At 37.3% G+C, this 57671-nt stretch carries 57 protein-coding genes, 1 tRNA gene and 1 other annotated feature (1 of these 59 only partly in view); of the genes, 17 read left to right on the forward strand and 41 right to left on the reverse strand.

Annotation, left to right across the window (positions count from 1 at the left end; all coding sequences use genetic code 11):
* From ileS to murJ, 3 genes are all read right to left on the reverse strand, one after another.
* Positions 1-2511, reverse strand: the 5' portion of a protein-coding gene (gene ileS / locus C0975_RS00295; RefSeq protein ID WP_101774419.1) for an isoleucine--tRNA ligase. Its footprint begins 300 nt before the window's first position; only the first 2511 of its 2811 coding nucleotides appear in the window; it begins with the start codon at positions 2509-2511; its stop codon lies beyond the left edge, outside the window.
* A gap of 26 nt (positions 2512-2537) precedes the next feature.
* Entirely contained in the window at positions 2538-3479 is a 942-nt protein-coding gene (gene ribF / locus C0975_RS00300) for a bifunctional riboflavin kinase/FAD synthetase (protein ID WP_101774420.1), read from the reverse strand.
* A gap of 89 nt (positions 3480-3568) precedes the next feature.
* Positions 3569-5143: a murein biosynthesis integral membrane protein MurJ gene (gene murJ / locus C0975_RS00305; RefSeq protein WP_101774421.1), complete on the reverse strand. Its 1575-nt coding sequence runs from the start codon at positions 5141-5143 to the stop codon at positions 3569-3571.
* Positions 5144-5442: 299 nt separating this feature from the next.
* Between murJ and rpsT the strand changes: the two genes are divergently transcribed.
* Positions 5443-5706 carry a 30S ribosomal protein S20 gene (gene rpsT, locus C0975_RS00310; RefSeq protein WP_101774422.1) on the forward strand — a complete coding sequence of 88 codons (264 nt, stop codon included), beginning with the start codon at positions 5443-5445 and terminating at the stop codon, positions 5704-5706.
* An 88-nt stretch (positions 5707-5794) separates the two neighbouring features.
* Here the strand turns inward: rpsT and C0975_RS00315 are convergent, their stop codons facing one another.
* On the reverse strand, positions 5795-6478 hold the full coding sequence (locus C0975_RS00315; RefSeq protein ID WP_101774423.1) for a YtjB family periplasmic protein: 684 nt from the start codon (positions 6476-6478) through the stop codon (positions 5795-5797).
* 77 nt (positions 6479-6555) lie between these two features.
* Here C0975_RS00315 and serB point away from each other — a divergent pair, with 77 nt between their 5' ends.
* Positions 6556-7509 carry a phosphoserine phosphatase gene (gene serB / locus C0975_RS00320; protein ID WP_101774424.1) on the forward strand — a complete coding sequence of 318 codons (954 nt, stop codon included), beginning with the start codon at positions 6556-6558 and terminating at the stop codon, positions 7507-7509.
* Between the two features lie 6 nt (positions 7510-7515).
* A complete protein-coding gene (locus C0975_RS00325) occupies positions 7516-8007 on the forward strand; it encodes a YajQ family cyclic di-GMP-binding protein (protein ID WP_101774425.1) in 492 nt (163 codons plus the stop codon).
* Positions 8008-8346: 339 nt separating this feature from the next.
* Here C0975_RS00325 and C0975_RS00330 read toward each other — a convergent pair whose 3' ends face one another.
* The 5 genes from C0975_RS00330 to rpsU form a co-directional block, all read right to left on the reverse strand.
* Positions 8347-8607 (reverse strand): GlsB/YeaQ/YmgE family stress response membrane protein, encoded by a 261-nt coding sequence (locus tag C0975_RS00330; protein ID WP_101774426.1) that lies wholly within the window; start codon positions 8605-8607, stop codon positions 8347-8349.
* A 326-nt stretch (positions 8608-8933) separates the two neighbouring features.
* Positions 8934-9010, reverse strand: a tRNA-Ile gene (locus C0975_RS00335).
* Positions 9011-9139: 129 nt separating this feature from the next.
* Positions 9140-11017: an RNA polymerase sigma factor RpoD gene (rpoD, locus tag C0975_RS00340; protein WP_101774427.1), complete on the reverse strand. Its 1878-nt coding sequence runs from the start codon at positions 11015-11017 to the stop codon at positions 9140-9142.
* 75 nt (positions 11018-11092) lie between these two features.
* The gene (dnaG, locus tag C0975_RS00345; RefSeq protein ID WP_101774428.1) at positions 11093-12841 is read right to left on the reverse strand and encodes a DNA primase; all 1749 of its coding nucleotides are present in this window, start codon (positions 12839-12841) and stop codon (positions 11093-11095) included.
* A 116-nt stretch (positions 12842-12957) separates the two neighbouring features.
* The gene (gene rpsU / locus C0975_RS00350; RefSeq protein ID WP_005717672.1) at positions 12958-13173 is read right to left on the reverse strand and encodes a 30S ribosomal protein S21; all 216 of its coding nucleotides are present in this window, start codon (positions 13171-13173) and stop codon (positions 12958-12960) included.
* Positions 13174-13390: 217 nt separating this feature from the next.
* On the opposite strand from rpsU, the gene tsaD reads away from it, so the two are divergent.
* The 3 genes from tsaD to C0975_RS00365 are packed head-to-tail and all read left to right on the forward strand — an operon-like array spanning position 13391 to position 15266.
* Positions 13391-14428 (forward strand): tRNA (adenosine(37)-N6)-threonylcarbamoyltransferase complex transferase subunit TsaD, encoded by a 1038-nt coding sequence (gene tsaD / locus C0975_RS00355; RefSeq protein WP_101774429.1) that lies wholly within the window; start codon positions 13391-13393, stop codon positions 14426-14428.
* A gap of 15 nt (positions 14429-14443) precedes the next feature.
* A complete protein-coding gene (locus C0975_RS00360; RefSeq protein WP_101774430.1) occupies positions 14444-14677 on the forward strand; it encodes a hypothetical protein in 234 nt (77 codons plus the stop codon).
* A 13-nt stretch (positions 14678-14690) separates the two neighbouring features.
* Positions 14691-15266, forward strand: coding sequence for a thymidine kinase (locus C0975_RS00365; RefSeq protein WP_101774431.1), 576 nt, complete (start codon positions 14691-14693; stop codon positions 15264-15266).
* Between the two features lie 98 nt (positions 15267-15364).
* Here C0975_RS00365 and gorA read toward each other — a convergent pair whose 3' ends face one another.
* The 3 genes from gorA to C0975_RS00380 form a co-directional block, all read right to left on the reverse strand.
* A complete protein-coding gene (gene gorA / locus C0975_RS00370; protein WP_101774432.1) occupies positions 15365-16720 on the reverse strand; it encodes a glutathione-disulfide reductase in 1356 nt (451 codons plus the stop codon).
* A 110-nt stretch (positions 16721-16830) separates the two neighbouring features.
* On the reverse strand, positions 16831-17676 hold the full coding sequence (locus C0975_RS00375; RefSeq protein ID WP_101774433.1) for a 23S rRNA (adenine(2030)-N(6))-methyltransferase RlmJ: 846 nt from the start codon (positions 17674-17676) through the stop codon (positions 16831-16833).
* A gap of 69 nt (positions 17677-17745) precedes the next feature.
* Positions 17746-20313 carry a penicillin-binding protein 1A gene (locus tag C0975_RS00380; RefSeq protein ID WP_101774434.1) on the reverse strand — a complete coding sequence of 856 codons (2568 nt, stop codon included), beginning with the start codon at positions 20311-20313 and terminating at the stop codon, positions 17746-17748.
* Positions 20314-20448: 135 nt separating this feature from the next.
* On the opposite strand from C0975_RS00380, the gene C0975_RS00385 reads away from it, so the two are divergent.
* The 8 genes from C0975_RS00385 (at position 20449) to C0975_RS00420 (ending at position 26772) form a co-directional block, all read left to right on the forward strand.
* Positions 20449-21219: a type IV pilus biogenesis protein PilM gene (locus C0975_RS00385; RefSeq protein ID WP_101774435.1), complete on the forward strand. Its 771-nt coding sequence runs from the start codon at positions 20449-20451 to the stop codon at positions 21217-21219.
* A gap of 29 nt (positions 21220-21248) precedes the next feature.
* Positions 21249-21764: a PilN domain-containing protein gene (locus C0975_RS00390; RefSeq protein WP_101774436.1), complete on the forward strand. Its 516-nt coding sequence runs from the start codon at positions 21249-21251 to the stop codon at positions 21762-21764.
* 7 nt (positions 21765-21771) lie between these two features.
* On the forward strand, positions 21772-22299 hold the full coding sequence (locus C0975_RS00395) for a hypothetical protein (protein WP_101774437.1): 528 nt from the start codon (positions 21772-21774) through the stop codon (positions 22297-22299).
* Positions 22300-22304: 5 nt separating this feature from the next.
* Positions 22305-22694 (forward strand): pilus assembly protein PilP, encoded by a 390-nt coding sequence (locus C0975_RS00400; RefSeq protein WP_101774438.1) that lies wholly within the window; start codon positions 22305-22307, stop codon positions 22692-22694.
* Positions 22695-22703: 9 nt separating this feature from the next.
* Positions 22704-24041 (forward strand): type IV pilus secretin PilQ, encoded by a 1338-nt coding sequence (locus tag C0975_RS00405; protein WP_101774439.1) that lies wholly within the window; start codon positions 22704-22706, stop codon positions 24039-24041.
* A 190-nt stretch (positions 24042-24231) separates the two neighbouring features.
* On the forward strand, positions 24232-24759 hold the full coding sequence (gene aroK / locus C0975_RS00410) for a shikimate kinase AroK (protein WP_101774440.1): 528 nt from the start codon (positions 24232-24234) through the stop codon (positions 24757-24759).
* Positions 24760-24774: 15 nt separating this feature from the next.
* The gene (gene aroB, locus C0975_RS00415; RefSeq protein WP_101774441.1) at positions 24775-25863 is read left to right on the forward strand and encodes a 3-dehydroquinate synthase; all 1089 of its coding nucleotides are present in this window, start codon (positions 24775-24777) and stop codon (positions 25861-25863) included.
* Positions 25864-25866: 3 nt separating this feature from the next.
* Positions 25867-26772, forward strand: coding sequence for a Dam family site-specific DNA-(adenine-N6)-methyltransferase (locus C0975_RS00420; RefSeq protein ID WP_101774442.1), 906 nt, complete (start codon positions 25867-25869; stop codon positions 26770-26772).
* Positions 26773-26823: 51 nt separating this feature from the next.
* Here the strand turns inward: C0975_RS00420 and C0975_RS00425 are convergent, their stop codons facing one another.
* Positions 26824-27132, reverse strand: a complete 309-nt coding sequence (locus C0975_RS00425) for a DciA family protein (RefSeq protein WP_101774443.1) — start codon at positions 27130-27132, stop codon at positions 26824-26826.
* An 89-nt stretch (positions 27133-27221) separates the two neighbouring features.
* On the opposite strand from C0975_RS00425, the gene secM reads away from it, so the two are divergent.
* The 3 genes from secM (at position 27222) to mutT (ending at position 30820) form a co-directional block, all read left to right on the forward strand.
* Entirely contained in the window at positions 27222-27536 is a 315-nt protein-coding gene (secM, locus tag C0975_RS00430; protein ID WP_101774808.1) for a secA translation cis-regulator SecM, read from the forward strand.
* 87 nt (positions 27537-27623) lie between these two features.
* Positions 27624-30317 carry a preprotein translocase subunit SecA gene (gene secA / locus C0975_RS00435; protein ID WP_101774444.1) on the forward strand — a complete coding sequence of 898 codons (2694 nt, stop codon included), beginning with the start codon at positions 27624-27626 and terminating at the stop codon, positions 30315-30317.
* A 95-nt stretch (positions 30318-30412) separates the two neighbouring features.
* Positions 30413-30820 (forward strand): 8-oxo-dGTP diphosphatase MutT, encoded by a 408-nt coding sequence (mutT, locus tag C0975_RS00440; protein WP_101774445.1) that lies wholly within the window; start codon positions 30413-30415, stop codon positions 30818-30820.
* A 91-nt stretch (positions 30821-30911) separates the two neighbouring features.
* Here the strand turns inward: mutT and C0975_RS00445 are convergent, their stop codons facing one another.
* From C0975_RS00445 to ushA, 28 genes are all read right to left on the reverse strand, one after another.
* On the reverse strand, positions 30912-31178 hold the full coding sequence (locus tag C0975_RS00445) for a DUF5339 domain-containing protein (RefSeq protein ID WP_101774446.1): 267 nt from the start codon (positions 31176-31178) through the stop codon (positions 30912-30914).
* A gap of 152 nt (positions 31179-31330) precedes the next feature.
* Positions 31331-32392: a DNA polymerase III subunit delta gene (gene holA, locus C0975_RS00450; protein ID WP_101774447.1), complete on the reverse strand. Its 1062-nt coding sequence runs from the start codon at positions 32390-32392 to the stop codon at positions 31331-31333.
* A complete protein-coding gene (locus C0975_RS00455) occupies positions 32392-32895 on the reverse strand; it encodes an LPS-assembly lipoprotein LptE (protein WP_101774448.1) in 504 nt (167 codons plus the stop codon). The genes holA and C0975_RS00455 overlap by 1 nt, the downstream gene beginning before the upstream one ends.
* Positions 32896-32952: 57 nt before the next feature.
* Complete coding sequence (gene leuS, locus C0975_RS00460; RefSeq protein ID WP_101774449.1) at positions 32953-35535, reverse strand: leucine--tRNA ligase; 2583 nt, start codon at positions 35533-35535, stop codon at positions 32953-32955.
* 277 nt (positions 35536-35812) lie between these two features.
* A complete protein-coding gene (locus tag C0975_RS00465; protein WP_167383014.1) occupies positions 35813-38458 on the reverse strand; it encodes an autotransporter outer membrane beta-barrel domain-containing protein in 2646 nt (881 codons plus the stop codon).
* A gap of 225 nt (positions 38459-38683) precedes the next feature.
* Positions 38684-39319: an HI_0552 family protein gene (locus tag C0975_RS00470; protein WP_101774451.1), complete on the reverse strand. Its 636-nt coding sequence runs from the start codon at positions 39317-39319 to the stop codon at positions 38684-38686.
* Between the two features lie 31 nt (positions 39320-39350).
* Complete coding sequence (locus C0975_RS00475) at positions 39351-39656, reverse strand: heavy-metal-associated domain-containing protein (protein ID WP_101774452.1); 306 nt, start codon at positions 39654-39656, stop codon at positions 39351-39353.
* A gap of 10 nt (positions 39657-39666) precedes the next feature.
* Positions 39667-40020 carry a mercuric transporter MerT family protein gene (locus C0975_RS00480; RefSeq protein WP_101774453.1) on the reverse strand — a complete coding sequence of 118 codons (354 nt, stop codon included), beginning with the start codon at positions 40018-40020 and terminating at the stop codon, positions 39667-39669.
* Positions 39995-41101 (reverse strand): transglutaminase-like domain-containing protein, encoded by a 1107-nt coding sequence (locus tag C0975_RS00485; RefSeq protein WP_101774454.1) that lies wholly within the window; start codon positions 41099-41101, stop codon positions 39995-39997. The genes C0975_RS00480 and C0975_RS00485 overlap by 26 nt, the downstream gene beginning before the upstream one ends.
* Positions 41102-41390: 289 nt before the next feature.
* Complete coding sequence (gene apaH / locus C0975_RS00490; protein ID WP_101774455.1) at positions 41391-42215, reverse strand: bis(5'-nucleosyl)-tetraphosphatase (symmetrical) ApaH; 825 nt, start codon at positions 42213-42215, stop codon at positions 41391-41393.
* Positions 42216-42235: 20 nt separating this feature from the next.
* Entirely contained in the window at positions 42236-43102 is an 867-nt protein-coding gene (rsmA, locus tag C0975_RS00495; protein WP_101774456.1) for a 16S rRNA (adenine(1518)-N(6)/adenine(1519)-N(6))-dimethyltransferase RsmA, read from the reverse strand.
* A gap of 98 nt (positions 43103-43200) precedes the next feature.
* Positions 43201-44130 (reverse strand): peptidylprolyl isomerase, encoded by a 930-nt coding sequence (locus tag C0975_RS00500; RefSeq protein ID WP_101774457.1) that lies wholly within the window; start codon positions 44128-44130, stop codon positions 43201-43203.
* 74 nt (positions 44131-44204) lie between these two features.
* Entirely contained in the window at positions 44205-44750 is a 546-nt protein-coding gene (pyrR, locus tag C0975_RS00505; RefSeq protein WP_101774458.1) for a bifunctional pyr operon transcriptional regulator/uracil phosphoribosyltransferase PyrR, read from the reverse strand.
* A 155-nt stretch (positions 44751-44905) separates the two neighbouring features.
* Positions 44906-45520, reverse strand: a complete 615-nt coding sequence (gene hisIE, locus C0975_RS00510; RefSeq protein ID WP_101774459.1) for a bifunctional phosphoribosyl-AMP cyclohydrolase/phosphoribosyl-ATP diphosphatase HisIE — start codon at positions 45518-45520, stop codon at positions 44906-44908.
* Positions 45444-46118, reverse strand: coding sequence for a DUF2726 domain-containing protein (locus tag C0975_RS00515; protein ID WP_101774460.1), 675 nt, complete (start codon positions 46116-46118; stop codon positions 45444-45446). The genes hisIE and C0975_RS00515 overlap by 77 nt, the downstream gene beginning before the upstream one ends.
* Entirely contained in the window at positions 46118-46891 is a 774-nt protein-coding gene (gene hisF / locus C0975_RS00520) for an imidazole glycerol phosphate synthase subunit HisF (protein ID WP_101774461.1), read from the reverse strand. The genes C0975_RS00515 and hisF overlap by 1 nt, the downstream gene beginning before the upstream one ends.
* Positions 46873-47622 (reverse strand): 1-(5-phosphoribosyl)-5-[(5-phosphoribosylamino)methylideneamino]imidazole-4-carboxamide isomerase, encoded by a 750-nt coding sequence (gene hisA / locus C0975_RS00525; RefSeq protein WP_101774462.1) that lies wholly within the window; start codon positions 47620-47622, stop codon positions 46873-46875. Before hisA ends, hisF begins: the two co-directional genes overlap by 19 nt.
* Positions 47623-47665: 43 nt before the next feature.
* Complete coding sequence (hisH, locus tag C0975_RS00530; protein ID WP_101774463.1) at positions 47666-48262, reverse strand: imidazole glycerol phosphate synthase subunit HisH; 597 nt, start codon at positions 48260-48262, stop codon at positions 47666-47668.
* Positions 48259-49323 (reverse strand): hypothetical protein, encoded by a 1065-nt coding sequence (locus tag C0975_RS11535; protein ID WP_245853263.1) that lies wholly within the window; start codon positions 49321-49323, stop codon positions 48259-48261. The genes hisH and C0975_RS11535 overlap by 4 nt, the downstream gene beginning before the upstream one ends.
* Positions 49324-49380: 57 nt before the next feature.
* Positions 49381-50472 (reverse strand): bifunctional histidinol-phosphatase/imidazoleglycerol-phosphate dehydratase HisB, encoded by a 1092-nt coding sequence (gene hisB, locus C0975_RS00540; protein ID WP_101774464.1) that lies wholly within the window; start codon positions 50470-50472, stop codon positions 49381-49383.
* Positions 50473-50497: 25 nt separating this feature from the next.
* A complete protein-coding gene (locus C0975_RS00545; protein WP_101774465.1) occupies positions 50498-51004 on the reverse strand; it encodes a hypothetical protein in 507 nt (168 codons plus the stop codon).
* Between the two features lie 46 nt (positions 51005-51050).
* Complete coding sequence (locus C0975_RS00550; protein ID WP_167383015.1) at positions 51051-51356, reverse strand: GIY-YIG nuclease family protein; 306 nt, start codon at positions 51354-51356, stop codon at positions 51051-51053.
* 42 nt (positions 51357-51398) lie between these two features.
* A complete protein-coding gene (hisC, locus tag C0975_RS00555; RefSeq protein WP_101774467.1) occupies positions 51399-52454 on the reverse strand; it encodes a histidinol-phosphate transaminase in 1056 nt (351 codons plus the stop codon).
* Between the two features lie 3 nt (positions 52455-52457).
* On the reverse strand, positions 52458-53744 hold the full coding sequence (gene hisD / locus C0975_RS00560; RefSeq protein WP_101774468.1) for a histidinol dehydrogenase: 1287 nt from the start codon (positions 53742-53744) through the stop codon (positions 52458-52460).
* A 50-nt stretch (positions 53745-53794) separates the two neighbouring features.
* On the reverse strand, positions 53795-54040 hold the full coding sequence (locus tag C0975_RS00565; RefSeq protein WP_101774469.1) for a recombinase RecA: 246 nt from the start codon (positions 54038-54040) through the stop codon (positions 53795-53797).
* Between the two features lie 4 nt (positions 54041-54044).
* On the reverse strand, positions 54045-54944 hold the full coding sequence (gene hisG, locus C0975_RS00570; RefSeq protein ID WP_101774470.1) for an ATP phosphoribosyltransferase: 900 nt from the start codon (positions 54942-54944) through the stop codon (positions 54045-54047).
* 35 nt (positions 54945-54979) lie between these two features.
* Positions 54980-55115: a sequence feature (His leader region), on the reverse strand.
* Positions 55116-55212: 97 nt separating this feature from the next.
* Positions 55213-55968: a class I SAM-dependent DNA methyltransferase gene (locus tag C0975_RS00575; protein ID WP_101774810.1), complete on the reverse strand. Its 756-nt coding sequence runs from the start codon at positions 55966-55968 to the stop codon at positions 55213-55215.
* A 1-nt stretch (position 55969) separates the two neighbouring features.
* Positions 55970-57619 (reverse strand): bifunctional UDP-sugar hydrolase/5'-nucleotidase UshA, encoded by a 1650-nt coding sequence (gene ushA / locus C0975_RS00580; RefSeq protein WP_101774471.1) that lies wholly within the window; start codon positions 57617-57619, stop codon positions 55970-55972.
* Positions 57620-57671: the final 52 nt, after the last annotated feature.

The raw sequence follows: 57671 nt of genomic DNA on the forward strand, positions 1-57671 counted from the left end.
TAAGGCAGCACCGATTACTTTGTCATTACGAGCTTGTTCTAACACACAGTTAATTTCATTGCGTAGTGTAATCACTTTTTGCCAATAAGCGTCATTCATGTCTTCATTCGCATCTAGAGCAAATAAGCCATCATAAAATTCTTCGGTGAAAACAAACTCATTACGTTCTCCTGGAATATATTGCCAGATTTCATCTGCAGTAAATGACAGCACTGGTGCAATCCAACGAACTAACGCTTCTGCAATATGCCATAATGCGGTTTGGCAGCTACGGCGTGCTAAACTGTCAGCTTTCGTTGTATATTGGCGATCTTTAATAATATCTAAGTAGAATGAACCCATTTCGATAGAACAGAATTTCATTAAACGCTGAATCACAGCATGGAATTGGTAATTGTCATAAGCGTCTTTAATTTCTTTCTGTGCTTGCAAGGCACAATCTACTGCCCAGCGATCTAATACCATCATGTCTTCTGGTTTGACTAAATCACGTTGCGGGTCAAAACCATTCAAGTTTGCTAACAAGAAGCGTGCTGTATTACGAATACGGCGGTAAGCATCGGCAGCACGTTTTAAAATTTCATCTGATACGGAAATTTCGCCTGTGTAATCCGTCGAAGCAACCCATAAACGCAAAATATCACCACCAAATTTGTCCATTACTTCTTGTGGTGTAACGATATTGCCGATAGATTTTGACATCTTGCGACCTTGTCCATCCACTGTGAAGCCATGCGTTAACACTTGTTTATATGGCGCTTTATTATCCGTTGCGGTAGATAACATTAATGAGGACATAAACCAACCGCGGTGTTGGTCGGAGCCTTCGAGATACATATCTGCTTCTTGATTATTAAATTCAGGGCGATCTTTGACAACCGAGAAATAGGTTGATCCTGAATCAAACCAGACATCTAGTGTATCAGGCACTTTACTGTAGTGTTCTGCATCTGCGCCTAATAATTCGGCAGGATCTAAATCCCACCATGCTTGGATACCTTTTTGTTCTACGCGTTTTGCGACTTCTTCTACTAGTTCAACCGTGCGTGGATGTAATTGCTCAGTTTCTTTATGGATAAATAAGGCGACGGGTACTCCCCAAGTACGTTGGCGTGAAATACACCAATCTGGACGATTCTCCACCATTTTTTCAATACGCGCTTGACCCCAATCTGGAATCCAGCGTACTTTTTGGATTTCGCTTAGGGCTTGTTGACGTAAACTTTGTTTTTCCATACCAATAAACCATTGTGGTGTTGCACGGAAAATAATTGGTGTTTTATGGCGCCAGCAATGTGGATAGCTATGCTTGATTTTGCTGAATTTTAACATTGCACCGACTTCTTGGAGTTTTGCTACAACAAGATCGTTAGATTCGAATACGCCTTTACCCGCAAAGAAGGGAACATCTGCTTTAAATAAGCCATCATTACCAATCAAACCCGCCATTTCAATACCATTTTTCATTGCGATAACATAGTCGTCGTGACCATGATCTGGTGCGGTATGAACTAAACCAGTACCGCCATCAGTGGTTACATGATCGCCTAAAATAAATGGTACGCTGAATTGATAGAATGGGTGATTGAAGCGTAGCCATTCAAGCTCTTTTCCTTTAGCTTCGCCCAATAGGCTAAATTGTTCAATGCCTGCCGCTTTAGTAACATCTTCGACTAAATCTTTAGCTAAAATGACGCGCTCATCATTAAATTGAACTAATTGATAGTCTAGGTTTTCATGTAATGCAATTGCTCGATTCGATGGAATTGTCCAAGGTGTTGTTGTCCAGATTACTGCAGAAATTTTACCTGAACCTTTACCTAGTGCATTAAATTTTGCTTCTACTTCAGTAGGGTCAACGGCATTAAAACGTACATAAATAGAAGGCGATACTTTATCTTCATATTCTACTTCTGCTTCAGCAAGCGATGAGGCACAATCTAAACACCAATGAACAGGTTTTGAACCTTTATATAAGTGTCCGTTTTCGACTGCTTTACCAAAAGCACGAATGATATTCGCTTCAGTATTGAAATTCATCGTCAAGTATGGATTATCCCAATCACCTAACACGCCTAAGCGGATGAAATCTTTTTTCTGACCTTCAACTTGCTCAGCCGCATATTTACGGCATTCCTCACGGAATTCTGCAGCAGAGATTTTTTCATTTGGTTTACCAACAATACCTTCAACTTTTAATTCAATTGGCAAGCCATGGCAATCCCAACCTGGAATGTAAGGTGAGTCATAACCTAGTGCGGTTTTAGATTTAACAATGATATCTTTTAGAATTTTATTAACTGCGTGACCAATATGAATGGTGCCGTTTGCGTAGGGAGGACCATCGTGCAGAATAAAGGATTTTTTGCCTTTTGATGCTTGGCGAATTTTTTGGTAGAGATCTTTTTCATACCAATTTTTTAACATGTTTGGCTCTCGTTTGGCCAAATCACCACGCATAGGAAAACCTGTTTCTGGCAGGTTAAGAGTGTTTTTATAATCAACTGTCATTGTGATATCCCAATTAATAAAATTAACTAATCTTTTATATGTTGTGTTCTGAAAAATTGTTTTGCGGTTTCTACATCTTGAGCAATTTGTTGTTTTAATGCGTCAAAAGAAGGAAACTTAACTTCGTTGCGGATTTTGTGGCAAAATTCCACTTCAAGACATTGTCCGTAAATATCACCTTTAAAATCAAAAAGATGAGTTTCTAAAAGCTGTACGACTCCATTGATAGTGGGGCGTTTACCTATATTGGCAACACCTCGGTAAATTTTTTCATTTTTTAACCGCACTTTAACCGCATACACGCCTTTAACAGGATTGACTTGACGGTGTAAAGGAATGTTGGCTGTTGGAAAACCAATAGTTCGTCCGAGTTTATTACCATGTACAACACGTCCTAAAATACAATAGGGTCTGCCTAGCATAGCGGCAGCACGGACCAACTCATCATTAGCGAGAGCTTCTCGGATAGCTGTGCTGCTAATGCGTAATTGCTCAAGACAAAAACTATGATTATCTTCAACTATAAAGCCAAATTGTTGGCCTGCTTGTTGTAATAAGTGGAAATCTCCTTGTCGTTTGACGCCAAAACGAAAATCATCTCCAATGCTTAAAAATTTCACTTTTAGCTTGTTTACTAGCCAATCTTGGATAAAATCTTGTGCACTTTGTTGGGCAAATGTTTGATTAAATCGAATGCACATGACGTAGTCAACGCCCGCTTCGGCAAGATAATGTAATTTATCACGTAAACGCATTAAACGAGCTGGCACTGTTTCACTTGTAAAATATTCTCGTGGCTGAGGCTCGAATAACATGACGATGACTGGCAAATTTAATTGCTCTGCTTTTTGCTGTAAATGACGCAAAATGGCTTGGTGACCAAGATGAACACCATCGAAATTGCCAATTGTTAGTGCACAACCTGATAAATTTTTAGGTAAATTATGAATGCCACGAATCAGTCGCATTGAAATCGTTATCCGTTCGAAATTTATAAGCCAAAATAATCCGGACATTATAAGCATAAATTCATTAAATAGGCGATATTTTTTTATGCTTATCCCTTGCTGAATAAATGTTGTTTGCGAATGCCAAGTAGAACAAGTGTGCCAAAGTAAACAAGGATGGCTAAACCAATTAGCCAAACTAGCCAATGTATGCGAGTCAAGAAGTTCATTGCATGCCATTCGAGTAGGTTTGGTGTGTTATACCAAACTAGTCCTCCCATGGCTGCTGCTGCAAACAAAACTTTGCCAAAAAAGACCGCACTTTTGCGACTAAAATGATAGATCTCTTGTTTAGCTAAACCACGATAGAGTAAGTAAGCATTCAATGTTGCTGATATTGCCGATGCCATGGCTAATCCTACATAGCTAAAAGGAATAGCAAGTAGGTTAAAGCCCATGTTGCTAATCATCGCAATAATACCAATTTTAACGGGAGTTTTAGTATCTTGACGTGCATAGTAACCATTGGCGAGGATTTTAATTAACATAAAACTCAGTAAGCCCATATTAAACGCCCACAATGAAAGTGAAGCCGCTTGCACATCGTTTAAACCAAAATTACCTCGCATAAAGAGCACAAGTAATAATGGTTGAGCGAGGATAGCGATACCGACCATCGCGGGGATACCAAGTAATAAGATCATACGTACACCCCAATCCATCGTGTTGCGAAAATCTTGATTACTTTGTTCGCCATTCTCGCTGCGATTGACATGCTGACGCGCCAGTGTTGGCAGAATGACAGTCGAAATAGCGATACCAAATAACCCTAATGGGAACTCTAATAAACGATCAGAATAGTAAAGCCAACTGATAGAACCCGTCATTAAGAAGCTGGCGATTAAGGTATCTAATAATAAATTTATTTGACTAACAGATACTCCAAACAACGCGGGGATCATCAGTGTACGGATTTTTTTTACCCCTTCATCATGCCAAGCCCACTTGGGTTTTACTAATAGACCTGCTTGTTTTAAAAAAGGAATTTGGAATAAAAATTGCAGTAAACCACCGAGAAAGATTCCAATTGCGAGAGCGAGATCAGGATTATTCATACGTGGTGCAAGGAAAAGAGCGGTACAAATCATGGCAATATTGAGCAGAACTGGTGAAAAAGACATCACACCAAATTTACCAATAGTATTGAGAATAGCACCGGATAAGGCAACAAAAGTGACAAACCACAAGTAAGGAAACGTCACTTTTAATAATAATGAAGCTTGTTCAAATTTGACTGCATTAGCTCCATCATTAAGCCAATCTAAAAACCAACCAGTTCCAAAAATAGCTGCAACAAGTGGAGAAAAAATCATCGCAAAGAGTGTCACGATTGACACTAATCCACCCAAAGTGCCAGATACTTTACCGATAAATTCTCGTGTTTTATCAATATCGCCCGATTTTTGGTATTCGGCAAGGACGGGAACAAAGGCTTGTGAGAATGCACCTTCTGCAAAGAGACGACGGAGAAAATTGGGAATTTTATTGGCGAATAAAAAAACATCTGCGGCAACGCCTGCCCCTAATAAATTCGCGATAACAACATCTCGTATTAAGCCTAAAATACGTGATAATAAAGTCATTGAACTGACCACAATGCCTGATTTTAATAATCCTTTGCTCAAAATAATGTACTCGACTTGGTTGTCTGAATAAATTTTACTTAATTGTATAGAAATTTCGTTTTTACGCTATATTCTATGTAAAAAAACTGCTAAAATCTCGCCCACATCGTTTGGTGAGCCATCTTAAGCGAGCTTAATTGATATAACGATGCGAAAACTTTCGGTTGTGTCTCACCGAAACCAATAACAAATTTTCAGTGACAACGCCAAATTAGTCATTGACAAAAGCATAGAAAATAGGCATATTTTACGCCTTTAATTTATCTCGTTTACTAACAAATAATTTTAGGAGTTTGACCTTGGCTAATATCAAGTCAGCTAAAAAACGTGCGATTCAATCAGAAAAACGCCGTCAGCACAATGCAAGTCAACGCTCAATGATGCGTACTTACATTAAAAAAGTTTACGCAGCAGTAGCAGCAGGTGATAAATCAGTAGCAGAAGCAGCATTTGTAGAAATGCAAAAAGTTGTAGATAGAATGGCTTCTAAAGGTTTAATTCACGTGAACAAAGCAGCGAACCACAAAGCTAAATTATCTGCACAAATCAAAAAATTAGCATAATTTTTGACTTTTAAATAATATAAAACCGCACTTTAGTTGAAGTTGCGGTTTTTTATTGCCTTTTTTCTGTGAATGATGCGCTTTGGTGTTATTTATTAAAACGTTTACGGCGACGATGGTAGTGTAATGTATTTTTCACGGGTTTTAAGATGCGAGACGGTTTAGTATCGGTTTTTGTGCGGTATGCTCTACGATAATGACTTAAAAAATAATGTACTGAGCTAGCGAGTAATATACCAGCGAGAAAAACAATAATCAGTTCGCCGTAGAGCTGGTGAAAAATTTGATCGATTTTGTTTTGTGTCGTTTTACCATATTTAGCATCGAAGGTGACGCGTAAGAAACCTTCGATACCATTAGAAGAATAAATAGGTTCAACAATTTGCTGGGTATTGCTATCATCGTCTTGTTGCGTTTGACTAGCTAAACCTAAAGTTGAGCGTAAGTCTTTAGATTGGTTAGTTTGTGCTAATAATTCGCCATTATTCGCGTAAATAGAAGCATCAAGTACAAATTCTTCTTTAGCGAAAGAATTTAAATTTTCGTTCAATTTTTCCGTACTCGCATTGTTCACGAGCAACATAGAAAATAAGTTTGCTTGTTGACGTACTAATAAATGCGATAAGTTGGATACCTGATTAACACTCGCTAATTGTGAACCAATTTTAAATTGTTGTACCCCAAATAAAATGACCGCAATGGTGGCGACACAAAATAAAATGATCGAGATGATCATGGTAAGTTTAATCAGTTTTTCTTTGGCTAAATGCAAGTTCTTTTTTCCTAAAGATAAGTAAATAAGCTAGAATACAACCACTTTATTTTAAATCACAATTTACAGGATTTTCTATGCAAACACAAAATCTTGCAACCATTACTCAATATTTCCCTCAATTCCCAACAACATTTTTAGCCGATGAAAGACCAACTATGGGTCAGACAAAATTTATTTTGTATGGAGCAGATTTAAATTATGCGCGATTACAACAATTTCAGCAAAAATGCGGTGAAAATTTTGTTATTTTAGATGGCTGGACTGTTTTATACAATACTGTTGTGCTATTACAAGGAACATGGCAAGCACAGTGGCTCACTTATGCGCATGAACTTAGTTTAGATCTTGCACAAATTGATTTTGTTCCACGTTTAAAACAAGCTGGTTTGTTGGTGATGGATATGGATTCCACTGCGATTCAAATTGAATGTATTGACGAAATAGCAAAATTAGCGGGTACAGGCGAGTTAGTTTCCTCAATTACAGCGCAAACAATGCGTGGCGAATTGGATTTTGAGCAAAGTTTGCGTCGTCGTGTAGCTACGTTAAAAGGCGCATCAGAACAGATTTTAGTACAAGTTAGAGAAAATTTACCTTTAATGCCAGGATTAGTGGAAACCATTAATCAGTTACAACAATATGGTTGGAAAACGGCAATTGCGTCTGGTGGATTCACTTATTTTACAGATTATTTAAGAGCAATCTTAAAGCTTGATTATACAGTGTCAAATCAGTTTGAAATCCAAGATGGAATATTAACTGGTGAAGTCAAAGGTCGTGTGGTTGATGCGGAATATAAAGCTACAACATTGCAGCAATTAGCACAACAATATGAGATTACGCCAGACAATACAGTTGCTATTGGTGATGGTGCGAATGATTTAGCCATGCTGACAGTAGCTGGATTAGGGGTTGCATTGCATGCCAAACCAAAAGTGCAACAACAGGCGAAAATTGTGGTAAACTTCGCAGACTTTAGTGCACTTTTGTGTTTATTGAGTGCGAATGATCGATTAACTAAGGAGTAAATAATCATGCCTTCTTTTGATATTGTGTCTGAAATTACTTTACATGAAGTACGCAATGCAGTAGACAATGCAAATCGTGATTTAACAAATCGTTGGGATTTTCGTAATGTGCAAGCGGCAATTGAGCTAAACGAAAAGAGTGAAACGATTAAAGTTTCTAGTGAATCAGATTTTCAAGTTGAACAGTTAGTTGATATTTTGCGTAATGCTTGTATTAAACGTGGTATCGATTCTAGCTCATTAGCTATTCCAACTGAGTATGAACACAGTGGTAAAACTTATAGTAAAGAAATTAAGTTAAAACAAGGGATTGAAACTGAGATGGCGAAGAAAATTACTAAGTTAATTAAGGACGCTAAATTGAAAGTCCAAACACAGATTCAAGGTGATCAAGTACGTGTGACGGGTAAATCAAGAGATGATTTACAAGCGACGATTCAGTTAGTGAAGAATGCAGAACTAGGACAACCTTTCCAATTTAATAATTTTAGAGATTGATTTTTAAACAGTATTCATATTAAGGTTCTTATTGATCTGCCTCTCAAAACTTGGCTTTATATTCAACTGACTAAGAGGCAGTTTCTTATGCCCAAATATATCCAATGCTTCAAATAACAAGTAATTGGCTTCTATCTTGAAAATCATCACAAATATTTTCATTGACCTAAAACAACTATCACATGTTGAATAACACAATATCAGTATTCAGGTAGACACGGAGTTGTTGTTAGGAAAAAAAGAAAGACTGTGCAGGCAATGTTAATAATACTGTATTCCAACATTTAAGTTTTAGCTTATTTAGCTGTTAGCTGGAATACAGTGTAAAAATGAGTTAATTTATTTCATTATTTTGAGATATCTTAAGATAAAGATAAGTAAGCTTGCGCCTAATACACCAAATAGTAAGCCTGACATTGTAAAGCTGCCAGCAGTATGAGCAGAACCGATATCAAGTAGATCACCAAATACCCAACGACCAAGTGATGAACCTATAATACCGATGATGATGTTCATTAACAGACCCATGTCACTTTTCATGACTTTTTCTGCAATCCAACCAATTAAAGCGCCTACGATAATAGCTGAAATCCACCCCATATTTTTCTCCTCTATGCGTAAGTCAATAAAAACTAAAATCAAATATTGAATAAAAAAGTGTTTTTGTAATCATTTATGTACGCTGTTTTTCACCAATAAGTACATGCCTTATACAAAACACTGTAATAGAGTTTAACATGAATATAACAATATAGCTTTAAATATATACAAATTTCGGATGTTGACTTTAATTTCAAATAGTGAGCTAAGGAAATAATCAATGTGATGATTCAACCATTAATCAGCAATGTATTTTTATAACATGAGTCAATGCGTTTATGTATATTTGCTTTGAAGCAGAGTAGTAAAAAGAGTTGAGTAGAAAATGGTGCCCCCAACAGGACTTGAACCTGTGACCAATCGATTATGAGTCGACTGCTCTGACCGACTGAGCTATGGGGGCGGTCTTATGAATTGAAAACTTGGGAATTATAGAGAAATCTTATAATAAAGTCTAGGACTTGGCTGTCGCATGTTTTAAATTTAAACAAAAAAGCTGTTAATTTTATTAACAGCCTTTGAATCTTTAATATTATTCGTCTAAGAAACTTCTTAATGTCTCGGAACGACTCGGATGACGGAGTTTACGTAACGCTTTAGCTTCGATTTGACGGATACGCTCACGTGTGACATCAAATTGTTTACCAACTTCTTCTAAAGTATGGTCAGTATTCATATCAATACCAAAACGCATACGTAATACTTTCGCTTCACGTGGTGTTAAACCTTCAAGTACTTCATGGGTTGCAACTTTTAGACTTTGTGCTGTAGCAGAATCTAATGGCAGCTCAAGTGTTGAATCTTCAATGAAATCTCCTAAATGTGAATCATCATCATCACCAATTGGCGTTTCCATTGAAATTGGTTCTTTCGCAATTTTTAATACCTTACGAATTTTATCTTCTGGCATACCCATACGTTCTGCTAGTTCTTCTGGTGAAGCTTCACGTCCCATTTCTTGTAACATTTGACGCGAAATACGATTTAATTTATTAATTGTTTCGATCATATGTACAGGAATACGGATCGTTCTTGCTTGGTCTGCGATAGAACGTGTGATGGCTTGACGAATCCACCAAGTTGCATAAGTTGAGAATTTATAACCACGACGATATTCAAATTTATCAACCGCCTTCATTAAACCAATGTTACCTTCTTGGATCAGATCTAAAAATTGTAAGCCACGGTTAGTATATTTTTTAGCAATTGAAATCACTAAACGTAAGTTAGCTTCAACCATTTCTTTTTTGGCACGGCGCGCTTTTAATTCGCCTGCCGCAATACGTTCACAAACTTCACGAATTTGTTGTACGGTAAGGTTTGTTTGGCTTTCAATTTCCAGAATATTTTGAATGTGATAACGAATTTCTGCTTCGTGTTTAGCCAACTTTTCTGACCATGTTTTACTTGATGACAATGCTTTGACTAACCAAGTATCTTGGTTTTCATGCCCAACGAACACTTTTTGGAATTGTTCTTTTGGCATTTTTGCTTTATCAACAACAATTTTTTGAATACTACGTTCTTGTAAGCGTACAGAACGCATCATGTTGCTCATTAAGTTAACAAGCATGTCAAATTGTTTCGGGACTAAGCGGAATTGAGTGAAAACATCAGCTAATGCTTGGATTTGATCTTTTGATTTTTTACTTGTACGACCATGTTTTTCAATGAATGCCATTGTTTTGCCATGCTGAGTTCTTAATTCTAAGAATTTTTCACGGGCAACTTCGGGATCAATTGAATTATCAGAGTCGCTGTCATCGCTTGAGCTTGTTTCTTCACTTTCTTCTTCCTCTTCCTCTTCCTCCTCATCATCATTGATCTCTACGGTGACGTTACTTGAATCTTCATCCTCATCATAAGATTCTTCAATTTCAGCAACTTCTCCTTCCGTCATTGCATTAGGATCAACAAAACCTGTAATTAAATCAGCTAAACGGACACCGCCTTCTTCGACGAGATCATATTGTTCAAGTAAATAGCTAATCGCTTCAGGATAGAAGGCAATTGCGCTTTGTACTTCATTGATCCCTTCTTCAATACGTTTCGCAATATCAATTTCACCTTCGCGAGTAAGGAGTTCTACACTACCCATTTCACGCATATACATACGCACAGGGTCAGTTGTACGTCCAATTTCAGCTTCAACACTGGATAGCACTTGTGTTGCTTCTTCCACTGCATCTTCGTCAGCAATCGCTTCATTTAACATCAGATCATCTGCATCAGGTGCGGTTTCTAGCACTTGAATACCCATATCGTTGATCATCTGAATAATATCTTCAATTTGTTCTGCATCCACGAGCTCTTCAGGCAGGTGATCGTTCACCTCTGCATAAGTGAGATAGCCTTGTTCTTTGCCTTGTGCGATTAACAATTTCAATTGAGATTGTGGATTTTGATCCATAATAATATATCCGCCTTGATTGAGTAGTTATGAAGATAAAATACGTCTGATTTTATCATTGTTATAATAGATTAACTATGCCTTTTGTTGTTTTTTCAATAATAATTGCGTTAACTTTTGTCGTTCATCCAGACTTAGTCCTTCTGAGCGATCTTTGGCAATTAATGAATCTATTTCACGTTCAATAAGTTGAAAATAGAAATAACGTAATGTGTCTTTAAATGTTTCTTCAATTTTTTCATCTTCTACAAGATGATCCCAAACAGCCAAAATTTCAAGGGCCTTGCTATGTTCCGTATCTCGCCAATACTCCAAGATTTGCCCTGTGGTAATACCCACTTTTTCTTGGCAAAGTGCGGTCAGTTTTTCAAATAATTCAAGACCTGATTCATTCAGTACTTTTAATGGCACCAGATTAGGAACGAGTTGGGCGAGTTCTGGATTTTGTAGTAATAATCCTATGAGTAAACGCATTGGCGTACGTTTAACAGTTTTTGGTTGAGTGTTGATTTTCACTTCAGTATAAGTAGGAATCATGCTCTCCAATTGTGTTTGGTCTAAAATTCCTAGTTTTTGTGCTAGGGTATTACGTAATGATAAACGTAACATTTCACCCGGAATTTTTTTGATTAAAGGTACAGCTAATGCTGCGAGTTTTGTTTTGCCTTCTTTGGTTGAGAAATCTACCTGTGGTGCAAGACTAGAGAATAAAAACTCACTCAGTGATTGTGCTTTTTGAATGTAGTCTTCAAAACCTGTTTTACCATATTGGCGAATAAACGAATCGGGATCTTCACCATCAGGTAGGAAAATAAATTTGAGTTGTCTGCCGTCTTCCAAATAAGGTAGCGCATTTTCAAAAGCACGCCAAGCGGCTTCACGTCCTGCACGATCACCATCGTAACAGCAAATAGCTTGTTCAGTTGAACGAAATAATAATTGGATTTGTTCCGCAGTAGTGGCAGTACCAAGGGAAGCAACAGCGTAATTTATGCCAAATTGAGCTAATGCAACCACATCCATATAACCTTCAACAACTAGTAGCATGTCAGGGCTTTCGTTACTTTGTAATGCTTCAAATAAGCCATAAAGCTCGTTACCTTTATGATATGTGGCACTTTCAGGTGAGTTTAAATATTTTGGCTTGTCATCATTCAAAACGCGCCCACCAAACGCAATAGTTCTACCACGACGATCTCGAATTGGGAACATCACCCGATGACGAAAACGATCATAAATATCGCCGCGATCGTTACGTGAGAGCATACCAAGCTCAAAGAGTTTTTGTTGATCTTCTTTTGTTTTACCAAAGCGCTGTAAAACCGAATCGAAAGTATTTGGTACAAAACCAATTTGAAAACGTTCAATCACATCGGAGGATAAGCCACGTTGTTGCAAATAACTTTGGGCGGGAATATGTTGTGTTAATTGTTGTTGATAGAATTGTGCAATTTCTTGCATTAATTCATACAAATTGCGCTTAGTTTGGTAGTTTATTTGCTTACCGTTGAATTGAGGTTTATTTTCACGTGGGATTTCAAGACCTAGTATGCCAGCTAATTCTTCAATTGCTTCCACAAACTCTAATTTATCATATTCCATTAAAAATGAAATTGCATTGCCGTGGGCGCCACAACCAAAACAATGATAAAACTGTTTTTTTTGACTAACGGTAAATGAAGGGGTTTTTTCGTGATGAAATGGGCAACAAGCTTGGTAATCACGACCTGCTTTTTTGAGCTTTACTCGGGCATTGATAAGCTCCACGATATCTGTTTTGGCTAGCAGATCATCAATAAATGTGCGTGGAATTGAGCCTTTCATCAAGTTTGTGCCCTTTCAGTTAGGAGGTAAAATGGAGCTTATTGAATGAAACAAAACCGTGATACCTAGCGGTTTCACGGTTTGTATAACTCGAGTTTTAAATACTGTATTAAGTATTAGTATAAACGCGTATTGCGTGCATTTTCACGTGCAACGCGTTTTGCGTGACGTTTAGCACGAGTTGCATTTTCACGTTTACGGATAGTCGTTGGTTTTTCATAAAATTCACGGCTGCGAACTTCCGCTAAAATACCAGCTTTTTCGCAAGAGCGTTTAAAACGACGTAATGCAACGTCAAATGATTCGTTTTCACGTACTTTAATTACAGGCATAAGCCAATCACCTCAATGGAATTAATTTTGCAATTGCTAATTTATTTTACCGTTTGGAATAAACGGCTTATTCAATGAAGGTCGCAATTTTAATCTACTTTTCGCTTAAAAGCAAAGGGAAGTTTGCTCTTTTCTATAAAAATCATTACCCAAACTGGTGAAAGAATAATAAACAAGGTAAAATCTCGCCACAAAAAGAAGCAGAAAGGAAAAACAAATGCGAGTATTAGGCATTGAAACCTCTTGTGATGAAACAGGAGTTGCGATTTATGATGAAGAAAAAGGGTTAGTAGCTAATCAACTGTATACCCAAATTGCATTGCATGCAGATTATGGTGGGGTAGTACCAGAACTTGCCTCACGTGATCATATTCGTAAAACAGCGCCTCTAATTCAAGCCGCGTTAGCTGAAGCAAACTTAAGTGCAGAAGATATTGATGGTATTGCTTATACAGCAGGTCCTGGCTTAGTTGGTGCATTATTAGTAGGATCCACCATTGCGAGATCCTTAGCTTATGCATGGAATGTACCTGCGATTGGTGTTCATCATATGGAGGGGCATTTATTGGCGCCAATGTTAGAAGAAAATGTACCGCAATTTCCTTTTATTGCATTATTAGTTTCTGGTGGGCATACCCAGTTAGTCAGAGTAGATGCAGTAGGACAGTATCAATTATTAGGTGAGTCTATTGATGATGCGGCAGGAGAAGCTTTTGATAAAACAGCAAAATTGTTAGGACTAGATTATCCTGGTGGTGCAGCCCTTTCACGTTTAGCACAAAAGGGAAATCCTGAGCATTTTATTTTTCCGCGTCCTATGACAGATCGTCCAGGCTTAGATTTTAGTTTTTCAGGACTGAAAACCTTTGCTGCAAATACCATTGCACAAGCAATTAAACAAGAAGGTGAACTCACAGAACAAACTAAAGCAGATATTGCTTATGCTTTTCAGCAAGCGGTAGTGGAAACATTGGTGATTAAATGTCGTCGTGCATTAAAAGAAACAGGATTCACACGTTTAGTGATCGCGGGTGGCGTGAGTGCGAATAAACAATTGCGCCAACATTTGGCAGAATTAATGCAACAGCTCAACGGCGAAGTCTTTTACCCACAGCCTCAATTTTGTACTGATAATGGTGCGATGATTGCTTATACTGGCTTATTACGCTTGAAACAAGGTGAGAAACAAGATCTTGCGATTGAAGTCAAACCTCGTTGGGCAATGACAACATTATCTCCAATTACAGCAAGCTAACTCAGAGGGATCGATATGGATCAAAATAAATTAAAAGCAATACGTGCAGCAGGTGTGGGCTGTGTATTGATGTTGGGGTTAATTGCCATTGTTGTTTTTACAATGCCAACAGAACAGCTTATGGATTATTTGACTATTGCTGGGCGTTTAGTCGGTGGTGGTACCACTTTTGGTATTCTGATGTTAGCTGCATTACCGCCTTTAACGGGCACAATTTTTTATTATCTTTGGAAATGGGCACTAAAATAACAATAGGAATCATATGGCAAAGCTCTATTTTTATTATTCGACAATGAATGCGGGAAAATCGACCACTTTATTGCAATCTTCATATAATTATCAAGAACGTAATATGAATACGCTTGTTTACACTGCGGCAATTGATGATCGTTTTGGGGTAGGCAAAGTGACCTCACGTATTGGCATTAGTCAGGATGCGCAGCTTTTTCATAAAGAAAGCAATTTGCTTGCTGAAATAGAACAACATTTAACACGTGAAAAGCTTAATTGTATTTTAGTAGATGAAGCCCAATTTTTAACTAAGGCACAGGTTCACCAGCTCAGTGAAGTGGTGGATAAATTTAATATTCCTGTATTGTGCTATGGTTTGCGTACCGATTTTCAAGCAGAGTTATTTGAGGGAAGTCAGTACTTACTTGCATGGGCAGATCAATTAGAAGAGCTTAAAACCATTTGTTATTGCGGACGTAAAGCTAATTTCGTGTTGCGTTTAAATGCGCAGGGAGAAGTTGTGCGTGATGGTGCGCAAATTCAAATTGGTGGTAATGACAGCTATTTATCCGTTTGTCGTCAGCATTATAAAGAGAAGATTGCTTAGCTTGATATGCTAAAGTGCGGTCGATTTTTACTAAATTTCATTAAAAAGGCGATATTTGATTGATTTATATCGCCTTTTAATTTGAGTAGTTTTTTGTGTTAACGCATGGTCACAAATTCTTCCGAACCCGTTGGATGAATTGCAACGGTATTATCAAAGTCTGTTTTAGTTGCCCCCATTTTAATGGCGACAGCAAAACCCTGAATCATTTCATCTACGCCAAAGCCAATTCCGTGTAAACCAACGATTTTTTCTTCTTTACCTACACAAACTAGCTTCATACGGCAAGGTTGACGATGCTGTGTAACAGCACTATACATTGGCGTGAAAGCTGATTTATAAATTTTTACATTTTCTGCACCGTATTGTTCAATTGCTTGTGGCTCTGTTAGTCCCACTGTACCAATTGGCGGGTGGCTAAATACGACGGTTGGTACCAAATTATAGTCTAAATGTTCATTTGGCTTATTATTGAATAAGCGCTCAGATAAACGGCGACCCGCAGCAACGGCGACAGGAGTTAATTCAATACCTCCTTCAATAATGTCACCGACAGCATATATACCTTTTATATTCGTATTTTGATATTTATCTACTTTAATAAATCCACGTTCGTTAGTTTTTACCCCTGTCACAGCTAAGTTAATTACATCTGTTGCAGGGTGGCGACCAATTGCCCAAATTAAGCAATCGACTTCTTGTGTCCGTCCATCTTCAAGTTGTAAGTTTAATGAACCGTCTGCATTTTTTATGATTTGTTTTGGAATAGCATGGGTATGCAGATGGATACCATCTTGTGCCATGACTTCTAATAATGTGTCTACGATGAGTGGATCAAAATGACGTAATGGTGCATGCTGACGGACAAATAAATGGGTTTCAACTCCAAAACTATTCATTACGCCAGCAAGTTCAACGGCGATATAACCTGCACCAACAACAGCAACACGTTTTGGTAATTGTGTTAATGCAAATACACCATCAGAATCGATTCCATATTCTACACCCACAATGTTTGGACGGCTTGGGCGACCACCAGTGGCGATTAAAATATGATCCGCTGTAATGTGTTCGCCATTCACTTCTACTGTATTAGCATTAACAAACTTAGCAAATCCTTGAATAACATCAACATTATTTTTGGCTAAAACATTATTGTAAGAAGTATGAATACGACTAATATAAGCTTGTCGGTTTTCAACTAATTTGGCAAAGTCAAATTTATTCACATTCAGATCGAAACCATAATCTGGCGCATAAAGATGGATTGCTTCAGCTACTTGTGCGCCATACCACATGACTTTCTTTGGCACACAGCCCACATTGACGCAAGTACCACCCAAATGTTTAGCTTCGATGATGGCACATTTTTTGCCGTAGCTTGCTGCACGATTGATTGAGGCAATACCACCGCTACCGCCACCGATAGCAATATAATCATAATGTTTTGTCATTGTTGCATTCCTTTCTAAATTCACATAATTACAATAAATCTGTCATCATTTTGCCGAATAAACAAACATAAAGCAAAATGACATTGTAAATCAGTTTAATTGGTAATAGCTTATTCTGGCACTACCCATCTAACTGACCAACTACCAGTTCCTTCTGGGACTAGCGTTTGAGTTAAATAAGGCAGAATTTTTTTCATTTGTTGTTCAAGTGCCCAAGGTGGATTAATCACAATCATACCACTGGCTGTCATTCCGCGTTGTTCGCTATCTGGACGAACAGCTAATTCAATTTGTAAGATTTTACGAATCCCAGTATTTTCGAAGTTGCGTAGCATACGTTTAATTTGTTGACGTAACACAACAGGGTACCAAATTGCATAAGTGCCCGTCGCAAAGCGTTTATGACCTTCCTCGACAGCCTGCACCACTAAATCATAATCTTCTTTTAATTCATAAGGTGGATCAATTAAGACTAAACCACGTCTTTCTTTTGGGGGTAAAGTAGCTTTTAATTGTTGAAAACCATTTTCTCTTTTGCTTATCACATTTTGAAAATCTTTAAAATTGTTACGCAGCAGTGGAAAATCGCTAGGGTGTAATTCAGTGAATAAGGCACGATCTTGTGCGCGTAGCATCGTTGCAGCAATCAATGGTGAACCCGCGTAATAACGTAATTCTTTACCGCCATAATTGAATTTTTTAATTACTTTAACATAGCGTGCAATTTCTTCGGGTAGATCATCACGTTGCCAAAGCCGTCCAATACCTTCGGCAAATTCTGCTGTTTTTTCTGCTTCTTCACTAAATAAGCGATAACGTCCTACGCCAGCATGTGTATCTAAATAATAGAAGCCCTTTTCTTTTAATTGGAGATTTTCAATAATTAGCATTAATACAATGTGTTTTAATACATCGGCGTGATTACCTGCATGAAAACTGTGACGATAACTGAGCATAAATATTGCCTTAAAAATAGAAATTACAAAAAAGAGACCGCACTTTTATTGTCAAAAGTGCGGTAGATTTTAGAAGAGTTCTTCTCGGTCGCCTACTGATGAATTACTATCAGGGTTAGTAAAATCAGAAGGTATGTAGTAGCCTTGTTCTTCAACGTAAGTACGTTTAGGTTCGGTACCATTGATGAAATATTCAATCCGTCCGCCACTGCCTGTTAATAAACCAGAGCCTGTGTCAATGCGTTTTTCTACAATATTTGGTGGCGGTGTTAATTTACGTTCAGGGATATCGGCTAAACTGGCTTGCATGTAAGCTTGCCAAGCTGGCATAGCCGTTTTAGCACCTGCTTCGCCACGACCTAAGTTGCGTTTATTATCATCAAACCCAACGTAAACCGCTGTAGTCAAATGTGCGCCAAATCCCGCATACCAAGCGACTTTAGAATTATTGGTTGTACCCGTTTTGCCGCCAATATCTTGGCGTTTGAATGCTTTGGATAAGCGCCAGCTTGTTCCAACCCAGCTTTTACCTGCTTCACCATAAATTGCTGATGTTAAAGCACTACGCACTAAAAAGGCTAATTCACCACTGATTACGCGTGGAGCATACTGTGTTTCTGAATTATCTGTTTTAGCCGCTGCCATGAAATGTAAATTACTTTCATCAATTGTGTTAGTGCTAATAGGTTGTAGATCTGGAATATCTGGTATGATATCACCAAGTTCATCACCTCCTTCATCAGACACATCGATATTGAGATTTTCAGTCAGGCTTAAATCATAATTTTTGAATGCATCTAATTTTTCTGTTTCGCCATATAACACAGGAATATCATGACAAGTAATACAAGCAATTTTGGGATTAGCGAGGAAAATCTCCTTACCTGTGTTATCTAAAATACGGTTGATAATAAAAGGTTCAATTAAAAAGCCACCATTATCAAATACAGCATAACCTCGAGCCATCTCTAGTGGCGTGAATGAAGCCGCACCTAATGCTAATGCCTCACTAGCAAAGAATTGTTCTTTTTTGAAACCAAAGCGTTGTAAAAATTCAGCAGTAAATTCCACACCGACCATTTGCATTGCACGAATAGCAATCATATTTTTTGATAAACCTAGACCTACACGCAAGCGCATTGGACCGTCAAAACGATTTGGAGAATTTTTAGGTGCCCAAGGCTTTTGACCCGCTTTTTTCAATACTAAAGGCGAATCCTGTAATACACTGGATAAGGTGAGTCCTTTTTCTAATGCGGCAGCATAAATGAAAGGCTTAATTGAGGAGCCGACTTGTACTAAAGACTGCGTTGCACGATTAAATTTACTTTGTTCAAAGCTAAAACCACCGACTAAGGCTTCAATAGCACCATTATCACTATTTAATGATACTAAAGCGGAATTTACTTCTGGCACTTGCCCTAAAATCCATTCGCCATTATCACGTTGGCGAACCCAAATTTGATCGCCTACTTTGGGTGTTTTTTTACCTGCCCAGCGCATTGCATTATTTGATAAAATCATTTTTTCACCAGAGGATAGTAGTAATTCCGCGCCTGTTTTATTTGTAGCTAATACTGCTGCAGGTAAGAGCGGTTCAGAATTTGGCAGTTTCTTTAAGAATCCAATAATGCGATCTTGTTCCCAAGGCGTTTCCTCTTTTTGCCAGAGTGGTGCTCCCCCACGATAGCCATGGCGCATGTCATAATCAATTAAATTATGACGTAGAGCTTTTTGTGCTTCTGCTTGATCTTTTGACAGCACAGTTGTGTAAACCTTAAAGCCACTAGTATAGGCTTTTTCTTCACCAAAGCGTCTTACCATTTCTTGGCGTGCCATTTCAGTGACGTAATCTGCACGGAAATCAATTTGTGCGCCATGATAACTCGCAACAATAGGTTCTTTAATTGCTACATCATATTCTTCTTGCGTGATGTATTTTGTGGTCAGCATACGCCCTAACACAATATTACGTCGTTCGGTCGCCCGTTTTAATGAATAGATTGGATTCATTGTAGAAGGTGCTTTTGGTAAACCTGCAATAACTGCCATTTCAGACAGGGTTAATTGATCTAACTCTTTACCAAAATAGGTTTTTGCCGCAGCAGCAACACCATAAGAGCGATAGCCTAGATAAATTTTATTTAAATACAGCTCTAAAATTTCATTTTTAGTGAGCGTATTTTCAATATCAATTGCTAAAACCGCTTCTTTTGCTTTACGTTCAATAGATTTTTCTGGAGTTAAGAAGAAATTACGCGCTAGCTGCTGTGTAATCGTACTTGCTCCTTGAGAGGCTCCGCCTTTGGTAACCGCTACTATAATGGCACGAGCAATCCCAATAGGATCTAAACCATGATGATCATAGAAACGGTTATCTTCTGTTGCGAGGACTGCATTGATAAGAGGCTGTGGAATTTGTGCTAATGGCACAGGGATACGGCGTTGTTCACCGACTTCACCAATAAGTTTCCCATCCGCAGTATAAATTTGCATAGGTTGTTGTAATTCAACCGTTTTTAGGCTTTCTACATCAGGTAAATCTGCTTTCAAATAGACATATACCGCACCTACCGCGACACAACCCAATACAATTAACGTTAATAGGGTACTTAATATTAATTTTGCGATCCGCATCGAAAAATTCTCTCTTGGTTAATGCTCGTTTATTAAAAAACTCAAAAAATTATTCACAGTATAAAGATAACAAGACTAAATCCAAAGCTAAAAGTTCAGCAAAAATGTAAATAATCAGTAAAGAAGAGGTATGAAATGTGGGGATTTTCGACAACTTTAACTCAAGTGGGTGTGTGGCAACGTGGACACAATGTTGAATTTGTCTGGTTAGATATACAACATAAGCCGCATAGATTTTGTACAAAGGTAGCAATGTTAGCAGAGGCTAAGAATAAGATTCTTGCTTGTTTGGAAAGCAAGCAAAAAACGCGTTTATCTTTTGTTGCCGCGATTTCGCCTCATCAAATTTGGACAAAAAGTATATTATTACCACAACAATTGAATGATCAAGAATGTGAACAGCAATGTCACTTTCTATTAGAACAAGAATTATCAATTCCTATATCTACACTTTGGTTTGATTATTGTGCAGGCATAGTACAACAAGGCTTCCAACTCAGTCTTTTTGCCATTCAAAAGTCGATTGTGCAACAATATTTAGCCGAGTTATCGGCACTAAATATTGACGTGTTAGACAATTTAGCACATACGATTTTACGCGCTTTCCAATTTCTCATGCCTCAAGTGAAGTGCGCAGCGACATTGTTTTTATATCAAGACGAACAAGGCTGTATTGCTATTGAGGAACAAAAATATCAACATCTTGTCTTGCAACAAGCCCATTCAGATTTGATCACACTTTATACCCAATTTTGTCAACGTTATGAGCATCGACCCAAGCAAGTGATAGTTTACTGTCATTCACAAACTGCTGTGCCGCCAGATTGGATCGAGTTGCATACCGATTTACCTGTAATTGCGCTAGGCAATGCATTGTGGGGTACACAATTGTCCAGTGTTGTTTGAAGCAATAAATAATTTTGACGGGATAAAAAGTGAAATACCATTTGAATCTATTACCTTGGCGGCAGAAGCAATATCAGCAACGTTTAATAATATTTGCGATACAATTTTTCGTTGTATTCACTTGCTTCATTGCAGGCAATTTTGCCTTGTTATTATTATCTGAATCATTGACACAACAGCAAATATCAGAGCGAGCTAATTTACAGAAAATTACTGCAACTTTGCAACAAGTGAACTATCAATTGTCACAATTACGGCAACGTCATGCAGTACAAGAAAAAACATTTTTACTCTCTACAGAAAAGCTCCGTATGCTTTTAGAGTGCATAGCAAAATTACCATTAGAACAAGGGGAGCTAGTTGAATTAAATTGGCAGACTACGTTACTCATTTTGACAGGGGATGTCGTGAGTCAGGCAGAATTTGAGCGTTTAAATCAGTTTCTTTCATCTCATTCCTTGTTTAAGCAAGTGAAGCTGACTCATTTTCAACCCGAGTCACAACAAATTTCTTTTCAGTTTGAGCTGCAATTAGCAGAGGAGTAAATCATATATGTTGAACTATTTAACTAATCCAGATACTTTATTTGGCAAGCTATTGAGTTTATCTTTTATTCGACGAACAATTTTACTTGCTCTCTTGGTTATTGTTGGATGGGCATATACGATATTTCAAATTAGCCAGCAATATCAACAGATTAGGCAAATTGGAGTTGAGTTAACTGAGCAAACACAACATTTACAGCATAAACAGCAGATTTTAGCCAGTTTAAAACAACATATGGCACAGTCTGCTTTAACTCCAATATTGACAAATAAAGTTGTGAAAATAAATCAATATATTCAGCAATATTCTGACAAAATCATATTGCATTCTACTGAATGGGCATTTCATTCTTTTCCACAGCTTAATTTGCAATTTCAAAGCTATTTTGCCGATTTTCAACAATTTTTAACCGCACTTTTGCTTCAGTATCCACAATTAAGACTTAATAAATTGCAATTAGTGAAAAGTGAACATGTAGAGGGAGGATCAATACAAGCGGATATTTTGTTGCAATTACAGCCAATAGAGGAGTGAAAATAATGCAAAAATTGACCGCGCTTGTTGTGTTTAGCTTTGCACTTAGTGTACAAGCAGATCCCTTTGATCGAACTCAACGACAAGAGCAGAGACATGTTGTTTTGAAAACTGAAAAATCAATGTTGCTTACTTCTTGTAATATTGCACAGTCAGCATTGTTCCCAACGGATAGTCTAGATGAATTGAAGTTAATTGGGGTGTTACAGCAGCAAACAGAATGGCAAGCGCTTTTTGTCAATGCAGGGAAACAGCTTCAGAGTGCTTCTCTTAATCAACTATTAACGCCAGAAGGCTTTCTGATTCAGCAAATTAGCAAACAAGGTGTCACTCTTACTTATTGGAAAAATAAACAAAGTTGTACTGACAGCGCCACATTATTCATTAAGCTTTAGGAAGATAATATGCAAACATGGATTAAGCCTAGTATTAAGTGCGGTCTATTTTGGTTAAGTTTTGTTTGGTGTGCAGTAGCTCAACCTAGTGATACTTTTTCTATTCGCTTGAAGCAAGCTCCGTTAGTAGAAACTTTACAACAATTGGCATTACAACAAAATAAAAACCTCGTCATTGATGATGAATTAGATGGCGCATTATCACTGCAATTAGAACAAACTACTTTTGATCAGCTTCTACACGCTGTTGCTAAGATTAAACAACTGGAATTACACAAAGAAGGCAAGTTGTACTATTTAAGCCGCAGCTTTAAAACTGACAGTGTAGTAAATGACAATGCTCCAGTCGCGACTAATTTAGTTACTACGTCAGTAAAATTGCAATTTGCTAAGGCAGAAGAAGTGATGAAATCATTAACTACGGGTAATGGTTCTTTATTGTCGGCGAATGGCAGTATCAGCTTTGATGAGCGTAGTAATTTATTGCTAATCCAAGATCAAGCTGAATCTGTCCGAGATATTAAACAATTAGTGATGGAAATGGATAAACCCGTTGAGCAAATTGTGATTGAAGCAAGAATTGTGACTATGACGGATGAGAGCTTAAAAGAGTTAGGTGTACGCTGGGGAATTTTTGAGCCAGCACAAAATGTGCATTCGGTGTCAGGTAGTTTAGAAGGCAATGGATTGGTAAATATTCAGGATCATCTCAATGTCAATTTTGCAACGAATGTCACGCCAGCAGGAACTGTTGCTTTACAATTAGCCAAAATTAATGGGCGCTTATTGGACCTGGAATTAACGGCACTTGAACGCGAAAACAATGTTGAAATTATCGCTAGCCCGCGCTTGCTGACGACAAATAAGAAAAGTGCCAGTATTAAACAAGGCACGGAAATTCCCTATGTCATTACGAGTGGCAAGAATAATACGCAATCTATAGAATTTCGTGAGGCCGTATTAGGCTTAGATGTTACACCACAGATCTCAAAAGATAACACTATTTTGTTAGATTTGGTTGTGAGTCAAAATTCGTTAGGACCGAGAGTGGCTTATGATAAAGGCGAGATTGTTTCGATAGATAAACAAGAAATTAATACGCAAGTTTTTGCAAAAGATGGTGAAACTATTGTTTTAGGCGGTGTATTTCATGATACGATAACTAAAGGTGTAGACAAAGTTCCAGTGCTTGGTGATTTACCTGTATTAAAACGTTTGTTTAGTAAAGAAAGTGAACGCCATCAAAAAAGAGAACTTGTTATCTTTGTGACTCCACATATTTTAAGACAAAATGAAGCAGTGGCGAAGTTAGAGCAGAAACGCCCTGATAAAAAATTCTCAAAATAGACCGCACTTTCGTTCTAACCAAGTAAATATCGCAAATAAATCGCCCACGAAGGTTGAAAAATAGGGTGATTTATTGCGATAATCGAAATTATTTTTTGGGTGATCTTTTTGCGACCGATTTAGGTCGCTTCTCTATTTTGTAAAAGATCATAATTATCAATATTTTAATGAACAAGAAGAAAAATTAGAGATGGCAGAAAAGCGTAATATTTTCTTAATTGGACCAATGGGCGCTGGAAAAAGCACAATTGGTCGCCAACTAGCACAGCTATTAAATATGGACTTTGTGGATTCGGACGGTGAAATTGAGCAACGTGCTGGTGCGGACATCAGTTGGATTTTTGATGTCGAAGGCGAAGTGGGTTTTCGTAAGCGTGAAGAGCGTATTATTAATGAACTAACACAAAGACAAGGTATTGTGCTTTCAACTGGTGGTGGTGCGGTATTATCAAAAGAAAATCGTAACCATTTATCTGCACGTGGTATCGTGATTTATTTAGAAACGACAGTTGAGAAACAGTATCAGCGTACACAACGTGATAAAAAACGCCCGTTATTGCAAGAAGTAGATGATCCTCGCCAGGTATTAGAAGATTTGGCTAAAATTCGTAACCCTTTGTATGAAGAAATTGCAGATATTACTTTGCCAACAGATGAGCAAAGTGCAAAAGTAATGGCAACACAAATTATGGATTTAATTGATAATCTTAATGGTTAAAAAATAGGATAAACAATGCAATGTGTGAATGTTGAGTTAAAAGAGCGCCGTTATCCAATTTATATTGGTGCAGATTTATTGTCAGATGAGAATTGTTACCCATTAAAATCGGGTGATAAAGTGATGATCGTAACTAACCCAACAGTTGCACAATATTACCTTCGCCAAGTCACAGAAATCTTAGAGAAAAAAGGATGCTTAGTTGAAAATGTATTATTGCCTGATGGGGAAAAATACAAAACTTTAGATTCGTTGAATTTGATTTTTACCGCTCTTTTACAGGCTAATCATGGGAGAGATACCACGATTATTGCATTGGGAGGTGGTGTGATTGGTGATATTGCTGGTTATGCAGCAGCAAGTTATCAACGAGGTGTTCGTTTTATCCAAATTCCAACTACATTGTTAGCACAAGTGGATTCTTCAGTTGGTGGAAAAACGGCAGTAAATCATGAGCTAGGAAAAAACATGATTGGTGCTTTTTATCAGCCTTGTTGTGTAATTGTTGATACTTTAACCTTAAATAGCTTACCAAAACGTGAAGTCAATGCGGGTTTGGCTGAAGTGATTAAATATGGTGCTATTCTCGATAGTGAATTTTTTAATTGGCTAGAGCAACATATTGATAGTCTTGTCGCTTTAGAACAAGTTTATTTACAGCAATGTATTGCTCGTTGTTGTCAAATTAAAGCAGATGTTGTTGCACGTGATGAAACTGAGCAAGGTGATCGTGCATTATTGAATTTAGGACATACTTTTGGTCATGCAATTGAAACACACTTAGGTTATGGAAATTGGTTACATGGTGAAGCTGTTGCAGTAGGCATGCTGATGGCAGCAGTGCTTTCAGAGAAATTAGGGTATTTAATGCGCGATGATGTTGCTCGTTTTGAAAAATTGCTTGTGCGTGCTAATTTACCAACAACTTCGCCTGATATTATGCAACCAGAAGATTATTTGCCGCATATGATGCGCGATAAAAAAGTATTAGCTGGAAAATTACGTCTTATTTTATTGAAAGCATTAGGCAAAGCTTATGTCGCAACAGATACTGACCAACAACTGGTGTTAGACGCGATACGTTGTTGTACTCAGGTTGATTAATCCATGCCTCCTTGTCGAAAACAGCCTATTAAAGCAAAACATTTAGGCTTCAAAAAAAATGCTAGATTACCTGCAATAAAATACCGCCCATTTTTGAAATGGGCAGGTGGGAAATTTCGTTTAACAGAAGAAATTAATAAAGTATTACCTAAAAAGAATAAATGCTTAGTTGAGCCTTTCGTTGGTGCAGGAGCAGTATTTTTAAATACAAATTTTGAGCGTTATATCTTGGCAGATATTAATCCAGATTTAATTAATTTATTTAATTTGGTTAAGGCAGATGTGGAACGTTATATTGAAGCTTGTAAAGTGGTTTTTTTTCATCCAGAAGCCAATACAAGCATGTATTATTATGCACAGCGAGAGCAGTTTAATCGTTCAACTGATGCATTTGAGCGTTCAGTAATTTTCTTATATCTCAATCGTTTTGGTTTTAATGGGCTATGTCGTTACAATTCAAAAAATGAATTTAATGTCCCATTTGGTTCTTATAAAAGGCACTATTTTCCTGAAGTGGAATTACGTTATTTTGCGCAAAAAGCGCAAAATGCGGAGTTTATCTGTGCCGATTTTCAGCATACTTTTTCTCTGGCCGATGAAAAATCCATCATTTATTGCGATCCACCTTATGCGCCGTTAGTTCAAGAAAGCAATTTTACCAGTTATGCAGGTAATGAGTTTTCTTCTCAGCATCAAAAAACGCTAGCAGAGTTAGCGAAACGTACAGCAGAAGAACGGAAAATTTCTGTTGTAATTTCAAATCATGATACGGCATTTACACGTGATATTTATCAGAAAGCTAAATTAAAAGCTGTTCAAGTACAACGTTCAATTAGTCAACAACCCGATAGACGAATCAAAGTGTCTGAATTAATTGCAGTATTCAGCGCGAAAACAAAATCGAATTAACAAATAAGTGACGAGGAAGCCTAGCAATTTTGCTGTTTTAACAAGGCTAGATTATACGGATAGTAGACTTGGATTGATATGAAATTTAATCGTTTTTACTTCGGGATAATTTATATTGACTAAAGCTAATAAACTTTTTTGCTGAAACATAAGTGCTTGGCGAACAATAGCATTCGCAACTTCTAAATAAAGTGTATCTTGCTCCAAATTTGCTACTTTATATAGCCCCTGATATTGTTTTGGAAAGCGTTGTTGTAAGTGTAAATTTAGCTCGTTTAAAAACAATCCTTTTTTCATTATTTTGGCTAAACTGGAATTTTCTAGTAATTCTTTCACATTGACTGGCTTTTCATATCTCATAGGCTTGTTTTCTCACTTTTTACCCCAATATCTATGACATTGTAGCGAATTTCCGCTACAATACGAAAGATTTTTTGGTAGCAGGCGTAATGATGATTTTAACGAAAGGTAAGCATAGTTTTTGGTCGCAATTACTGTTAAGTATGATTGCGATTTTGGCATTACCTGAAGCACAAGGGTTGGCAAATCAATCTAATGTCGCGAGTGAGAATTATCAAAATCCTCAGTTTGTTCAACAACAAATTTCACGTGTTGTTGCATTAGTTCAACAAGTTCAGCAACAGCAGCGTAAAACAGCTGTTACTCCTCAACAAAAACAAAACCTTCTAAAAAATGAACAGCACTTTGAGGCTGTTCTTGTCTATTCAGTTCCACCGATTCGAGCGGGCCCTTATTTTTCTTAACTCCCATCTTTGTAGTATGAATTCTGTTTTTATTAAAAAATGAAACAGAATGTTTTTATTATTTATTTTTAATTAGAAGAAAAAATTATGTTTAGAAGTATTCTCACAAAAGTTTTTGGTAGCCGTAATGATCGCATTTTACGTCGTTTAAATAAAATTGTAGTTAAGATTAATAAATTAGAGCCAACGTTCGAAGCATTAAATGATGAGGAACTAAAGGCGAAAACAAATGAATTTAAAGCGCGTTTAGCGCAGGGTGAAGGTTTAGAGCAAATTCTACCAGAGGCTTTTGCTACTGTACGTGAAGCGAGCAAGCGTGTGTTAGGTATGCGCCATTTTGATGTGCAATTATTAGGTGGTATGGTATTAACAAATCGCTGTATTGCTGAAATGCGTACTGGGGAAGGAAAAACATTAACAGCAACGCTGCCGTGTTATTTAAATGCACTAACGGGTAAAGGTGTTCATGTCGTAACAGTTAATGATTATCTTGCTCGTCGAGATGCCGAAACAAATCGTCCATTATTTGAATTCTTAGGGATGACGGTGGGTGTCAATGTACCAGGTCTATCACCAGAGCAAAAACGTGAAGCCTATGCCGCCGATGTGACTTATGCGACAAACAGTGAGTTAGGCTTTGATTATTTGCGTGATAATTTAGCACATGCTGCTGAAGAACGTTTTCAGCGTTATTTGCACTATGCTTTAGTGGATGAAGTTGACTCAATTTTAATTGATGAAGCGCGTACACCGTTAATCATTTCAGGGCAAGCAGAAGACAGCTCTGAGCTTTATATTACTGTAGATAAGTTAATTCCAAACTTAATTAAGCAGGATAAAGAAGACAGTGAAGAATATCAGGGTGATGGTGATTTCACGTTAGATTTAAAAACTAAACAAGCGCATTTAACTGAAAGAGGACAGGAAAAAGTTGAGCAGTGGTTGACCGCGCAAGGATTAATGTCAGCAGAAGAATCACTTTATTCACCCTCTAAAATTTCTTTGTTACATCATGTTTATGCTGCATTACGTGCGCATACGTTGTTTGAGCGTGATGTTGATTACATTGTAAAAGATGGAGAAATAGTCATTGTTGATGAACACACTGGTCGTACAATGGCTGGTCGTCGTTGGTCTGATGGGTTGCATCAAGCCATTGAAGCCAAAGAAGGTGTACGTATTCAAAGTGAAAACCAAACAGTTGCTTCCATTACTTACCAAAATTACTTCCGTTTGTATGAAAAATTGGCAGGGATGACAGGGACAGCGGATACTGAAGCTTTTGAATTCCAACAAATTTATGGCTTAGAAACTATTGTCGTACCGACTAACCGCCCTATGATTCGTGATGATCGTACCGATATTATGTTTGAAAATGAAGAATATAAATTTAATGCGATTATTGATGATATCAAAGATTGTGTTGCGCGTAATCAACCTGTTTTAGTAGGAACCGTTTCTATTGAAAAATCAGAATTACTTTCTCATGCGCTGAAAAAAGCAGGGATTAAACATAATGTATTAAATGCAAAATTCCATGCACAAGAAGCTGAAATTGTTGCTAACGCAGGTTATCCTGGTGCAGTGACAATCGCGACAAATATGGCGGGTCGTGGTACTGATATTGTTTTAGGGGGTAACTGGAAAGCGGAAATCGCTAAGTTAGACAACCCAACACAGGAACAAATAGACGCTATTCATAGTGCATGGCAAGAACGTCATGATATTGTGAAAGCAGCTGGTGGTTTGCATATTATTGGTACAGAACGCCATGAGTCACGTCGTATTGATAATCAGTTACGTGGCCGTTCTGGGCGACAAGGTGATCCCGGATCATCACGCTTCTATTTATCACTTGATGATGCTTTAATGCGTATTTACTTAAATGAAGGTAAATTGAACTTAATGCGTAAAGCATTTAGTACTGCTGGTGAAGCCATGGAGTCAAAAATGTTGACGAAAGTGATTGCTTCAGCTCAAGCTAAAGTGGAAGCACATAACTTTGATGGACGTAAAAATCTGCTTGAGTTTGATGATGTGGCAAATGATCAACGTCATGCCATTTATGCACAGCGTAATACATTATTAGATAACGAGAATATTTCAGAAACGATTGATGTTATTCGTGAAGATGTATTTAATCAAGTGATTGATCAATATATTCCGCCACAATCATTGGAGGAAATGTGGGATGTACCAGCATTAGAGCAACGTTTGAAACAGGACTTTGCTTTAGATTTACCGCTGGCAAGATGGTTAGAAGAAGATAATCATTTTGATGAAGATGCATTACGTCAGCGTGTGTTAGAAGCGGCTGTTGCGGAGTATAAACAAAAAGAAGCCATTGTTGGTGAGCAGACTATGCGTCACTTTGAGAAAGGGGTTATGCTGCAAACTTTAGATGAGCTTTGGAAAGAGCATCTGTCAGCAATGGATCATTTGCGCCGTGGGATTCATTTACGTGGTTATGCACAGAAAGATCCAAAACAAGAATATAAAAAAGAATGCTTCCAAATGTTTACTGATATGCTTGATGCACTTAAACTGAGTGTTGTTACTACTTTAAGCCGAGTTCAAGTGCGTACTCAAGAGGAAGTTGAACAAGCAGAACGCATGCGCCAAGAAATGGCTCGTCGTGAAAATGCAGCAATGCATTATAATTCTGAGGATAATCAGAATGATGAATCGGTCAGTGAACGTAGAGTGGGGCGTAATGAGCCTTGTCCTTGTGGTTCAGGTAAGAAATATAAACATTGCCATGGCAGTAAAGCAAAATATTAATTTTATTGTTTAACTTTAATGGGGATGAAAAGTGCGGTCTGATTTTGCAGAATTTTTGAAAATAGTACCGCACTTTTTCAATTTAAGGAGTGGCTATGACAAAACCATTAGTTCAAGTGGCTGCTGGTATCATTCGTAATGAGTTCGGTCAAATATATTTGACTCAGCGTTTAGAAGGGCAGGATTTTGCACAAGCTTTGGAATTCCCTGGCGGTAAAGTCGATACTGGAGAAACGCCGCAACAAGCCCTAAAACGAGAATTGGAAGAAGAAATTGGTATTCATATTTTACATGCAGAATTATATGAACGTTTTCAGTTTGAGTATCCTACCAAAGTCATTTCATTTTATTTTTATTTAGTGGATGAATGGTTTGGGGAACCTTTTGGACGTGAGGGACAAGAAGGTTTTTGGGTCGCGCAAAGTGAGTTAGATGCAGGGCAATTTCCACCAGCAAATGCGAAATTGATCCAACGTTTATTGGCAGAAGCTGCGATAGAATAGTGGTATTATTCCTATCAATAAACCCTGCAATAGCAGGGTTTATTATTATCAATTAGAAGTAACTGGTTATATTGTTTGTTATTTAAGCAAACTATTTTTGCCCCATTGCTGCTTTCATTTGTTTAAGCTGCTCAACGGCTTGATTACAAGTTTGTTCTTGCATGTCTTTTGGCATCGCGGCAAGTTGCTGTTTTGCAGCATCATATTGTTGTTTAATCACAGCCGCTTGTTCAGCTGGTACATTTTTAAGGAAGCCTTCATATTCTGTGAAGTATTTTTCACAAGTTGGTGCTAAATCAGCAGCAGAAGCGGTCATAGCAATACCTGATAAAGTGATTACTGCGAATAATTTTTTCATAAGTTCATCCTTAATTAATAGTTTAATTTTGTATAAAAAATGCCAAAAGGCAATGCATTATACCTTTGTTGTTGAATAAATAAACAATTTAATTTTAATTTTATTGATTAAAATTTTGTCTAAATTGAGAGGGATATTGAGTGAAACTCTCTTTAGTGAGAAAGTAATGCCATATTGTTTGGCTGACAAATAACTACACTAAGTTCTGCCAACTTATCCCAAATATCTTGACTGAACTCTTGTTTTACTGCACGTTCAAGTTGAGCAAGTTGTTGGAAAATAAGGTAAAGTTGTTTATAAGTCAGGCGTTGAAAAGCCTGACTAAATAGTGGTCGTCGATTCTGCCATACCTTTAATTTATCAAATTGTTCTCGTAATTGCTGGACAGGTAAGTTGGAACGAATTGATGCTTTATGTTGCGGTTTTGATAATACTAACAATGTCATTAAGTCACGTTGTAAAGTACGTAATAAAATAATAGGTTGCACATCTTCAGCTTGTAGCCCCATTAGAATACGCTGTGCACGTTTTATTTTACCTTCTAATAACGCATCAACCCATTGAAACGGCGTAAATACGGAGGATTGCTCAACAGTAGCTTGTACTCTCTGGTAAGTTAATTTGCTATCAGGATAGAGCAAAGCCAGTAGTTGTAAGCTTTGTTTTAAGGCAAGTAAATTATTTTCGTAGCTATAACAAAGTAATTGAATCGCTTGTTCTTCAATCGTCAGCCCCATCGTTTTAGCACGATTACTGATCCAACGTGGTAATTGTTCAATATTTGGCGTTTGGCAGCTGACTAAGATTGCTTGTGGATCGTAATCATGGCTTTGTATAAACCACTTTTGTTTTTCCGTTGTTTTTGTCAGCTTGGTTAATTGCAAAACAAGTAATATGTCTTCATTTAACAGCGAAATCAGTTCTTGCAACTGTTGTTGCAACGTTGTCGAGAGATTTTCTGGCAAATTGAGGAAGAGAATTTGTTTATTGAAGAATAGCCCCATTGATTGGCAGCGTTCAAATAAATCATTCCAACTTGTGTTACTATCAACAGAAATGATATTTTTTTCATCAAACCCTTGCATCAGGGCGGCTTGGCTGATTAGATCTTGGCTTTCATTAAGCAATAAAGGATCTTGCCCCACTAAATAATAGAGCTTTGCCAGTCTATGCTGGAGAGAAGACCCGAGTTGTTCAGTAGAAATACGATTCATTATTTTGGCTTGACTTGATGTTGTAGCGCGACCATTTTAGTAATTAATTGGCGTGCAGCTTGTTCACGCATATCATGCCAGATGACCTCTTTTTCTGCTGATTTAGCTAAAGCGGCACGTGAGTTATCAAAGAAAGTGCGGTTTACTTTTGCAGAAATTGGGAATGGTGCCTGATTTGGCAATTTTACCATCGCGTCTACTTCTAAAATTAGAACTTTTTCTGCTTCGCGTCCACGCTTAAAAATCGACGCGACTTTGTCACTCATTGTGATTTTATTTAAGCGTAGTACTGGGATAGTTTGTTGAGCATCAACTAAATTAATGTTGTTTAGCTGCAATTGCTTTCTTAATACAATGGTCATTTCGCTGTAAGGGTCACTACTTTCTAAAGTCAAAGTTTGCAATTCTTGCGGAATTAACCCACCATTTTGGAATTGAAAACCACAAGCGCTTATCAGGCAGACACTTGTTATGAGCAAAATGTGTTTCAGTTGTTTCAACATAGTTAGATCCTTCATTTCCCTCTGAAACTAGAGGGAAAAGTTAAGATAAATCATAAATTATTTCGCGACAAAGCTAAATAATTTACCTGGTACATAGATGGTTTTTACAATAGTTAAACCTTCTAAGTGCTTACTTACATTATTGTCTGATAAGGCAACTTGCTTAATTTCCTCTTCACCCATGTTGGCAGGCACAGTGACTTTCGCACGTACTTTACCATTTACTTGTACAACGACTAATTTTTCATCATCAATCATTGCTGTAGCATCTGCTTCCACCCAAGGTGCAAAATCAATAGTTTCTTGATTGCCTAATTCTTTCCATAATTGGAAGCAGATATGTGGTGTGATTGGATAAAGCATACGCACTACTGCACTTAATGCTTCAGCCATAATGGCGCGATCTTGTGCTTCTTCTAATGGTGCTTTAGTTAATTTATTCATTAGCTCCATAATTGCTGCAATTGCAGTATTGAATGTTTGACGGCGACCGATGTCATCGCTTACTTTAGCAATTGTTTTATGCACATCACGGCGTAATGCCTTTTGGTTAGCTGAAAGTGCAGTTGGTTCTATAGATGTTTCTGCAGGATTTTTGTTGTATTCAAAAGCGAGATTCCATAAACGACCGAGGAAACGCTTAGCACCTTCTACACCTGACTCTTGCCACTCTAATGTCATTTCAGCTGGTGAAGCAAACATCATAAATAAACGGACGGTATCTGCACCATATTTTTCTACCATTTCTTGTGGGTCTATCCCATTATTTTTGGATTTTGACATTTTGGTCATACCTGAATGCACAAGCTCGCGACCTTCTTTATCAAATGCTTTAATGATTCGACCTTTTTCATCACGCTCTAAGGTCACTTCTGTTGGTGAAACCCAAATACGCTCATTGGTTGGCGAAGTGTAATAAAATGCATCAGCTAATACCATACCTTGACAGAGCAATTTATCTGCGGGTTCATCGCTGGTGACAAAACCTGCATCGCGCAATAATTTATGGAAGAAGCGGAAATATAATAAGTGCATTGTGGCATGTTCGATACCCCCAATGTATTGATCTACTGGTAACCAATAATTTGCTTCTTCTTTATCTAACATTGCTTCCGCAAAGGTAGGTGAAGTATAGCGTGCATAGTACCAAGAGGATTCCATGAAGGTATCAAAAGTATCGGTTTCTTTGAAGGCAATTTGGTTATTATAAGTTGTTTTTGCCCATTCAGGATCGGCTTTAATTGGGCTTTTTACGCCATCCATGACCACGTCTTCAGGTAACACAATAGGTAAATCTTGCAATGGTGCAGGCACGACATCACCATTTTCTAAGGTGAGCATTGGGATTGGTGCTCCCCAATAACGTTGGCGAGAGACTCCCCAATCACGTAAGCGATAATTCACTTGTTTTTTGCCTACACCCATTTGTGCTAATCTAGCTGCAATACCATTAAATGCAGCATCAAAATCTAAACCATTAAATCCAGCAGAATTAATAACACGACCATATTCAGTAAAAGCAGCTTTTTGGACGTCCCATGCACTGCCATCAAGTGGTTCAATCACTTGTTTGATCGCCAAATGATATTTTTGTGCAAACTCATGATCACGATCATCATGTCCTGGGACTGCCATGACTGCACCAGTACCATAATGCATTAAAACAAAATTTGCGACCCAAACGGGTAATTTCTCACCAGTTAATGGATGAATGACGAATAGTCCCGTTGGCATACCTTTCTTTTCCATTGTAGCCAGTTCAGCTTCTGCTACTTTAGTATTTTTTGCATCTTGAATGAATTGGGCTAATTCTGAGTTATTTTTAGCCGCAAGCTCTGCAATAGGATGTGCTGCCGCAACTGCGACATAAGAAACACCAAAGAAAGTATCGGGACGTGTAGTATAAACAGTTAAATGTTGATCTAACCCATCTAATTTAAAGGTAATTTCCACCCCTTCAGAACGACCGATCCAATTACGTTGCATCGTTTTTACTTGATCTGGCCATTGTGGTAAATAATCTAAGCTACCTAATAATTGTTCTGCATAGTCGGTAATTTTAATGAACCATTGTGGGATTTCTTTTTGTTCTACAGGAGTATCACAACGCCAGCAGCAACCTTCATGAACTTGTTCATTCGCTAATACAGTTTCATCGTTTGGACACCAGTTTACGGTTGAGGTTTTTTTATACACTAATCCTTTTTTGTATAATTCAGTAAAAAACCATTGCTCCCATTTGTAGTATTCTGGTTTGCAAGTTGTCACTTCACGATCCCAATCAAAACCAAAGCCTAAAATTTTAAGCTGATTTTTCATATATTCGATGTTTTCGTAAGTCCATTTAGCTGGTGCAGTTTTATTTTTGATTGCAGCACCTTCCGCGGGTAAACCAAATGCATCCCAACCCATTGGTTGTAACACATTTTTACCATTCATACGTTGATAACGTGAAACGACATCGCCAATAGTATAGTTACGCACGTGTCCCATGTGCAGACGACCTGAAGGATAAGGGAACATAGAAAGGCAGTAATATTTCGGTTTATTTGTATCTTTAATCGCTTTAAATGTTTTATTTTGTTGCCAATATTGTTGAACTTCTGGCTCAATCAAATCGGGACGGTATTGTTCTTGCATAGTTTTACCTTATGATTTTAACCGCAATTTGCGGAAAGAATTTATTTGAGAAAATACTGCATAGAATAGCGTAAAATGGGGAAAATTGACAGCTTAAATACTTTTATTTCCCTGAAAAATAGTGGGATAGCGGAAGTACTTGAGTAAATAATTTGCTTGTTTTGTATCCTATAATACGTGGCATTTTTTTCTTAATTTGCAAGCAAGTTTTTTAATATAAGGATAAGAGCTCTCTATTATTTTATTAGATAATAGAGAGCTCTTACTCGCAAATTCATTACCAAGTATAGCGAATACCTAAGTAGCTATTGTAAGATTCACGTGAAAGCGTTGAATTGCGATAGACTTTATTACGATCTTGAATACCTAATATATAATGCATATTGGCGTGAAGGGTGAGATTTTGTGTCAGTGGAAGTTGTCCTCCAAGACCAAATTCTACGGCTAAATCACTGAAGTGTTCACTTGCTATTTGGTTATCAATTTTTATTTGGCTTTTTTCACCTTTTAACATTTTAAGTAAGTTAGCACTAATATAAAAGATAGGCTCACGGTTCTGTTTATTGTTATTCCATGTGACACGAGTACCAATGCGAGTTATCCAGCTATCTTGATGGTTTTTCTGTATTGTTTTAATGCCATCGTTAAAACTTTTTAGCCATAAAGATTGATAGCTGATTTGAGCTTGTGGTTCAATGGCAATATTTGGATTAAGTAATGGAAATGGTTTACCTATTTCTATTGATGTGCCAAAAGCATAACCATTTTGTTTAGCTTGCGTATTTTGACTACGATAACGGTTTTGTAGCCAAGAAATTTGTCCAACAGTATCAATGTATAAACCCGTTGAACTATAGTAAGTATGATAGCTACCAAGTGAGAGCATATCTGTTTTGGCACTACCAGTAAACTTATCTGATGTAACGATAGCGCTTTCTGCACGATATTTATCAAAGAAACTATTTTTTGCCCAGCCATAAGTAAATGTAATACCTGTATATTGCTGTGTTTTTTCTTCACTTAGCTTGAACATTAAATCTTGACCAAATTGGATAAAACCAGATTGTGTTTTGGTACCAAAGCGCTTTTTACCTTGGAACATGTCATAGTCATAACGTACTCGAGTCCAGATTCGTTTGTTAATATCATTTTTATCAAACAATAAATGAGGTTGTTCACCAATGCGTTCATGTAATTTACCAAGTTGTGAGTATATCATTTGGCGATTAATGAATGGCTGTTGTATATAACCGACAATAGGTTGATTGATGATTTCTATATTTGGTAAGGATTGTAATGCCCAACGATAGTTATTACCATAGCGTTTAAGTTGTGCTTCATAGGGGCCGTAGGTTTCAGCTGTTCCAATAAATAAATTACCGCTGTGATCGTTTTCTACTTCAATCACGTTTGTTGAAAATTGCTGTTGATTTTTTGCAGTAATATTACCTATTTTATTGCCATGGATTTTAATCGTAGTAATAGCATTGCCACCAATCGTTTTAATTTTTAGTACATCTGTTTTTGATATCCCATTTAGTATATTGCCTAAATCGTCCCAATGGGAATTGATGATCAAAGTACCACCTCCACTATAGTTATCTGTTGTAAGCATAAGTGGTTGATCATTGCTAGGAGAAATAAATGTAATTGTACCTGTATTAACCAAATTATCTAATCTAGAGTTTGCCGTATTATACCAATTTCCACTATTCATTAGATTGAGAGTATCGGTATTACTACTCTCTAAAAAGCCTGTTAATATATTCGAGTTTGTCACATGGATATGACCATTTTGTGTATTTTGAAAAAGTGCGGCTGTTGAAGATAAATTACCTTGGTTATTAATGACGAGTGTTCCTGTGCCATCATTAACAATGATTTGCTTATTAGTATTTATAGTACCCTGAGCTAAATTATTGAAAATAGCTGTTCTATTTTCTTCTGGGATAGCATGAATAGTAATACCATCTTTACTTGTTACTGATAGTTGACCATTATTTTCAAAAATTGCGCTACTATAGAGTTTGATCGCATCGGCATTTGGTGTATTAAAAATACTATTGCCGTTCATAGTAGTTTTACCATTACCTAAAGCAAAAATTTCCTCGTCATTTTGGTTCGTAATAGTAAATTGATTAAATAAAATTGTTGGTGTAGCAGTAGATGGAATATGCAAGAACGTCTTATCATTCACAATAGTTGTTTTTCCTTGGAATAAAAGCTGACCTGATGTATTGTCAAAAGCTCTAATTGCCCCCCCGATTGCATTTAATGAGACATTTTTATTAAAAATATACTTACCATTGCCCATTCGAATAAAACTGGATCCTTCTGTGTCTGCTATAACATTACCCTCAATAATCATTGAGGTATCAGTACGGTCATTACCCCAATTACCATCTGCGTTTAAAGCAAATAATGAACCCCCATTGACATTTTCTGCATGTGAAATATTAAGATTGCCTTTAATATGTAGGTGATTTCCTCCACCCACAATGATATCTCTAGGGCTTCGAGAAGATGTTGCTTTACGCACTGTAACATCTCCTTCAAAAATAATAGTATTAGTTAAACTTTGCTCTGGGCGTAAAAAAATAGCTGCATAAGTGCCATCACTAGTGCCATATCTAATTTTATGTAAATCAACATGGAGTGCAGTGAAAGTCGCTGTACCACCTTTACTTATGTCAATTACCGCATTGTCTCGGTTTGTATCTTTAAAATTATCGCCTACATAATTACAGATGCTGCCAGATTGTACCACTGCACCTCCTGCTATTGGAGTCGGACAATTGGCATAAGCTATTTGAGGTAAAATGGCTATGTTAGAGAGAAAAATCGCTATTGTAGAGAGTTTCCGTGTATGACTTTTAGGTAACAGTAATTTAGATATAAAATCAGTTTGATGTGGCTTTTGCATAAAATTTGTTCTAACCATGTGAGTTAATATAGATATTTTCTTGAGTATAAATGAATACTTTCAGGGCATTAAATAATCAATACTTGTTTTTATGACTCAAGTTTAGCTTTTTTTGATTTTTTTTAAACAACTTTATTGATATATAACTGGTTATATTTGCAGTTAAAAGATTATATAGTTTGTATGCTGTTAGAGGGGAAATATATTCTCATAATATTTTGAGTATTATTGGTGACAGCGATCATATAAAGGCAATAATTCTTTAATAGTTTCAGTACTAAACTGAACAATATCAATATAATCTAACTGTTGCTGTTCAATATTTTTGCCAATACACCAAAAATCGTCGTCATGACGTAATATTAATTCTTGTACTTGAAATTCAGTGGCTTTTTTGAAATCAGCATATTCACTTTCGTCACCACGCCAAAGCTCAAAATTGCTATATTTTTCAAGATCGATAGCTTCTAGCCATTGATTGTATTGTTCAATTTTGATTTGTGAACGATCTGCTCGATAGCAATGCCAATCTAGGCTAATAGAGAGGCGACGTCGATTTAAGATAATCGATAAAATAGCAGCGGAGTTTTGTTGATATTCATATTTAAAATAAGCGAAAAAATGTGCTCTGACTTGCCAGCCATTGGTCCAACTTTCAATATGAGGTTTGGTAAAAGGCGTACCAAGTGCATTGGATATTTGTAAAATAGTATACTTCCATTTTTCCCATTCTTGTTTGTAACTGCTTTTGATTTTATCAATATCAGCAGGGCAGAACTTTTTCATCTGCGCAAATTGATAAAAAGGGATCTTGAATATTTCACAAGAAGCTGAATTGATCAATTTTGTTTTCTGTTGCATAAAATTTTATTAATTTCGACCGCACTTTAAGCTATTGTTGGACCTGTATGATATCAGGGGTATATTTCAATTTTTTAATCGTTTGCAGTAAGTGTTGATTATCTACTTCTTTTTTGGCCACGATATTGACGATGCGATCTTTAAAATTCGCTTTAGTAGAAATGACACCCTCAATATTGCGCAGTTCTTTATTGACTAAATAAACACAAAGCTGGCATGTCATTTCTTTAATATGAATCATGACTTGTTTTTCATCTGTGTTTAAAACAGAGGGTGTTGCATAGCTGATATTGAAGAGTGGAAAAAGGAGCAGACATAAGCAAAGTATTTTTTTCATAATAAACCTTTTATTCGAGAAAATAAGGCAAAATGTTTGGATAAAGCAGAAAAAACAATATGATCACAAACACGATGCTGTATAAAATAATCAAGCCTTTGCGAGAAATATAAGTAGTACAAATGATTTTGTTAGAAAAAACCAGTAGCCAAAAACCATAACCAAAGGCAGTCAGAGATAAAATGAGCATGGGAAGGCGTAAATAATCTAACTCATTTAAGCTAACTAACCAAGTAGATGAAACACCAAACATTAGATAAATTAATGGTGCAATACAACACAGTGTAGAAGTTACTGCAGCGATCACCGCAGTAACACAGGTTGCAATGAAGCTTTTGTTATAATTCTTTTGCAGTAAATTCATAGCTGAACTCTTTTGGATCAAAGAAATTCAATGGGTCGCCACCAATTTCAGCATAAGGATAGCTAAAATTATTCAATGGTGTGATTTCAGGGGTTGGATACAAATTGAAATCACGAGCATGGTTAAAGCCAACCCAATTCATTTCCCAGTTACCAAATAAGTAATCAGATACGGCCTGTGTATCAGGATCACTGACTGCTTTTTTCTCTGCTAAACGCATCTTTGTTACATCTGCTGAATCTACAGGTACCCAACCAAAGCCCGCTAAATAGAATTCAGCGCGGCAATGTTGTCCACCACTTACGTTGGCAAATTTATTTGTATCCGCACTACCAAATGCACTTTTCGAATATTTGCCCATTTTTACGGCTTGTCCTAAACGAATTCCAAAAATCTCGCGTGCTGGAATGTTTGATGCTCGGGCTAATGCGACAAATACCGAGTTAATATCAGTACATTTGCCTTTAAGTATGCCTGCAGTTAAGATTTTTTCCACGTCACCATCACCGCAGCCTAATACTGAATTATCGCGCTCCATATTATTGACGATCCATTGGTGGATTAATTTAGCTTTATGTAATGGATTATTCTCTGTGCCCACGATTTTATCGGCATATTTTTTCACAATGCCATCTATTTTAATATGTGTTGTTGGTTTCAAATATGTTAGAACATCGACAGAATAATTAATTTGAGCTGGCACTTGATAATCTTTTAAAGCGCCTTGTGCCATTGGTTCTCTGTCTTTTGTTTGAATAACTAATTTGATTTTTAAATCACGTTTATCGGCATTTTCATCCCAGTTAGCAAATAAGGTTTTTGCGCCATATTGGTTGTTTTCAGTGAGATAGGCATTTTTATAATTCCCGTCAAACTGAATCGATTTCACTTCTTGATATTCATTGTTAAAAGGTAATGGCACCCAGAGATTGGTTTCACCTTTAGAGCCTTTAGGCACAGCTAAATTAAAGGATTTAATGAGTTCGTATGTATGTACATCAGTGTGATAGTTTGGCTGGTTTGATGTCGCAAATGCGATCGTTGAACAACTAGCTAGAAGTGTAGCAAGAAGTTTTTTCATTGAATTGTCCTTGTAGATAAATAAACATAACATGTTATATGCATCTTTGTTCATCCGCTTCATTATACGTAATGAACCTGATCAAGATTACCCGAAAATAGGTGGGAAATAAACAGATATTTTTGAGGTTAGATTTATGAAAATTAATTAAAATCAATCAGTTTGCTGATCGTAGAAAAATATGATTATAGTTCACTGCTTCTTGGGTATGGCATTTTATATAAAATAGGTTATAAGAACGAGATATGGATAAGATGACGCTCATAATTTTTTATAGGTTGCTATGTTGCTATCTATTGTAATTTTTTACTGCAGATTGTGTGAAATATTGTTTATCTTCCCAGCGTAACATAGTCATACGATTGCCCCACACGCAGCCTGTATCTAATGCATAAATATTCGTTGGTGTTAGTGTATCGACTAAACTCGCCCAATGACCAAAGATAATAGGCGTCGTTTGATAAAGTGGGTTATCCAAATTAAACCAAGGTGTTAATTCAGCTGGTGCAGATTGTGGTGGCTGTTTGCAGGCAAAATCTAAACGATGATCCCAATAACAAAAACGCATGCGAGTGAATACATTAATGCTATAACGCAGGCGATCTAAACTTTGTAAATTATCATTCCAACGATCAGGATGGTTTTCATACATATTTTTAATTAAATAGTGATAATCGCCATGTTGTAGTACTTGCTCTACTTCATGAGCACATTGTTTTGCCATATTAAGATTCCAATCAGGCGAAATACCAGCATGTACCATGATAAAATTGAGTTGTTGATTGTGAATGAGTAAAGGTTGGTGGCGCAGCCAATGGATAAGTTCATCACAATCACTTGCCTTGAAGATTTCATCAACGCGATCACGTGCTTTTATAGGTTTGATACCAAGTGCGGTAGCAATTAAATGTAAATCGTGATTACCTAGTACTGTTTTGGCTGAGTTACCCAGAGATTTAACTAAACGCAGGCATTCAAGTGATTTATCGCCACGAGCAACTAGATCTCCAACTAAATAAAGTTGATCTTTATCTGGTTCGAATTGTACTTGCTCAAGTAGAAGCTGCAACTCATCATAACAGCCTTGTAAATCACCTACTAAATATGTCGCCATTTTACACCGCACTTATTTCATTAATCATCTAGGTTCTCAATCAACTGATCTGTATTTATCTCTATTGGTGGATTATCGGCAAGCCAATTTGCTAAACGAGCATAATCTGCAATAGATAAATTTTCTGCACGCGCAGTTAAATCAATGTTTAATTCTGATAATTGTTCGGGCGTGAATAGCGTCGATAGAGCATTACGAAGGGTTTTACGGCGTTGGTTAAAAGCTTGGCTACATACTCGATTTAACCAATATAAATCTTTGACAGGATGTGGTAGTGTTTTGTGTGGCACAAGACGAACCACTGCTGAATCAACTTTGGGGGCAGGTTTGAATGCTGTAGGTGGTACTTCAAGTACTGGCATTACTTGGCAAAAATATTGCGCCATAATGGTTAAGCGACCATAGGCTTTGCTATTTGGACCTGCACATAAACGTTTTACCACTTCTTTCTGTAACATGAAATGCATATCTTGAATGTAATCATGGTATTTAAACAAATGGAACATTAATGGGGTCGAAATATTGTAGGGTAGATTACCAAATACACGCATTTTTTGATTTTTTTCTGCGAGGTTTGTTTCTCGGTAAAGTTGTTCAAAATCGAATTGCATTGCATCAGTTTCAATCACAGTAATTTTGTGATGTAAGAACGGGTGATGGCGTAAACGTTCAGCTAAATCACGGTCCAATTCTATTACAGTTAAGTGATCGACTAGATCACCAACAGGTTCCGTTAAAGCTCCTAATCCTGGTCCAATTTCCACAAGAAACTGCGCTTTTTGTGGGTAGATAGCAGAAACGATACCTTGAATAACGTTATCATCGTGTAAAAAGTTTTGTCCAAAACGTTTACGAGCAGTATGGCCTAAGTGTTTTTTTGAATTCATATATTCTCAATTATGGGAGTTGTCATCGTGTCAAAAGTGCGGTCTATTATAAAGCAAAATCCCAGCTTGTGCGCTGGGATCTAAGTATTAATTTATAGTTACTTTAAGTAACGAATATCTGCATGTTTACGTAATGCTTTAACCCAATCATTTTCAACACCTTTTACTTGTTCATTCACTAATTGTTCATAGGCTTTTTGGCGATATGCATCAACTGTTCGATCACTTTCACGTGTATCTGTTACTTCTAAAATATGCCAACCAAACTCTGTTTTAAATGGCGCTGAAATAACACCTTTTTTACTGTTTAATACGGTTTTTTGGAATGGCGCAACATAGGTTTCAGGGAAAGCAAAACCTAAGCTGCCACCATTGGCTCCAGAAAGATAATCTTTTGAATATGTTAGTGCAGCATCAGCAAAAGTTATTTTGCCTGCTAAAATATCAGCACGAATTTGAGTTAATTGTGCTTTTGCTTGTGTATCATTTAATAATGGGTTTAATTTTAATAAAATATGACGTACTTCATATTGTTTTGCCGATACTTTTTGTTCTGTGCCTTTTTCTTTTGCTTGGGTGAGTAATTGTTTGCTTAATGCCTCAACTTGCTCTCTGGTGACATCGATACTTTGCCCAATCGCTTGATTACGTATTTCACCCATTAAAATTTGGTTCGCAATTTGTTGGCGATAAGCATTATAGCTGATGCCTTGGTAATCTAACGCATCGAGTAATTGCCCATAAGTTAAACCATTTTGTGCAGCAATACCTTCAATGATTTGATCTACTTGTGCGTAGTCCACTTTGATACCTGAATTTTCGATAGCTTGTTGCACTAGAATATCGTCAATGACTTTATCTAATGCAGCTTGACGATTCCCTTTTTTACCTACATGTTTTTTTACTTGGCTTTCTAGAACAGGGATACCGTTTACAGTCGCAACAACACGTTCCTCAGCCTGTGTTGTTGAAATCACAAATAATCCGAGTAGTGCAAAGAAAATAGATCTTATATTAATAGTTTTCATTATCTATTCCATTAATTTTAATTCGTTAAAAATTACTTCGTTAGAGTATCAATTTTGCAAAAGGTTCACAAACTTTATTTAGTATGTGAGAGTAGTGCAACTTCGTAGCAATTATCAAATTTCATTGTGCGTACTTGGACCTCTTCGTTACGGCTAGTTGGTACATTTTTACCAACATAGTCTGCGCGAATCGGTAATTCACGATGACCACGATCAACAAAAATGACTAATTCAATTTTTGCAGCTCGCCCAAAATCAACTAATGCGTCTAAGGCAGCCCGAATAGTTCGACCTGTATAGAGCACATCATCAACCAAAATCACTTCTTTATTATGAATGCTAATGAAATTTGATGCGCCACTATAAGTAGGCATTTGGGAATGTGATTCTGCATATTCAAGATCATCTCGATAAAACGTGATGTCTAAATCAATAGAAGGTAATTCAACATTGGCTAAATATGCAATTTTTTTCTTAATTAATTCGGCAAGTTCAGCACCGCGGCGTTTAATCCCAACGATCACAATGTTGTCTAAGTTTTGGTGCTTTTCAATAATTTCATGAGAAATGCGAGAGATAGTTCGAAGAAATTGGTTTTCATCAATAATGATTTTTTCCATGATAATTGACCTAAATGACTAAGAAAATTTAGGCTCTAAAATAGCATAAAAGCGGGTAATATCCTATAGGAAAATCATAGGTTAAACGAGCAAACTTTTAAAAAAACACACCGCACTTTTTATCAACTTACAATAAGGTACAGTGTGTTTTAATGTTATTTCGTATGGCGTTCTTTAAGTTTAGCGATCACATCTGCCCATGATAAGTCGGCATCTTGTAATAACACAGTTAAGTGATAGGCTAAATCGGCTGCTTCACAAATCGTTTCGTTGCGATCTTTTACTGTCGCCGCAAGCGCAGTTTCCACCCCTTCTTCTCCTACTTTTTGTGCAATACGTTTCGTGCCTTTGGCATACAATTGTGCGGTATAAGAACTTGTTGGATCAGTATTTTTACGGCTCGCGATTAAACGTTCTAGCTTACTAAAGAAAATCCAATCGGGTTGTGTAGAATGCTCAAACTGATAAAAACAACTCTCTGCGCCAGTATGGCAAGTTTCGCCAATCGGATTGACCAAAATCAGCAAGGCATCATTATCACAATCTAAGCTGTAATCGACCACATTCAAAAAATTGCCCGATGTTTCGCCCTTGGTCCATAAACGATTTTTAGTACGTGAGAAAAAGGTGACACGTTTTTCTGCCAAGGTTTTTTCTAATGCTTCTTGGTTCATATAACCGAGCATTAACACTTCACAAGTGGTGGCATTTTGAATAATCACAGGGAGTAGATTGTCGACTTTTTGCCAGTTGATTTGGGTTGTTAGCATAAATTTCCTCATTTATTGGGACACTATGATAGTGATGTAATATTCTTGAAATGCGCAGAAAATCGAGATCATCATAGTGCTGTTTAAACTCAATATATTCAATAGCTGCTTTACGGCAGCATTCTTTCTTTATCATGTCTCGTTCAATAGCATTACGTTGATAATGACCGCTTCCTTGATACTCAATCGCCACAAGAGGTTTGTAGTCTTTATCAATGATTAAAAAATCTACTCTTTTACTATTGATCAGAGCAAATGCACTTTGGTCATCGGATTGAATAAATTCACCCATTGAAACTTGCGAAAATAACTTAAAACCTTGTTCGGCATGTTGTGTATTCAATAAATTAGCGAGTTTAGAATACAAAATAGATTCGCTCTTATTCATTAACGCGCATTTGCGGAATGTCGATTTTGATAAAATTTCCAATTTATCGGGTTTATCTAAGATAGTTGAATGAGCGTGTATATAACGATTTTTCTTTTTTCTCTTTTTGGTGAGAAGAATGAATACCACTTTCAGCACAACGGTAGCCATTGCTATACCCAGCAGAGGATATAAAGAAGAATAAAATTGGCTTAATACACCTTGCCACATTACTTTCTGACCTCAATGTCTTCTTTGCTCAGATAGGTTTTCAGCTCTCCAATATCAATAATTCGCTTATGGAATACACTTGCGGCAAGTGCGCCATCCACATTGGCTTCGATAAAGGCATCACGAAAATGCACCATTTCACCAGCACCACCTGAAGCAATCAGTGGGATATGACAAACTTCTCGCACTAATTTTAATTGTGTGATGTCGTAGCCTTGGCGCACGCCATCTTGGTTCATCATATTCAGCACAATTTCACCCGCCCCTCGTTTCTGTACTTCTTGCACCCAATCCAGCAATTGCCAATGGGTTTGGCGAGTGCGACTTTCATCACCCGTATATTGATTGACCCAATATTTACCTGTTTGTTTTTCAAACCAGCTGTCAATACCAACCACAATTGCCTGTACTCCAAAGCGATCTGCTAACTGATTGATCAAGTTTGGATCAGCTAATGCAGGTGAATTTATCGAAATTTTGTCAGCACCAAACGCAAAGAGTTTTTCGGCATCTGCTACACTTTTAATACCACCAGCCACGCAGAATGGAATATCGATTACTTGTGCTACACGTTCAACCCAACTTTTATCAATAGTTCTACCGTCTGACGAAGCGGTAATATCATAGAATACCAATTCATCCGCCCTTTCTTCGGCATAACGTTGTGCTAGCGGCACAATATCACCAATGATTTCATGGTTACGAAACTGTACGCCTTTGACTACTTGACCATCACGCACGTCTAAGCAAGGAATTATCCGTTTTGCCAACATTGAATTGCCTCCTGCACGCTGAATTTTCCTTCTAACAACGCACGTCCAACGATCACGCCTGCCACGCCCGTACTTTTTAATGCTTCAATATCAGAAAGTGAGCCAATCCCACCTGAAGATTGAAATACGATATGAGGGAATTGTGTACAGATTTCACGGTAAAGCTCAACATTTGAGCCTTGTAATGTGCCGTCTTTAGAAATATCAGTACATAAAACGTGCTGTAAACCGACTGTACTAAAATCACTGAGCAACGTTTCTAGTGATATACCACTATTTTCTTGCCAACCGCTTATTGCAATTTGTTTTTCGCCTTGTATGTTGATATTTACATCTAATGCCAGCACAAACTTTTCTGCGCCATATTTATTAAACCACTGCTTGACTATATTCGGCTGTTTTACGGCTGTTGAACCAATCACCACTCGATTGGCGCCAGCTGCGAATAAATCTACTACATCTTGTTCGCTGCGAATACCGCCACCCACTTGAATTGGGCAATTCACCGCACAGATAATTTCACCGATCAGTTGGGTTTGACGTTTATTGGGATCTTTCGCACCAGTGAGATCCACTAAATGCAATTGCTTCGCCCCTTGTGCCACATAATCTTGAAATTGGGCAATTGGGTTATCGGAATAAAGGGTTTTCTGCCCATAATCACCTTGATAAAGGCGCACTATTTGACCGTCAATCAAATCAAGGGCGGGGATAATTTGTGATGTTTTCATATGTTTTCCTGTATTGGCAAAATTTTTAAAAAATCGACCGCACTTATTTAATATTTTCCACAAAGTTACGCAAAAACTGCGCCCCCGCCTTGCCAGAACGCTCGGGGTGGAATTGTGCGCCATAAAAATTGTTATGTTGGATTGCCGCAGAGAACGGCACACCGTAGTCGCAAGTGGCAATCGTGTGTGGATTCGGCAACACGCCATAGCTATGCACAAAATAAAAATAGCTGTCTTGCTCAATCTCTGCAAATAGCGGGTGATCGGTTGAATAATGCACTTTGTTCCAACCCATATGTGGCAAAGGCAGATGACAATCCGGCAATTTTTCTGTTTTGCCAGACATCAGCTTTAACAACTCCAAATTGCCTTCTTCTGAAAACTCGGTCATTAATTGCATCCCCAAACAGATGCCTAAAACAGGCTGTTTGAGATTTTGGATAACCTCAATTAAAGCTAAATCCGCTAGATTTTGCATCGCTGCTTTCGCTGTACCCACACCGGGTAAGATCAATTTATCGGCGGATTTAATTTTCTCGATATTATCGGTAATGTCTGCGCGATACCCTAAGCGGTCAAAGGCAAATTTGACTGAGGATAGGTTGGCGCAGCCGGTGTTGATTATTTTTAGTCGGTTCATTTACCACCTCTAATTTCTTTAATTAAACTAGCTAATGTTTCTATTCCATCAAAAGTTCCTGGTACTTTATTACCATCGGATAAGATATTACTAAAAATAATGTTCTCAAATTTCTCTAAAGATATATCATCTTTTTCTTTGATTTCTTTTGCATAATCAGCATAACTTTGAATAAATTGGCAGAGTGATTGCCTTAATTCAAGTTGCATTATTTGTGTTTGAATTGAATTGTAGTGATTAAGAATAACTCTGAAGAAATATAAGAAAATAATTTCTAGACCAATAAAAGGTAATAATGGTTTCCATAATTCAGGATTTTTAATTATTTCTGGGTTATTCAATAATAAACATATATAAACTAGGGGCGTTGCAAGTAAGGCAATGCTTATCCCTATCAAAAATCCGAATGTCCAGTTTCTTGCAGTAATTTTCTTATCTAAAAGGTTTTCAAATCCTTTTGATAAGCCTACAAAGTTAAATGCTGTTTTTTGTTCATTTAATACACTTTCTAACCTTTTTACACTTTCTTCTTTTTCAGAAAGAAATTTCTCAAAATTTTCTTTATTTTTCAGAAGGTTTTTATTACTTTTATCAATGTCAATCTTGAATTTTCCGTATTCTTTAAATGCTTTAAATCCATCTTGTCCAAAGTAGAAATTAAGAATATCAATTCCCATTTTTTCTCTTATATAGTGAACATATTGGTGGTTGTTATCATCAAATGAATTCATTGTTTCATTATCAAAAAAACTCCAAGCGGATTCTAAAAAGAAACCCTCATCTTTATTTCTTCTTATGTAAAATATAATCTCTCTCAAAAATCTCATACATAATAAGTAGAAATCTTCAAATTTATTATGATATGTGCCATTTAATAAATAATTTTCAAATCTTTCTCCAATATAATGATAATTAAATGGGGCTATTTCTTTCAGTTCATCTTGGTTATATAATAGAAATTCTAAGAGTTCTTTACAGGAGTGATATCTACTTTTTCCTTCTGATATGTCTTGTTGGGTTAAGAAATCGATCGCTCTTTGTAATGAGGTTTTATCAAGCATTTTTCTTCCTTATTTTTATCAATTGTTATATGGCTAGAATTTAGTTAAGTTTCATTATTACAAAACCCCCTTACTACTCGGCAATGCATTCCCTTCCACTTTAATACACTGTCTTAACGTCCGTCCAAACACTTTAAACAGGCTTTCGATTTTGTGGTGGTCGTTGTCGCCTTTGGTTTTCAGGTGCAAGGTTGCCATTAAGGTATAAGCGATCGACTGGAAAAAATGCTCTGTCATTTCAGTGCTGAAATCACCCACTTTATCGCGTTTAAATTTAGCTTTGAATTTGAAATAAGGACGACCAGACAGATCCATCGTGCATTCCGCTTTACATTCGTCCATTGGCAACACAAAACCGAAACGCTGAATGCCGCGTTTATCGCCAAGCGCTTGTTTTAAGGCTGTGCCAAGCGCGAGGGCGGTGTCTTCAACAGTGTGGTGTTCGTCGATCCATAAATCGCCTTTGCAGTTCACGTTCATTCTAAAACCGCCGTGTGTAGCGATTTGATCGAGCATATGATCGAAGAAACCAACGCCAGTTTTGATTTCATTTATGCCAGTTTCATCTAACCAAACTTGTACTTTGATGTCTGTTTCTTTGGTGGTGCGCACTACTTCGGCATAGCGTGGTTTGCGGTCTAAAAGTGCGGTCTGTTTTGGTAAAAGTTTTTCCACAATCAGATCCCAATTGAGTTTTTCACGATCATATTGTAGGGCACGAACCCCAAGATTCTCTGCCAGTTGTACATCAGTCGTACGATCGCCAATTACAAAACTGGTGGCTGGGTCGAACAGTTTTTTATCAATATATTTTTTCAACAGCTTGGTTTGGGGCTTACGGCAATCGCACTGGTCTTCTGGCTTGTGCGGGCAAATTAACACTTCATCAAACTCGATACCTTGCGATTTAAAGAACGCCATCATCGCATTATGTGGTTTATCAAAATTTTCCTGTGGGAAAGAAGGCGTGCCTAAACCATCTTGGTTACTGACTATCACAAAACGGTAAAAGGGTTTGAGCTTCAATAGTGCTGGAATGACATTCGGCTCAAATTGTAATTTTTCTAAATTGTCGATTTGAAAATCGGTTTTCGGCTCATCAATTAAGGTGCCGTCGCGGTCGATAAAAAGAATAGCTTGTTGTGTCATATTTTTCTCCTATATTTGTAGCAAATTATCTTTTTTCAATAGATTGTAATAATTTGATAACTGCATTGTAATTGTGAAATCTTGCATAGATACTTTGTTTTTTGGTGTCTTTAAGCTGAAATAGTGCTTCTTGCCAGTAAGCAATCAATGCACGACGAACACCATCTAATGTTAGAAATTCTAATGATGTTTTGAAATCACCTTTAAAATAGACACATACAGCCCTCGGTAGCGCTGTTTTATAGCTTGAGTCAACGACATATCCATTGTTTTTTCTAACCCAATGAGATATACCATCATAGTCTAGGATCAATTTATCTAATAAAATCATATGTTCACTTAATGAATTTACTTTATTTAAGGTTGTAAATGCAACTTCGTGTGGACCAATATTTAATGTGAAATATCTTCCTCCTTCAGTAGACGGAAATAACACTAATGTCCAAAGTCCTTGATACAAGATCCAGTTTGTCAATCCCGAAAAAATAAATAAATTTTCTAAGTAATATCGGAATTCAATATCATTGAACATTCTATCTATTTTAGGTTTATTAATAATAAGGGCGTCATCTATATTATTAAGGCTTTTTGACGCTTTTTGACGCTTTTTGAGGTGATAGATGAAATAATTCTCTTTGTCCTGCTTGGGTGTTATTTAATTTACTACGAAACTTATAATGAAGTTGATATTCAACTTTTCGCCAATCTTGAACTTGTCTATAATCATATAATTCCCATTTACCTAAGCTCTTATAGGGCTCCATTGAATTAATTTCTTTTATTCTTTTTAGTGGAGGATAATCGCTTCCACCAATTTTTATACATTCACAGTTTTTAGAAACAAGAATATAAACATATCCATTTTTGAAGTTGTTATTTTGCAAAATATTTTCCCTAATAAATATTATAGTCTTATGTTGAGAACCTCAGGGAATTAAAGCAATTGCCTCAATTACTCGCTGGTTTTCTTCAGCAGTACCAATAGTAATACGAATACAGTTTTCTAACATTAAAGCACTATGTTGATTACGTAAGATAATGCCTTGATCCCAGAGGGCTTTGAAGATTTTAGGTCCATCTTTAAATTTCACTAATAAATAGTTGCCATCACTTGCAAAAATTTTCTCGACACAAGCCAATTTACTTAATTCAGTCTGAAGTGCGGTACGATTTTGCAGAATTTCTTGCACGCGTTGTTGCATTGCTTGTAAGCCGTCTTTTTGCAGGGCTTGTGCAGCAATATCTGCCACAGGCACTGGCAACGGATAAGGAGCGATCACTTTTTGTAGTACATCGATTAACCCTTTGTTAGCAAGAGTAAAACCGCAACGCAAGCCCGCTAAAGCAAAGGCTTTAGATAGAGTACGGATAATTGCCAAGTGTGGGTAATTTTTTAGCTCAGTGACCATTGTCGCTTGTGGGCAAAATTCAATATATGCTTCATCAACCACTACAATGGCTTTCTCTCTGGTCATTTCTAATAAAGCTAACAAATCTTCACGATTAACTAACGTACCTGTTGGATTATTCGGGCTACAAATAAAGACTACTTTCACGCCTGCAAGATTGCGTTCAATTTCGGGTAAATTCAGCTGAAAATCGGCTGTTAGAGGCACTGTTTTTAACGCAATACCACAAGTTTCGGCACTGACCGCATACATCCCATAAGTGGGTGGGCAGTAGAGTACGCTATCTTCGGTTTCGCAAAAAGCACGGATAATCAATTCAATGCTTTCATCGCCACCACGGCTGACCAACACATTTTCTGGCTGAACACCAGCGTAGTTTGCATAGCCTTCAATTACCGCTTGCGGTTGTGGCTCGGGATAACGGTTAAATGTGCGATTGGTTAAATTAAAATCAGGCGAAGTCGGGTATTCATTCGCATTCAACCAAATATCGCCTTTTCCCCCCAAACGACGTGCGGATTGATAGGGCGTTAAGGCTTGAATATTTTTACGCGAAAGTGGTGAAATTGACATGACTTACTCCTGAGTTAATTTTTCTAAACGAATTGCAACAGCCTGTTTATGCGCTTCCAGTTGTTCTGCTTCTGCCATTAACATGACAGTCTTGGCAAGATTTTTGAAGCCTTGAGGGCTGAGTTCTTGCACAGTCATACGTTTACTGAAGTCCGCTAATCCAAGGCTGGAATGAGTGCGTGTGTAGCCATAAGTCGGCAGAACGTGGTTAGTGCCGCTAGCATAGTCGCCCATACTTTCAGGAGAATAAGCACCTAAGAAAATTGAACCTGCATTATCTAAGAAGGGGAGTAAATTACGCGCATTTTCCACTTGCACAACTAGATGTTCAGGCGCATAAGCATTGCTGATTTCCACACATTGTTGCAGATCTTCGGCGATAAAAATGCGGCTGTGTGACAGCGCTTTGCGTGCAGTTTCTGATCTCGGTAAGCGTGTTAGTTGTTGTTCGATAGCAAGTGCGGTCTGTTTTGCTACAGTTTCACAATTAGTGACTAAAATGACTTGTGAGTCCGCACCATGTTCTGCTTGAGAAAGAAGATCACTGGCGACAAAGTCTGGGTCGGCAAATTCATCAGCGATCACCAGTACTTCAGAAGGACCAGCTGGCATATCAATGGCGGTGCCTTGTTGGAGTACTTGGCGTTTAGCTTCAGTGACAAATGCATTGCCTGGTCCAAAAATTTTATCTACTTTTTGTACTGTTTCGGTGCCATTTGCTAGAGCAAAAATTGCCTGTGCGCCACCAATAGCATAAACAGTTTCTATACCACATAAATTAGCTGTATAAAGAATTTCGTTAGCAATCGGTGGTGGTGAGCAAAGCACGATCGTTTTGCAACCTGCGATTTGTGCTGGTACAGCAAGCATTAACACAGTTGAAAAAAGTGGAGCAGAACCGCCTGGGATATATAACCCCACTTTTTGGATAGGACGAGTGACAACTTGGCAGCGCACTCCCGCTTGAGTTTCGATGTCTACTATTTGATTTTTTTGTGCTTGGTAAAAACGTTCAATGTTGCTTTTTGCCGTTTGAATGGCTTGTTTTAATTCTGTAGAAATACGCTGACTTGCTTTCTCAATTTGTGTTTTAGAGATGATAAGGTTTTCGAGTTTTATCTTGTCGAATTTTTCTGCAAGTTCAAACAATGCCTTATCCCCATTGTTCATGACATTGGTTTTGATTGCATTCACAGCCTGCGTAATTTGCTCACCAGTGGTTTGTGTGGGGCGAGAAAGAGCGGTTTGTTTTTCGATAAAACTCAAATTATTCCAAATGTGTGTCTGCATTTTTTTTCTCTTCAATTTCGTTAATGTGATTTGCTATATCAGTAACTTACTTATTCTCTGATTAATTGTGTTCGTGCCCAATTCACTGCAGTTTCAATCGCTTTGCGCGCTTGTGGGCTATTACGCCAACAGGTTGACCCTGTGATTTCAGCACCTCTTTGGAGGATGAATTCTGGGTTAGTATGAGCGAGCTGTTTGACATCATCTAGTTCCATTTCCTGTAAACGCTTCAAAATGGTGGTACCGATGCCTTTTTGTGCTAAAAGTGATTGTTGCTGTGATGGAGTGAATGGCATCTTTTTACTCCATCATTTTTTCGATTGGTAAGACTAAAATGGAACTCGCCCCCGCTTCTTTCAATCGTTCCATCGTTTCCCAGAATAGTGCTTCTTGGCTGACCATATGCATAGCGACACGATTCTCATCATTAGCTAAAGGGAGAATTGTCGGGCGTTCTGCACCAGGTAATAAAGCAATGACTTCCTCCAGTCTGTCTTTTGCTGCATGTAACATAATATATTTAGATTCACGAGCTTGTTGTACACCTTGAATGCGCACGAGTAATTTATCTACTAAAGCTTGTTTTTCAGGAGGCAGGGGCGTTGCACGCTGAATTAAGCAAGATTTTGATTGATAAATTACTTCAACTTCTTTTAAGCCATTTGCTTCTAATGTAGCGCCTGAAGAAACGAGATCACAAATTGCATCAGCAAGCCCAGCACGCGGGGCGACTTCGACTGATCCTGTGAATGAACAAGGTTTAAAATTCACACCTTGTTGTTGCATGTAGCGTTTGAGTAAGTGAGGATAAGAGGTAGCGATTCGAGCGTTTTTGAGATCACTAATTCCATTGTAAGTTTCATCTTGTGGTATGGCGATAGATAAACGACAACCACCAAAATCTAAGCGGCGTAATTTTTGGTAATTAACTAATTCACCAGTTGCTTGGCGTGCTAATTCCTCTTCTTCTAAGACATTTTCGCCGATAATACCAAGATCAACGACGCCATCGAAAACTAAACCGGGGATATCATCATCACGTACGCGTAAAATATCAATTGGCATGTTTTCAGCGTAAGCAATTAAGCGCTGTTCCTGTAAATTTATTTTTACACCGCATTGTTTTAATAAGGCTTGTGATTCTTGGCTTAAACGTCCTGATTTTTGCATTGCGATGCGAAGTCTTGTGCTGTCTATCATGTTATTGTCCTATTTTAATGTTGTGAAATTTTGCTATAAAAAAAACCTCTCGAAATGGCTCCCGAGAGGTTTATATTGTTTGCTACTTTTTGCCGCACACTCGGAAGATGTCATATTCTTCCAAGCACCATAAAACGCCTGAAAGACAATCAGGTTAAATGGTGATGATGAGTAATGCGTTCAAAAGTCATGAGATTTTCCTTGTTGGTTAATTGCTATTCAAATTACTGTAAAAAAAATGAACTGGCAAGTATTTTTTACAAAAAATTTATATTTTTTTTGATTTAATAAATAGTAATACAGGGCGATGCTGAAGATCTTTAAATTCATGTTGCCATTTGGGTTGATTCGCAAGCATGGGTTCTTCGATTTGTTCAATTTGGAAACCTGCTTGAATTAAATTATTGATGATAGTAGCAGTTGTACGGTGATAGGTTTTGAATGGCTGCTTAAACCAATTGCGATCACGTTCACCTTCGTCACGGTAATAATTTAAACGATAAGCAATTTGTTGCTTATTGTGATCCTTTTCCCAACGCTCACCACCTTGATAACAGGTCACAATCGGGTGTTCCTGTGAAAAGAGCAAATACCCATTGGCATTGAGTTTTTGATAGATATCGTTCAATAATTGGGGAAAATCTTGTATATAATGAAAGGCAAAAGAACTACAAATCACATCGAACCCATTTTCAGGCAACTGAGAAAGTTGTTCCATAGCGAGCTGGTAGAGAGCAAAGTGCGGTCGATTTTTAGCAAATTTTGATAAATTTCGCTCTGCTTGTTGAAGCATATTCGCAGAGAGGTCAATGCCCACTACATAGCGGGCATTGTGCTGTAAATAAAGTTGTAAATGTTCACCACAACCACAACCTAAATCCAACAGTTTTTTTCCTGTTAGAGTAGGCAAGAGTGAAAGCATTGTTGGTTTTTCTACGACCTCATTTAAACTGTGGGGATTTTCCCGCAATTTTTGGTATAGCTCAAAAAATTGCGGGGCATCATAGACGCTTTTTGTTGTCATCTTATTTGAAGATGATGTCATCTTTTGGATCGTATTTAGAAGCATCTAATACTTTGTTTTCTTCAAAGTATTTTTTCAGCATTTCTGCATCGATAAAACCAGTATTGACGTAACTTGGGTGTCTTTTCAATACGGGATAGCCATCACCACCACCTGCACAGTAGTCTGGTACGGAAACTTTATATTTTTTGTTTAAATCAAGCGCTTTACCACCGATTTTTACATCAGAGACTTTTTGTGCAGTACGGTCAACGACCATTGAAATTCCAGCAAATTGTGGGTATGCACCACTATCTACTTGTTTTAATGCCACAACATTGAGGTAGTCTAAAAGCTCCTGACCTGTGAAATCTACAGTTGCAATCATATTACCGAAAGGCTGAACGGTAAGAATATCTTTATAGGTGGTTTCGCCTTCGTTGATATCGGTACGGATCCCACCAGAGTTCATAATTCCCACATCGGCTTTAACACGTTCCATTTGAGATTGGGCAATTAAACGACCTAAATTGGTCTGATGGAAGCGAATAATTTTACGATCACCAACAAATTTTCCTTTCACTTCACCGACTTTCACGCCTAACAAGCGATCACCTTCATCTTGATATGTTTTCAAGTGAGTAAAGACAGTGGGATCTTCAGCAATTTCAGGTTGATAGAGCTTATATTCAGATTTACCATCTTCTAATTTGATTTTTTGTTTTAAGTTAACAGGAATTAACTCATATTTTACTAATTTAGTTTCACCATTTTTGAATTCAAAATCTGCACGTCCAATGTATTTACCCCATTCGCCTGCTTGGACAATCCAAGTGCCGTTTTGGAAGTCTGGTTTACATGCTTCACCTGGAGTGTATTGCATTTTGAATTGACCTTTATCATCAATACAAACGGTGTCATGTGTGTGTCCACCTATAATTAGATCAAACGCACCTTTATCGAGTGTACGAGCCATAGTGACATCACCAGGTGCATTTTGACCATGTTTACCGTCAAAGTAGTAACCCATATGGGTTAATGCAATACGTATATCTGGTTTCTCTACTTTATTAATTTCAGTGAGTGTTGCTTTGGCTGTTTCGATGGGGTCTTTGAAAATGACATGGTCAACGACATCTGGGTTACCTAATTTTGCAGTATCTTCTGTTGTTAAACCAATTACAGCAATTTTTACGTCGTTTTTATTCAACATCACATAAGGCTGAACTAATGGTTTGTCCGTTTTTTTATTGATCACATTTGCTGAAATTAATGGGAATTTTGCCCATTTTTCCTGCATTTCTAGCAACTGTATTGGGAAATCAAATTCATGGTTACCGAGAACAGCAACGTCATAACCAATCATATTCATCCCTTCAATATCTGGTTTGGCATTCAGCATATCTGATTCAGGTACACCAGTATTGAAGTCGCCTGCGTGGAGTAAAACAACTGAACCGCCCTTGCTTTCTACCTCTTTACGAATGTTATCAATTAATGTTTTGTGTGCCGCAAAACCATATTCACCTTTACTGTTTTTCCAGAAATGACCATGTGTGTCGTTTGCGTGTAATACAGTAATGTTGTAGGTTTTGTCCTGGGTATAAGCATAAGCTTGGCTCATTAAACCTAATGACAATACGATTGTACTGAATTGTATGAATTTTTTCATTGTGAACCTCTTGTTATAAAACATCCGCTAACTATATACCCAAAATTTTGTA

It is taken from the genome of Pasteurella oralis (assembly GCF_002850605.1).
Classification (GTDB): domain Bacteria; phylum Pseudomonadota; class Gammaproteobacteria; order Enterobacterales; family Pasteurellaceae; genus Pasteurella; species Pasteurella oralis.

Bases quoted from the DNA above. Each gene is read 5' to 3' on its own strand.
- C0975_RS00500 (WP_101774457.1), bottom strand. From the start codon at position 44,130: ATGAAAACTATTAATATAAGATCTATTTTCTTTGCACTACTCGGATTA.
- C0975_RS00395 (WP_101774437.1), top strand. From the start codon at position 21,772: ATGTTGAACTATTTAACTAATCCAGATACTTTATTTGGCAAGCTATTG.
- C0975_RS00465 (WP_167383014.1), bottom strand. From the start codon at position 38,458: ATGCAAAAGCCACATCAAACTGATTTTATATCTAAATTACTGTTACCT.
- apaH (WP_101774455.1), bottom strand. From the start codon at position 42,215: ATGGCGACATATTTAGTAGGTGATTTACAAGGCTGTTATGATGAGTTG.
- aroB (WP_101774441.1), top strand. From the start codon at position 24,775: ATGCAATGTGTGAATGTTGAGTTAAAAGAGCGCCGTTATCCAATTTAT.
- hisC (WP_101774467.1), bottom strand. From the start codon at position 52,454: ATGTCAATTTCACCACTTTCGCGTAAAAATATTCAAGCCTTAACGCCC.
- serB (WP_101774424.1), top strand. From the start codon at position 6,556: ATGCAAACACAAAATCTTGCAACCATTACTCAATATTTCCCTCAATTC.
- C0975_RS00445 (WP_101774446.1), bottom strand. From the start codon at position 31,178: ATGAAAAAATTATTCGCAGTAATCACTTTATCAGGTATTGCTATGACC.
- rpoD (WP_101774427.1), bottom strand. From the start codon at position 11,017: ATGGATCAAAATCCACAATCTCAATTGAAATTGTTAATCGCACAAGGC.
- C0975_RS00330 (WP_101774426.1), bottom strand. From the start codon at position 8,607: ATGGGGTGGATTTCAGCTATTATCGTAGGCGCTTTAATTGGTTGGATT.
- gorA (WP_101774432.1), bottom strand. From the start codon at position 16,720: ATGACAAAACATTATGATTATATTGCTATCGGTGGCGGTAGCGGTGGT.
- C0975_RS00425 (WP_101774443.1), bottom strand. From the start codon at position 27,132: ATGAGATATGAAAAGCCAGTCAATGTGAAAGAATTACTAGAAAATTCC.
- C0975_RS00455 (WP_101774448.1), bottom strand. From the start codon at position 32,895: ATGTTGAAACAACTGAAACACATTTTGCTCATAACAAGTGTCTGCCTG.
- ushA (WP_101774471.1), bottom strand. From the start codon at position 57,619: ATGAAAAAATTCATACAATTCAGTACAATCGTATTGTCATTAGGTTTA.
- tsaD (WP_101774429.1), top strand. From the start codon at position 13,391: ATGCGAGTATTAGGCATTGAAACCTCTTGTGATGAAACAGGAGTTGCG.
- mutT (WP_101774445.1), top strand. From the start codon at position 30,413: ATGACAAAACCATTAGTTCAAGTGGCTGCTGGTATCATTCGTAATGAG.
- pyrR (WP_101774458.1), bottom strand. From the start codon at position 44,750: ATGGAAAAAATCATTATTGATGAAAACCAATTTCTTCGAACTATCTCT.
- leuS (WP_101774449.1), bottom strand. From the start codon at position 35,535: ATGCAAGAACAATACCGTCCCGATTTGATTGAGCCAGAAGTTCAACAA.
- C0975_RS11535 (WP_245853263.1), bottom strand. From the start codon at position 49,323: ATGCTTGATAAAACCTCATTACAAAGAGCGATCGATTTCTTAACCCAA.
- C0975_RS00405 (WP_101774439.1), top strand. From the start codon at position 22,704: ATGCAAACATGGATTAAGCCTAGTATTAAGTGCGGTCTATTTTGGTTA.
- secA (WP_101774444.1), top strand. From the start codon at position 27,624: ATGTTTAGAAGTATTCTCACAAAAGTTTTTGGTAGCCGTAATGATCGC.
- C0975_RS00565 (WP_101774469.1), bottom strand. From the start codon at position 54,040: ATGCCATTCACTCCATCACAGCAACAATCACTTTTAGCACAAAAAGGC.
- hisG (WP_101774470.1), bottom strand. From the start codon at position 54,944: ATGATAGACAGCACAAGACTTCGCATCGCAATGCAAAAATCAGGACGT.
- C0975_RS00400 (WP_101774438.1), top strand. From the start codon at position 22,305: ATGCAAAAATTGACCGCGCTTGTTGTGTTTAGCTTTGCACTTAGTGTA.
- C0975_RS00470 (WP_101774451.1), bottom strand. From the start codon at position 39,319: ATGCAACAGAAAACAAAATTGATCAATTCAGCTTCTTGTGAAATATTC.
- C0975_RS00480 (WP_101774453.1), bottom strand. From the start codon at position 40,020: ATGAATTTACTGCAAAAGAATTATAACAAAAGCTTCATTGCAACCTGT.
- C0975_RS00575 (WP_101774810.1), bottom strand. From the start codon at position 55,968: ATGACAACAAAAAGCGTCTATGATGCCCCGCAATTTTTTGAGCTATAC.
- C0975_RS00545 (WP_101774465.1), bottom strand. From the start codon at position 51,004: ATGTTCAATGATATTGAATTCCGATATTACTTAGAAAATTTATTTATT.
- hisD (WP_101774468.1), bottom strand. From the start codon at position 53,744: ATGCAGACACACATTTGGAATAATTTGAGTTTTATCGAAAAACAAACC.
- dnaG (WP_101774428.1), bottom strand. From the start codon at position 12,841: ATGAAAGGCTCAATTCCACGCACATTTATTGATGATCTGCTAGCCAAA.
- hisA (WP_101774462.1), bottom strand. From the start codon at position 47,622: ATGAAAACATCACAAATTATCCCCGCCCTTGATTTGATTGACGGTCAA.
- C0975_RS00380 (WP_101774434.1), bottom strand. From the start codon at position 20,313: ATGCGGATCGCAAAATTAATATTAAGTACCCTATTAACGTTAATTGTA.
- hisB (WP_101774464.1), bottom strand. From the start codon at position 50,472: ATGACACAACAAGCTATTCTTTTTATCGACCGCGACGGCACCTTAATT.
- C0975_RS00485 (WP_101774454.1), bottom strand. From the start codon at position 41,101: ATGAAAAAACTTCTTGCTACACTTCTAGCTAGTTGTTCAACGATCGCA.
- C0975_RS00360 (WP_101774430.1), top strand. From the start codon at position 14,444: ATGGATCAAAATAAATTAAAAGCAATACGTGCAGCAGGTGTGGGCTGT.
- C0975_RS00365 (WP_101774431.1), top strand. From the start codon at position 14,691: ATGGCAAAGCTCTATTTTTATTATTCGACAATGAATGCGGGAAAATCG.
- rsmA (WP_101774456.1), bottom strand. From the start codon at position 43,102: ATGAATTCAAAAAAACACTTAGGCCATACTGCTCGTAAACGTTTTGGA.
- secM (WP_101774808.1), top strand. From the start codon at position 27,222: ATGATGATTTTAACGAAAGGTAAGCATAGTTTTTGGTCGCAATTACTG.
- aroK (WP_101774440.1), top strand. From the start codon at position 24,232: ATGGCAGAAAAGCGTAATATTTTCTTAATTGGACCAATGGGCGCTGGA.
- hisIE (WP_101774459.1), bottom strand. From the start codon at position 45,520: ATGCTAACAACCCAAATCAACTGGCAAAAAGTCGACAATCTACTCCCT.
- C0975_RS00515 (WP_101774460.1), bottom strand. From the start codon at position 46,118: ATGTGGCAAGGTGTATTAAGCCAATTTTATTCTTCTTTATATCCTCTG.
- C0975_RS00420 (WP_101774442.1), top strand. From the start codon at position 25,867: ATGCCTCCTTGTCGAAAACAGCCTATTAAAGCAAAACATTTAGGCTTC.
- C0975_RS00385 (WP_101774435.1), top strand. From the start codon at position 20,449: ATGTGGGGATTTTCGACAACTTTAACTCAAGTGGGTGTGTGGCAACGT.
- C0975_RS00375 (WP_101774433.1), bottom strand. From the start codon at position 17,676: ATGCTCAGTTATCGTCACAGTTTTCATGCAGGTAATCACGCCGATGTA.
- holA (WP_101774447.1), bottom strand. From the start codon at position 32,392: ATGAATCGTATTTCTACTGAACAACTCGGGTCTTCTCTCCAGCATAGA.
- ribF (WP_101774420.1), bottom strand. From the start codon at position 3,479: ATGCGACTGATTCGTGGCATTCATAATTTACCTAAAAATTTATCAGGT.
- hisF (WP_101774461.1), bottom strand. From the start codon at position 46,891: ATGTTGGCAAAACGGATAATTCCTTGCTTAGACGTGCGTGATGGTCAA.
- hisH (WP_101774463.1), bottom strand. From the start codon at position 48,262: ATGAACCGACTAAAAATAATCAACACCGGCTGCGCCAACCTATCCTCA.
- C0975_RS00325 (WP_101774425.1), top strand. From the start codon at position 7,516: ATGCCTTCTTTTGATATTGTGTCTGAAATTACTTTACATGAAGTACGC.
- C0975_RS00475 (WP_101774452.1), bottom strand. From the start codon at position 39,656: ATGAAAAAAATACTTTGCTTATGTCTGCTCCTTTTTCCACTCTTCAAT.
- rpsU (WP_005717672.1), bottom strand. From the start codon at position 13,173: ATGCCTGTAATTAAAGTACGTGAAAACGAATCATTTGACGTTGCATTA.